At 76.1% G+C, this 53936-nt stretch carries 61 protein-coding genes and 1 pseudogene (1 of these 62 running past the window's edge); 22 read left to right on the top strand and 40 right to left on the bottom strand.

Annotation, left to right across the window (positions count from 1 at the left end):
- Positions 1 to 567 carry the 3' portion of an HAD family hydrolase gene (locus ACI8AX_RS05000; protein ID WP_456548696.1) on the top strand. It extends 390 nt beyond the left edge of the window, so only the last 567 of its 957 coding nucleotides appear in the window; the start codon falls outside the window, past its left edge; the stop codon is at positions 565 to 567.
- 157 nt (positions 568 to 724) lie between these two features.
- Here ACI8AX_RS05000 and ACI8AX_RS04995 read toward each other — a convergent pair whose 3' ends face one another.
- From ACI8AX_RS04995 to ACI8AX_RS04970, 6 genes are all read right to left on the bottom strand, one after another.
- Entirely contained in the window at positions 725 to 1630 is a 906-nt protein-coding gene (locus tag ACI8AX_RS04995; RefSeq protein ID WP_456548695.1) for a lysophospholipid acyltransferase family protein, read from the bottom strand.
- Complete coding sequence (locus tag ACI8AX_RS04990; protein ID WP_456548694.1) at positions 1623 to 2729, bottom strand: NAD-dependent epimerase/dehydratase family protein; 1107 nt, start codon at positions 2727 to 2729, stop codon at positions 1623 to 1625. Before ACI8AX_RS04990 ends, ACI8AX_RS04995 begins: the two co-directional genes overlap by 8 nt.
- A 10-nt stretch (positions 2730 to 2739) precedes the next feature.
- A complete protein-coding gene (locus ACI8AX_RS04985) occupies positions 2740 to 2838 on the bottom strand; it encodes a 30S ribosomal protein bS22 (protein ID WP_012854759.1) in 99 nt (32 codons plus the stop codon).
- A 337-nt stretch (positions 2839 to 3175) separates the two neighbouring features.
- A complete protein-coding gene (locus ACI8AX_RS04980) occupies positions 3176 to 3529 on the bottom strand; it encodes a helix-turn-helix domain-containing protein (protein ID WP_456548693.1) in 354 nt (117 codons plus the stop codon).
- A gap of 252 nt (positions 3530 to 3781) precedes the next feature.
- Positions 3782 to 4585, bottom strand: coding sequence for a pyrroline-5-carboxylate reductase (gene proC, locus ACI8AX_RS04975; protein ID WP_456548692.1), 804 nt, complete (start codon positions 4583 to 4585; stop codon positions 3782 to 3784).
- Positions 4582 to 5268, bottom strand: coding sequence for a hypothetical protein (locus ACI8AX_RS04970; RefSeq protein WP_456548691.1), 687 nt, complete (start codon positions 5266 to 5268; stop codon positions 4582 to 4584). Before ACI8AX_RS04970 ends, proC begins: the two co-directional genes overlap by 4 nt.
- A gap of 74 nt (positions 5269 to 5342) precedes the next feature.
- On the opposite strand from ACI8AX_RS04970, the gene ACI8AX_RS04965 reads away from it, so the two are divergent.
- A complete protein-coding gene (locus ACI8AX_RS04965) occupies positions 5343 to 5912 on the top strand; it encodes a type 1 glutamine amidotransferase domain-containing protein (RefSeq protein ID WP_456548690.1) in 570 nt (189 codons plus the stop codon).
- A 64-nt stretch (positions 5913 to 5976) separates the two neighbouring features.
- On the opposite strand, the gene ACI8AX_RS04960 is transcribed toward ACI8AX_RS04965, so the two are convergent.
- On the bottom strand, positions 5977 to 6741 hold the full coding sequence (locus ACI8AX_RS04960) for a hypothetical protein (protein ID WP_456548689.1): 765 nt from the start codon (positions 6739 to 6741) through the stop codon (positions 5977 to 5979).
- Positions 6741 to 7685 (bottom strand): Ppx/GppA phosphatase family protein, encoded by a 945-nt coding sequence (locus ACI8AX_RS04955; protein WP_456548688.1) that lies wholly within the window; start codon positions 7683 to 7685, stop codon positions 6741 to 6743. The genes ACI8AX_RS04960 and ACI8AX_RS04955 overlap by 1 nt, the downstream gene beginning before the upstream one ends.
- Before the next feature lie 75 nt (positions 7686 to 7760).
- On the opposite strand from ACI8AX_RS04955, the gene ACI8AX_RS04950 reads away from it, so the two are divergent.
- Both ACI8AX_RS04950 and ACI8AX_RS04945 read left to right on the top strand, forming a co-directional pair.
- Positions 7761 to 8630 carry a hypothetical protein gene (locus ACI8AX_RS04950; RefSeq protein WP_456548687.1) on the top strand — a complete coding sequence of 290 codons (870 nt, stop codon included), beginning with the start codon at positions 7761 to 7763 and terminating at the stop codon, positions 8628 to 8630.
- A 60-nt stretch (positions 8631 to 8690) separates the two neighbouring features.
- Complete coding sequence (locus ACI8AX_RS04945) at positions 8691 to 10913, top strand: bifunctional MFS transporter/dTMP kinase (protein WP_456548686.1); 2223 nt, start codon at positions 8691 to 8693, stop codon at positions 10911 to 10913.
- On the opposite strand, the gene ACI8AX_RS04940 is transcribed toward ACI8AX_RS04945, so the two are convergent.
- Positions 10914 to 11918, bottom strand: coding sequence for a helix-turn-helix domain-containing protein (locus ACI8AX_RS04940; protein ID WP_456548685.1), 1005 nt, complete (start codon positions 11916 to 11918; stop codon positions 10914 to 10916). It lies immediately after the preceding gene.
- 81 nt (positions 11919 to 11999) lie between these two features.
- On the opposite strand from ACI8AX_RS04940, the gene ACI8AX_RS04935 reads away from it, so the two are divergent.
- Together ACI8AX_RS04935 and ACI8AX_RS04930 are read left to right on the top strand one after the other, a co-directional pair.
- Entirely contained in the window at positions 12000 to 12266 is a 267-nt protein-coding gene (locus ACI8AX_RS04935; protein ID WP_456548684.1) for a hypothetical protein, read from the top strand.
- Between the two features lie 10 nt (positions 12267 to 12276).
- Complete coding sequence (locus ACI8AX_RS04930; protein WP_456548683.1) at positions 12277 to 12498, top strand: DUF3072 domain-containing protein; 222 nt, start codon at positions 12277 to 12279, stop codon at positions 12496 to 12498.
- A 15-nt stretch (positions 12499 to 12513) separates the two neighbouring features.
- On the opposite strand, the gene ACI8AX_RS04925 is transcribed toward ACI8AX_RS04930, so the two are convergent.
- Together ACI8AX_RS04925 and ACI8AX_RS04920 are read right to left on the bottom strand one after the other, a co-directional pair.
- Complete coding sequence (locus tag ACI8AX_RS04925; RefSeq protein WP_456548682.1) at positions 12514 to 13194, bottom strand: winged helix-turn-helix domain-containing protein; 681 nt, start codon at positions 13192 to 13194, stop codon at positions 12514 to 12516.
- Positions 13191 to 14459, bottom strand: a complete 1269-nt coding sequence (locus tag ACI8AX_RS04920; protein ID WP_456548681.1) for a sensor histidine kinase — start codon at positions 14457 to 14459, stop codon at positions 13191 to 13193. Before ACI8AX_RS04920 ends, ACI8AX_RS04925 begins: the two co-directional genes overlap by 4 nt.
- A gap of 228 nt (positions 14460 to 14687) precedes the next feature.
- On the opposite strand from ACI8AX_RS04920, the gene phoU reads away from it, so the two are divergent.
- Entirely contained in the window at positions 14688 to 15341 is a 654-nt protein-coding gene (gene phoU / locus ACI8AX_RS04915) for a phosphate signaling complex protein PhoU (RefSeq protein WP_456548680.1), read from the top strand.
- Positions 15342 to 15546: 205 nt separating this feature from the next.
- Here the strand turns inward: phoU and ACI8AX_RS04910 are convergent, their stop codons facing one another.
- The 4 genes from ACI8AX_RS04910 to mshA form a co-directional block, all read right to left on the bottom strand.
- The gene (locus tag ACI8AX_RS04910; RefSeq protein WP_456548679.1) at positions 15547 to 16305 is read right to left on the bottom strand and encodes a phosphoglyceromutase; all 759 of its coding nucleotides are present in this window, start codon (positions 16303 to 16305) and stop codon (positions 15547 to 15549) included.
- A gap of 67 nt (positions 16306 to 16372) precedes the next feature.
- Positions 16373 to 16672 (bottom strand): hypothetical protein, encoded by a 300-nt coding sequence (locus tag ACI8AX_RS04905; protein ID WP_456548678.1) that lies wholly within the window; start codon positions 16670 to 16672, stop codon positions 16373 to 16375.
- A gap of 39 nt (positions 16673 to 16711) precedes the next feature.
- The gene (locus ACI8AX_RS04900; protein WP_456548677.1) at positions 16712 to 17266 is read right to left on the bottom strand and encodes a YbjN domain-containing protein; all 555 of its coding nucleotides are present in this window, start codon (positions 17264 to 17266) and stop codon (positions 16712 to 16714) included.
- Positions 17263 to 18582, bottom strand: coding sequence for a D-inositol-3-phosphate glycosyltransferase (gene mshA, locus ACI8AX_RS04895; protein WP_456548676.1), 1320 nt, complete (start codon positions 18580 to 18582; stop codon positions 17263 to 17265). The genes ACI8AX_RS04900 and mshA overlap by 4 nt, the downstream gene beginning before the upstream one ends.
- A gap of 105 nt (positions 18583 to 18687) precedes the next feature.
- Between mshA and ACI8AX_RS04890 the strand changes: the two genes are divergently transcribed.
- On the top strand, positions 18688 to 19458 hold the full coding sequence (locus ACI8AX_RS04890) for an SDR family oxidoreductase (RefSeq protein ID WP_456548675.1): 771 nt from the start codon (positions 18688 to 18690) through the stop codon (positions 19456 to 19458).
- Positions 19459 to 19500: 42 nt separating this feature from the next.
- Here the strand turns inward: ACI8AX_RS04890 and ACI8AX_RS04885 are convergent, their stop codons facing one another.
- On the bottom strand, positions 19501 to 20520 hold the full coding sequence (locus ACI8AX_RS04885) for a UDP-N-acetylmuramate dehydrogenase (protein ID WP_456548674.1): 1020 nt from the start codon (positions 20518 to 20520) through the stop codon (positions 19501 to 19503).
- A 34-nt stretch (positions 20521 to 20554) separates the two neighbouring features.
- Here ACI8AX_RS04885 and ACI8AX_RS04880 point away from each other — a divergent pair, with 34 nt between their 5' ends.
- The 3 genes from ACI8AX_RS04880 to ACI8AX_RS04870 are packed head-to-tail and all read left to right on the top strand — an operon-like array spanning position 20555 to position 22508.
- Positions 20555 to 21430 carry a class I SAM-dependent methyltransferase gene (locus ACI8AX_RS04880; RefSeq protein WP_456548673.1) on the top strand — a complete coding sequence of 292 codons (876 nt, stop codon included), beginning with the start codon at positions 20555 to 20557 and terminating at the stop codon, positions 21428 to 21430.
- A complete protein-coding gene (locus ACI8AX_RS04875) occupies positions 21427 to 22287 on the top strand; it encodes a spermidine synthase (RefSeq protein ID WP_456548672.1) in 861 nt (286 codons plus the stop codon). The genes ACI8AX_RS04880 and ACI8AX_RS04875 overlap by 4 nt, the downstream gene beginning before the upstream one ends.
- Positions 22288 to 22316: 29 nt before the next feature.
- Positions 22317 to 22508 (top strand): PspC domain-containing protein, encoded by a 192-nt coding sequence (locus ACI8AX_RS04870; RefSeq protein WP_456548671.1) that lies wholly within the window; start codon positions 22317 to 22319, stop codon positions 22506 to 22508.
- A gap of 69 nt (positions 22509 to 22577) precedes the next feature.
- Here ACI8AX_RS04870 and ACI8AX_RS04865 read toward each other — a convergent pair whose 3' ends face one another.
- The 11 genes from ACI8AX_RS04865 to murD all read right to left on the bottom strand — a co-directional run bounded on the left by ACI8AX_RS04865 (position 22578) and on the right by murD (position 31891).
- Entirely contained in the window at positions 22578 to 22862 is a 285-nt protein-coding gene (locus tag ACI8AX_RS04865; RefSeq protein WP_456548670.1) for a DUF2516 family protein, read from the bottom strand.
- Positions 22863 to 23020: 158 nt separating this feature from the next.
- Positions 23021 to 23773 (bottom strand): hypothetical protein, encoded by a 753-nt coding sequence (locus tag ACI8AX_RS04860; RefSeq protein ID WP_456548669.1) that lies wholly within the window; start codon positions 23771 to 23773, stop codon positions 23021 to 23023.
- On the bottom strand, positions 23770 to 24261 hold the full coding sequence (locus ACI8AX_RS04855; protein WP_456548668.1) for a helix-turn-helix domain-containing protein: 492 nt from the start codon (positions 24259 to 24261) through the stop codon (positions 23770 to 23772). The genes ACI8AX_RS04860 and ACI8AX_RS04855 overlap by 4 nt, the downstream gene beginning before the upstream one ends.
- A gap of 88 nt (positions 24262 to 24349) precedes the next feature.
- Positions 24350 to 25318 (bottom strand): asparaginase, encoded by a 969-nt coding sequence (locus tag ACI8AX_RS04850; RefSeq protein WP_456548667.1) that lies wholly within the window; start codon positions 25316 to 25318, stop codon positions 24350 to 24352.
- A 70-nt stretch (positions 25319 to 25388) separates the two neighbouring features.
- Positions 25389 to 25946 (bottom strand): RsiG family protein, encoded by a 558-nt coding sequence (locus ACI8AX_RS04845; RefSeq protein WP_456548666.1) that lies wholly within the window; start codon positions 25944 to 25946, stop codon positions 25389 to 25391.
- A complete protein-coding gene (locus ACI8AX_RS04840; protein WP_456548665.1) occupies positions 25943 to 26680 on the bottom strand; it encodes a 3-keto-5-aminohexanoate cleavage protein in 738 nt (245 codons plus the stop codon). Before ACI8AX_RS04840 ends, ACI8AX_RS04845 begins: the two co-directional genes overlap by 4 nt.
- Entirely contained in the window at positions 26677 to 27780 is a 1104-nt protein-coding gene (ygfZ, locus tag ACI8AX_RS04835; RefSeq protein WP_456548664.1) for a CAF17-like 4Fe-4S cluster assembly/insertion protein YgfZ, read from the bottom strand. The genes ACI8AX_RS04840 and ygfZ overlap by 4 nt, the downstream gene beginning before the upstream one ends.
- Before the next feature lie 4 nt (positions 27781 to 27784).
- Positions 27785 to 28240, bottom strand: a complete 456-nt coding sequence (locus tag ACI8AX_RS04830; RefSeq protein ID WP_456548663.1) for a Fur family transcriptional regulator — start codon at positions 28238 to 28240, stop codon at positions 27785 to 27787.
- Between the two features lie 10 nt (positions 28241 to 28250).
- Positions 28251 to 29108 carry a glutamate cyclase domain-containing protein gene (locus ACI8AX_RS04825; RefSeq protein ID WP_456548662.1) on the bottom strand — a complete coding sequence of 286 codons (858 nt, stop codon included), beginning with the start codon at positions 29106 to 29108 and terminating at the stop codon, positions 28251 to 28253.
- A gap of 87 nt (positions 29109 to 29195) precedes the next feature.
- A complete protein-coding gene (locus ACI8AX_RS04820; protein ID WP_456548661.1) occupies positions 29196 to 30515 on the bottom strand; it encodes a hypothetical protein in 1320 nt (439 codons plus the stop codon).
- Positions 30512 to 31891 carry a UDP-N-acetylmuramoyl-L-alanine--D-glutamate ligase gene (murD, locus tag ACI8AX_RS04815; protein WP_456548660.1) on the bottom strand — a complete coding sequence of 460 codons (1380 nt, stop codon included), beginning with the start codon at positions 31889 to 31891 and terminating at the stop codon, positions 30512 to 30514. Before murD ends, ACI8AX_RS04820 begins: the two co-directional genes overlap by 4 nt.
- A 152-nt stretch (positions 31892 to 32043) precedes the next feature.
- On the opposite strand from murD, the gene nhaA reads away from it, so the two are divergent.
- Together nhaA and ACI8AX_RS04805 are read left to right on the top strand one after the other, a co-directional pair.
- Complete coding sequence (nhaA, locus tag ACI8AX_RS04810; protein ID WP_456548659.1) at positions 32044 to 33435, top strand: Na+/H+ antiporter NhaA; 1392 nt, start codon at positions 32044 to 32046, stop codon at positions 33433 to 33435.
- 332 nt (positions 33436 to 33767) lie between these two features.
- Complete coding sequence (locus tag ACI8AX_RS04805; RefSeq protein WP_456548658.1) at positions 33768 to 34478, top strand: hypothetical protein; 711 nt, start codon at positions 33768 to 33770, stop codon at positions 34476 to 34478.
- 15 nt (positions 34479 to 34493) lie between these two features.
- Here ACI8AX_RS04805 and ACI8AX_RS04800 read toward each other — a convergent pair whose 3' ends face one another.
- From ACI8AX_RS04800 to ACI8AX_RS04785, 4 genes are all read right to left on the bottom strand, one after another.
- Positions 34494 to 34862, bottom strand: a complete 369-nt coding sequence (locus ACI8AX_RS04800; RefSeq protein ID WP_456548657.1) for a VOC family protein — start codon at positions 34860 to 34862, stop codon at positions 34494 to 34496.
- A gap of 31 nt (positions 34863 to 34893) precedes the next feature.
- On the bottom strand, positions 34894 to 36564 hold the full coding sequence (locus ACI8AX_RS04795; RefSeq protein ID WP_456548656.1) for a DUF885 domain-containing protein: 1671 nt from the start codon (positions 36562 to 36564) through the stop codon (positions 34894 to 34896).
- Positions 36561 to 37094 (bottom strand): FABP family protein, encoded by a 534-nt coding sequence (locus tag ACI8AX_RS04790; RefSeq protein WP_456548655.1) that lies wholly within the window; start codon positions 37092 to 37094, stop codon positions 36561 to 36563. The genes ACI8AX_RS04795 and ACI8AX_RS04790 overlap by 4 nt, the downstream gene beginning before the upstream one ends.
- Before the next feature lie 136 nt (positions 37095 to 37230).
- On the bottom strand, positions 37231 to 38160 hold the full coding sequence (locus ACI8AX_RS04785; protein ID WP_456548654.1) for an NAD-dependent epimerase/dehydratase family protein: 930 nt from the start codon (positions 38158 to 38160) through the stop codon (positions 37231 to 37233).
- Between the two features lie 129 nt (positions 38161 to 38289).
- Between ACI8AX_RS04785 and ACI8AX_RS04780 the strand changes: the two genes are divergently transcribed.
- Positions 38290 to 38967 carry a TetR/AcrR family transcriptional regulator gene (locus tag ACI8AX_RS04780; RefSeq protein ID WP_456548653.1) on the top strand — a complete coding sequence of 226 codons (678 nt, stop codon included), beginning with the start codon at positions 38290 to 38292 and terminating at the stop codon, positions 38965 to 38967.
- 1 nt (position 38968) lies between these two features.
- Positions 38969 to 39709 carry a DUF4184 family protein gene (locus ACI8AX_RS04775; protein ID WP_456548652.1) on the top strand — a complete coding sequence of 247 codons (741 nt, stop codon included), beginning with the start codon at positions 38969 to 38971 and terminating at the stop codon, positions 39707 to 39709.
- 10 nt (positions 39710 to 39719) lie between these two features.
- Here ACI8AX_RS04775 and ACI8AX_RS04770 read toward each other — a convergent pair whose 3' ends face one another.
- From ACI8AX_RS04770 to ACI8AX_RS04735, 8 genes are all read right to left on the bottom strand, one after another.
- The gene (locus ACI8AX_RS04770; RefSeq protein WP_456548651.1) at positions 39720 to 40148 is read right to left on the bottom strand and encodes a hypothetical protein; all 429 of its coding nucleotides are present in this window, start codon (positions 40146 to 40148) and stop codon (positions 39720 to 39722) included.
- Positions 40149 to 40229: 81 nt separating this feature from the next.
- Positions 40230 to 40517, bottom strand: coding sequence for a DUF1416 domain-containing protein (locus ACI8AX_RS04765; protein WP_456548650.1), 288 nt, complete (start codon positions 40515 to 40517; stop codon positions 40230 to 40232).
- Between the two features lie 11 nt (positions 40518 to 40528).
- Complete coding sequence (locus ACI8AX_RS04760) at positions 40529 to 41356, bottom strand: sulfurtransferase (protein WP_456548649.1); 828 nt, start codon at positions 41354 to 41356, stop codon at positions 40529 to 40531.
- A gap of 34 nt (positions 41357 to 41390) precedes the next feature.
- Positions 41391 to 41837, bottom strand: a complete 447-nt coding sequence (locus tag ACI8AX_RS04755) for a DUF4395 domain-containing protein (protein WP_456548648.1) — start codon at positions 41835 to 41837, stop codon at positions 41391 to 41393.
- Between the two features lie 151 nt (positions 41838 to 41988).
- Entirely contained in the window at positions 41989 to 42450 is a 462-nt protein-coding gene (locus tag ACI8AX_RS04750) for a TlpA family protein disulfide reductase (RefSeq protein ID WP_456548647.1), read from the bottom strand.
- 50 nt (positions 42451 to 42500) lie between these two features.
- Positions 42501 to 43190, bottom strand: coding sequence for an LmeA family phospholipid-binding protein (locus ACI8AX_RS04745; protein ID WP_456548646.1), 690 nt, complete (start codon positions 43188 to 43190; stop codon positions 42501 to 42503).
- Positions 43191 to 43196: 6 nt separating this feature from the next.
- Entirely contained in the window at positions 43197 to 44042 is an 846-nt protein-coding gene (locus ACI8AX_RS04740; RefSeq protein WP_456548645.1) for a hypothetical protein, read from the bottom strand.
- Positions 44039 to 44815 (bottom strand): alpha/beta hydrolase, encoded by a 777-nt coding sequence (locus tag ACI8AX_RS04735; RefSeq protein WP_456548644.1) that lies wholly within the window; start codon positions 44813 to 44815, stop codon positions 44039 to 44041. The genes ACI8AX_RS04740 and ACI8AX_RS04735 overlap by 4 nt, the downstream gene beginning before the upstream one ends.
- A gap of 124 nt (positions 44816 to 44939) precedes the next feature.
- On the opposite strand from ACI8AX_RS04735, the gene ACI8AX_RS04730 reads away from it, so the two are divergent.
- The 6 genes from ACI8AX_RS04730 (at position 44940) to pstB (ending at position 50959) form a co-directional block, all read left to right on the top strand.
- Positions 44940 to 45698, top strand: a complete 759-nt coding sequence (locus ACI8AX_RS04730; RefSeq protein WP_456548643.1) for a winged helix-turn-helix transcriptional regulator — start codon at positions 44940 to 44942, stop codon at positions 45696 to 45698.
- Positions 45699 to 45705: 7 nt separating this feature from the next.
- Positions 45706 to 46647, top strand: coding sequence for a mycothiol synthase (gene mshD / locus ACI8AX_RS04725; protein ID WP_456548825.1), 942 nt, complete (start codon positions 45706 to 45708; stop codon positions 46645 to 46647).
- A gap of 255 nt (positions 46648 to 46902) precedes the next feature.
- Positions 46903 to 48015: a phosphate ABC transporter substrate-binding protein PstS gene (pstS, locus tag ACI8AX_RS04720; protein WP_456548642.1), complete on the top strand. Its 1113-nt coding sequence runs from the start codon at positions 46903 to 46905 to the stop codon at positions 48013 to 48015.
- Between the two features lie 104 nt (positions 48016 to 48119).
- A complete protein-coding gene (pstC, locus tag ACI8AX_RS04715) occupies positions 48120 to 49073 on the top strand; it encodes a phosphate ABC transporter permease subunit PstC (protein ID WP_456548641.1) in 954 nt (317 codons plus the stop codon).
- Complete coding sequence (gene pstA / locus ACI8AX_RS04710) at positions 49073 to 50152, top strand: phosphate ABC transporter permease PstA (RefSeq protein WP_456548640.1); 1080 nt, start codon at positions 49073 to 49075, stop codon at positions 50150 to 50152. The genes pstC and pstA overlap by 1 nt, the downstream gene beginning before the upstream one ends.
- A gap of 27 nt (positions 50153 to 50179) precedes the next feature.
- Positions 50180 to 50959, top strand: a complete 780-nt coding sequence (gene pstB, locus ACI8AX_RS04705; protein ID WP_456548639.1) for a phosphate ABC transporter ATP-binding protein PstB — start codon at positions 50180 to 50182, stop codon at positions 50957 to 50959.
- A gap of 132 nt (positions 50960 to 51091) precedes the next feature.
- On the opposite strand, the gene ACI8AX_RS04700 is transcribed toward pstB, so the two are convergent.
- The gene (locus tag ACI8AX_RS04700) at positions 51092 to 52783 is read right to left on the bottom strand and encodes an LCP family protein (RefSeq protein ID WP_456548638.1); all 1692 of its coding nucleotides are present in this window, start codon (positions 52781 to 52783) and stop codon (positions 51092 to 51094) included.
- Between the two features lie 690 nt (positions 52784 to 53473).
- Between ACI8AX_RS04700 and ACI8AX_RS04695 the strand changes: the two are divergent.
- A pseudogene (locus ACI8AX_RS04695) lies at positions 53474 to 53936 on the top strand (hypothetical protein); the annotation flags it as partial.

The raw sequence follows: 53936 nt of genomic DNA, 5'->3' as shown, positions 1-53936 counted from the left end.
GAGCTGATGGCCGACCGCATCTGGGCGGGCACCCGGGTGCTCGCCCAGAAGCACCTGGACGCCGGCCAGCGGGTCTGGCTCGTCACCGCCACCCCGGTCGAGCTGGCGCGCATCATCGCGCACCGGCTGGGGCTCACCGGCGCCCTCGGCACGGTGGCCGAGGTCCGCGACGGCCGGTACACCGGCCGCCTGGTCGGCGAGCTCATGCACGGTGAGGCGAAGGCCGAGGCCGTCCGAGCGCTGGCCCAGCGCGAGGGGCTGGACCTCGCCCGGTGCACCGCCTACAGCGACTCCTCCAACGACCTGCCGATGCTCACGCTCACCGGGACGGCGGTCGCCGTGAACCCGGACACCGAGCTGCGCGCGGTGGCCCGCTCCCGCGGCTGGCAGGTCCGTGACTTCCGGACCGGGCGCAAGGCGGCCAAGATCGGCATCCCGACGCTGGCGGCGGCGGCGCTCTCCGGTGGCGTGGTGGGCGGCACCCTGGCGATCCGCCGCCGGAAGCAGCCGGTGGTCGAGCTGCCGCCGCCTCCCGTCCCCCGCCGCCTCCTCGCCCGGTTGCTCTGAACAGCGGGGGGCCCGGAGGGTCCCCCGACGGGAACGGGACGACGTGGTGGACTGCCCGGCGACGGGCCCGCAGGGTCCTCGGCGGGTGCGGCGGCAGGGCCCGACGCAGGCCGGGACGGCACCTGGCCGCGGTGTGGTCCGGAGGACCGCACCGCCCTCAGAAGACCGAGGGGCGCTTGAGCAGGAGCTGGTAGAGGGACTGCTGGATGGTCTCGCGCACCTGGTCGGTCAGGTTGAACACGAGCATCGGGTCCTCGGCGGCGCCGGGTCCGTAGGAGGCGGTCTCGATCGGCTCGCCGAACGCGATCAGCCACTTCGACGGGAGCGGGACCAGCCCGAGCGGGCCGAGCAGCGGGAAGGTCGGGGTGATCGGCAGGTAGGGCAGGCCGAACAGCCGCGCGGCCGTCTTCGCGTTGCCGATCATCGGGTAGATCTCCTCGGCCCCGACGATCGCGCACGGGACGATGGGCACCCCGGTGCGCAGAGCCGCTGTGACGAAACCGCCCCGGCCGAACCGCTGCAGGGTGTAGCGCTCCTTGAACGGCTTGCCGATGCCCTTGAAGCCCTCGGGGAAGACACCGACGAGTTCCCCGCCGGTGAGCAGCCGCTCGGCGTCCTCGGTGCAGGCCAGGGTGGCGCCGAACTTGCGGGCCATCGCCCCGACGAAGGGCAGCTCGAACACCAGGTCGGCCCCGAGCAGGCGGAACCGGCGCTGTGCGGGGTGGTCGTCGTGCAGGGCGACGGTCGTCATGAGCGCGTCGACGGGCAGCGTGCCGGAGTGGTTCGCCACGACCAGGGCGCCGCCGGTGTCGGGGACGTTCTCCACACCGTGGGTCTCCACCCGGAACCAGCGGTTGAACAGCGGCCGCAGCATCGGCAGCAGCACGTGGTCGGTGAGGTCGGGGTCGAAGCCGAACTCGTCGGTGCCGTACTCCCCGGTCACCCGGCGGCGGAGGAACTCCACCGCCTCGGTCAGCTGCTCGTCCCAGCTCGCGGCCGAGGGCGGCGGCGTGTGCGGCTCGTCGTCGTCGGGCCGCAGCGGGATCACGCGCGCCTCAGGCATCGCGCACCGCCCGCAGGCCGGGTGCCGGCGGGGCCGGCCGGAGCCGCTCCCCCACCGACGCGGCGGTGGAGCCCAGCCGGCCCACCAGGTCCTCCACGCGTCCGGCGACCGAGCCGACGAGCTCGGGCGGGACCACCGGCGGCACCGTGCGCGCGTAGTCGGCCAGCGCCTCGGCGGTGCTGTAGCGGGGGGTGTGGCCGAACTGCGTGCGCAGGACGGTGGTGTCGACGACGCGGCCGAAGTTGAGGAAGCGCATCTGCTCGGGGGAGTAGTCGATGAACCCGAACCGGCGGGTGAGCCGGCCGAGCGAGCCCAGCGTGGGCGAGGGCAGCGGCACCTGGAGCCGGCCGAGGCGGCGGATGACCTGGGAGAGCAGCATCGTCCCCGCGCCCCCGACGTTGACCGTGCCCGTGAAGTCGCCGGTGGTGGCGCGGGTCAGCACGGCGAGGGCGTCGTCCTCGTGCAGGAGCTGCACCCGTGCGTCGTAACCGAGCGCCGTGGGGACGACCGGCATCCGCAGGAAGCCGGTCAGCAGCGAGTCGATGCGCGGTCCGATGAAGTTGGTGAACCGCAGGACGGCGACGCCGACGTCGGGCCGGCGCCGCGCGAAGGAGCGCACGTAGCCCTCGATGTCGAGGCTGTCGCGGGCGAACCCCCCGGAGGGGACCCGGCGGGCCTGCATCGTCTCGGTGAAGACGGCGGGGTCGCGCGGGGAGGCGCCGTAGACGGCGCTGGTCGACTTGAGCACCAGGCGCTGCACGGACGGCGCGCGCTGGCAGGCGGCCAGCAGCTGCATGGTGCCGATGACGTTGAGTTCCTTCATCGGCCCGCGGCCCCCCGACCCGGCCGGGGTGGAGCTGATGTTCATGTGCACGACGGTGTCGACACCGGCCGTGGCGATGACCTTGCCGATCAGCGGGTTGCGGATGTCGGCCCGCACGAACTCGGTGCGGCCCAGCCGGCGGAGCATCTCGGCCGACGGGGGGACGGTGTCCACGCCGATGACCCGGCCGATGGCGGGGTCGTGGGCGAGCTCGGCCGCCAGCGCGCCACCGAGCCACCGGCTCACGCCGGTGACCAGGACGACCGCGGGCGGCACGAGCGTCAGCTCACTTCTTGTTGCGACGCTGGACGCGCGTCTTCTTCAGGAGCTTCCGGTGCTTCTTCTTCGCCATCCGCTTGCGGCGCTTCTTGATGACAGAACCCATGGGGGACTCCCGACGGTCGCGGGCGCGGCGCCGTCCGCCGGCCGGGAGGCCGAGGGGCACCGCGCGGGGTGATCAGCTCGTGTGCGCCCGGGGTCAGCCCGCGGGAACATCTCGCCGAGCGTACCCGGCACCCCCGCGGCGACGCTGCCGCGGGAGCCGGAGACACCCCGTGTGGGTCAGCCACGGACCAGGTGGCCGACCCGGTCCCGTCCGAGGACGGGCCCGGCCTCGTCCCGGGGCTCGCGCCGCGCGGAGCGTGGCGCGAGGAGGACGAGCGTGGCCTCGTCCCGAGGCTCGCGCCGCGCGGAGCGTGGCGCGAGGAGGACGAGGTCCTTACTCAGGCGATGTCGGTGTAGGCGTCGCGCAGGTAGTCCTGCACGGCGCGCTCGGGGACGCGGAAGGACCGGCCGACGCGGACGGCGGAGAGCTCGCCGGCGTGGACGAGGCGGTACACGGTCATCTTCGAGACGCGCATCATGCTGGCGACCTCGGCGACGGTCAGGAAGGTGACCGAGGCGCGGGGCGCGGGCACGGCCGGGCGGCCGACGGGCATGGCGGCCGGGTGCTGCGGGCCGACGGGACGGGCCATGGTGGCGGCCGAGACGGGACGGCCCACGGGCCGGGGAGCGGGCACACCCGGGCGGGCGTACTGCGGGTGCTGCTGGGGGGCGTGGCGCTGGGACATGGTCATGTCTGTCGTCTCCGGACTAGCACGAGTCGGGCGCCGGCTTCCCCACCGGCTACGGGACACGCACGTGCTGATACAGAGAGTAGGGGGACCCGCGTTACGGATGCGACGTATGAAACGGACATGCGGACCGGTCCGTCCTCGGCAGAACTACACCTATGTAGCTCTGTCGACATGTGTCCGGGCGAGTCGCGGGCGACACGTCCCGATCGGGCCGCGCGACCTCCCCACCCGCACCCTCCCGACCCGCTAGCCTCACCCGTTCCCCAGCTCCAGGGAGCGGGCGTGCGCGGCCTCGACCGCGGCGATGAGCGCCGATCGGACGCCGTGCCGTTCCAGCTCCCGGATGGCGGCGATCGTCGTCCCCCCTGGGCTGGTGACCGCCTCGCGCAGCTGCACCGGGTGCTCGCCGGTGTCGCGCATCATCACCGAGGCGCCGAGCGCCGTCTGCACCACGAGGTCCGCGGCCGTGGCGCGCGGCAGGCCGAGCAGGATGCCGGCCTCGACCAGCGCCTCGACGACGTAGAAGAAGTAGGCCGGCCCGCTGCCCGACAGCGCGGTCACCGCGTCCTGCTGCGCCTCGGGCACCCGGCGCACCCGGCCCACCGCGGCGAGGAGCTCCTCGGCCTCGTCCAGGTGCTCCTCGCCGGCGTGCGCGCCCGCGGAGAGCACGCTCATCCCCTCGTCGACCAGGGCCGGGGTGTTGGGCATGACCCGCACGACCGGGACCCCCGCGGGGAGCGCGGCCTCGATGCGGGCGGTCGGCACGCCGGCGGCCACCGAGACGACGAGGTGCCCGTCGTCCACGGAGCCGGCGAGCGCGCCCAGCAGGGTGTCGACGTCCTGCGGCTTGACCGCCAGCACCAGCACCCGCGCGGAAGCCGCGGCCTCCGCCAGTCCGAGCACGGAGACGCCGTACCGGGCGGTGAGCTCCGCGGCCCGCTCCTCGTGCCGCTCGCAGACGACGATGCCCTCGGGGCCACGCCGGCGGACGAGGCCGGACAGCAGCGCCTCGCCCATCTTGCCGCCGCCGACGAGCGCGACCCCGGTCCGGCTCATCGCCCGGCCCCGCAGCGCAGCACCACGCGCACCGTGTGTCCTCCGGCCAGCAGCCGGCGCTGCTCGTCCACCCGCACTCCCTGCTCCATCACGTACTCCCAGGTCTCCGGATCCCGCTGGTTCCAGGCCGCGCGCTCGCCGGCGATCGCCAGCAGCCGCGGGTCGCTCGTGCCCACGCCGGTGTGCCCGCCGGACGCCATCAGGACGTTGAGGCAGCGCACGAACGCCAGGTCGGCGGACCGGCCCCGCCGGCCGACCAGGCGCACCCGACCCCCGGCCAGCGCGCGGCAGGCGTCCTCGGCGCCCGGCGCGGCCGCCGCCACGACCGTCCCCACGCCGGGCAGCCCGGCGCCCAGCGCCCGCACCCGTGCGGGCGGGCCGGCGAGGTCGACCCCGGCGCCGGCGGCGCGCGCCCGCTCGGCCAGGTCCGCCACGGCGGCGTCGGGCAGGTCCCCGGCCGGGACGACGAGGCGGCAGGACGCCGCGAGCCCGGCGGCCGTCACCGCGTCGACCAGGGCGGCCAGCCCGGCGGGTGTGCCGGCGGCGGGCCCGGGCTCGAGGGCCACCGGGTGACCGGCGGCGACCAGTCCGGCCGCCGTCCGCAGCGCGTCGTCCCGGCCGGGCGCGGCCGGGGTCGGCCGGCGTCCGGTCCTCCGGACGAGGTCCTGCCAGGGGGCGCGCACGGCCCGAACGCTAGTGGTGACCAGGCCGGACGGCCCGGGGTGTGCCGTTCCGGACGCCGGGGTAGCCGCCGCCCATGGCGGACGAGCTGAGCGGGATGAGGGTCGCGGTCCTGGCGACCGACGGTGTCGAGCAGGTCGAGCTGGACCGGCCGTGGCAGACGCTGGAGGAGGCCGGCGCCGAGCCGGAGCTGGTCTCCCTGGAGTCCGGCCGGATCACCGCCTACGACCACATCGACAAGGGCGACCAGAAGGACGTCGACACCACCGTGGCCGACGCCGACCCCGACGACTACGCCGCCCTCGTGCTCCCCGGCGGGGTCATCAACGGCGACTTCATCCGCGCCGACGCCGACGCCGTCGCCTTCGTGAAGGCCTTCTTCGACGCAGGCAAGCCGGTGGCGGCGATCTGCCACGCGCCGTGGGTGCTGGTCGAGGCCGACGTCGTCCGCGGCCGCCGGATGACCTCGTGGCCGTCGCTGCAGACCGACCTGCGCAACGCCGGCGCGACCTGGGTCGACGAGGAGGTGGTGGTCGACGGCACGCTCGTGACCAGCCGCAAGCCCGACGACCTCGACGCCTTCGGCGCCGCGATCGTGGAGGTGTTCGCGAAGGCGGAGGCCGAGGCCGACACCGACGAGGACTGAGGTCCGGCCCCCTCGCAGGGGCCGGCGCCGAGCCTGAGAGGGGTGGGGGCAGCGGGGTCCGTCGTCAGGTGCTGCCGAGCAGCGACGCCGCCGGCGCGACGGTGAGCAGGGTGCCGGCGAACACCAGCACGACGATCAGCCGCAGCCCCAGCGCCTCCCCGCCGAAGCGGTGCCGCCACGCGCCGACGGCGCCGACGAGCGCCGTGACGGCCAGCGGGGCGATGACCACGGTGATCCGCGGCAGCTGCTCCCACAGCACGGTGAACAGCAGGTAGATGCCGACACCCGCGGCGAGGGCGACCACCAGCTCGCCGGCGAAGCGGAGCCAGGCCAGCGCACCGCCGGCGGGCTCGTCCTCCAGCAGCGGCGGGTCGTCGTCGCGCACGACCGGGATGGGCCCGGTCGACGGGCCGGCGTCGTCGGCGCCGGGCGCGCCGGGCACGCCCGGCTTGCGGGAGGGGCGCAGCCCCGGGATCGCGGCGGTCGACGGGCCGTCGGAGCCGCGCCCGACCGTGGTCGGGGGCTCGGCGGCAGGCGTGGCGCGGCGGGCCAGCGGGTCGGCGGGCGCCCGGACCCGGGCCTTGACCGGGTCGGCGGGGGCGACCGGCGGGGTCGTGCCGGTGTCGCCGGCGCGGCGTCCGAACGCCGGGCCGTCGGCGACGCGGCCGGTGTCACCGGTGCCGCGGGCGCCGCGCTGGCGGACCGCCGGCTCCTCGCCGATCTCGCCGCGGCGGCGCCGGCCCGTCTTCGGCGACTCGACGCCTGCCTCGCGGAGGATGTCCGCCAGCGACCGACCCCCGGTCTCGGGGTCCCTGCGCGGGTCGGACATCACAGACCTCCCAAGGAGTCCAGCCGCCGGAGGATGACGCCCTCCCGCAGGGCCCACGGACAGATGCGGACGAACGGTACGGCCAGGGAGCGCATCGCCGCGTGCGCCACCACGGCACCGGCCGGGACCTGGTGCGCGCGGTCCGGCGACACGCCCTGCAGCTCGGCCAGCGCGGAGCTCTCGATCCGCGACACGAAGCCGAGCAGCTGCCCGAGCCCGTCGGCGGACAGCTCCCGCGGCACCCGCAGGCCCGCCGAGTAGGGCGCCGCGCCGGTCAGCCGGGCCAGGGTGCGGAACGTCTTGCTGGTCGCGGCGACGAGGTCGGGCGGGCCCACCGCGCGCAGCTTCTTGGCCGCCGGGGCGAGCAGGTCCTCGGCGTGCTCCGCGAGCGCCTCGAGTGCGGCCAGGTCGGGCCGGCCCCCGGTCGCCGCCGCGGGCAGGAAGCGCCGGGTCATGCGTCCGGCGCCCAGGGGCAGGGAGAGCGCGGCCTCCGGGTCCTCGTCGATGCCGGCCGCCAGCTCCAGGGACCCGCCGCCGATGTCGAGCACCAGCAACCGGCCGGCGCTCCAGCCGAACCACCGCCGGACGGCGAGGAAGGTGAGGCGGGCCTCGTCCTCCCCGCTGGTCACGTGCAGGTCGACGCCCGTCTCCGAGCGCACCCGGTCGAGCACCTCCATGCCGTTGCGGGCCTCCCGGATGGCGGAGGTGACCAGGCCGAGCAGCTCCTCGCAGCCCAGCTGCTCGGCCTTCTCGCACGCCTTGCGCACGGCCCTGACCAGGGCCTTCTCCCCCGCCTTGGACAGCATGTCGTCGTCGCCCACGTGCTCGGCCAGCCGCAGCAGCCAGCGGTCGTCGTGGGTGGGGGTGGGGTGCCCGCCGCGGTGGGCGTCGACCACGAGGAGGTGGACGGTGTTCGAGCCGACGTCCAGCACCCCGAGCCGCATGCGGTCAGTCTGCCGGGCGGCCGACCGGGCGGCCGCGCGGGCACCCCGCGCCGGCGCCGTCCCTACCCTGGGGGCGTGCGCCCCGACCACCTCCCCGACGTCCCACCCGAGGTGGACCCGGACTTCGCCCGCGAGTGGCTGGAGTTCCCCGACCCGGCGGACCCGGGCCGGGTGGTCCGTGCCGACCTGACCTGGCTCACGTCGGCCTGGACCTGCGTCTTCGGGCGCGGCTGCGCGGGGGTCGTCGAGGGCCGGGCCGACGACGGCTGCTGCAGCCACGGCGCGTTCTTCAGCGAGGAGGACGACCTGCTGCGGGTCACGGCGGCGGTGGCCGAGCTCACCGACGAGGACTGGCAGCTCGCGCCGGTCGGCCGCGGCGCCTGGACCGAGGAGGACGACGCCGACGACGCCGAGGAGGGCGCCCGCTCCCTGCGCACCCGCCTGGTCGACGGAGCCTGCGTGTTCCTCAACCGCCCCGGCTTCCCCGGCGGCGCCGGCTGCGCGCTGCACCGGATGGCGCTGCGCGAGGACCTGCACCCGCTCACCACGAAGCCCGACGTCTGCTGGCAGCTGCCGGTGCGCCGGGAACAGGAGGTCGTCGACCGTCCGGACGGCACGAAGGTGCTGGTGACGACGCTCGGCGAGTTCGACCGCCGCGGCTGGGGTCCCGGCGGCGCGGACCTGCACTGGTGGTGCACCGGCTCACCCGCGGCCCACGTCTCACTCGAGCCGATGGTCCTCACCTACGCCGCCGAGCTGGTCGCGCTGGTCGGCGCCCCGGCGTACGCCGAGCTCAGGCGGCTGGCCGAGGCCCGGATGGACCAGGGCATGGTCGCCCCGCACCCCGCCAGCCCGGCGCCGCACCACCGCCCGCTGGCGCTGCACGTCCGTCGTCCGGGTGGATCCGAGCCCGCATCCCCGCCCGCGGAGCCGCGGGACCCCTGAGCCGGCCGCCTCCGCCACTACCCTCGCGGCTGACCGACCGGCGGACGAACGGCGAGAGCAGTGACCGAGGAGCACGCGAGCGCGGGCCTCCCCCGGGGCCCGGCCGGCGCGGCGTCCGACAGCGCCCTCCGGACGCTGCTGCGCATCCCGGTCTTCCGCCGGCTGTGGCTGGCCATCACCGTCTCCAGCCTCGGCGACTGGCTGGGCCTGCTCGCCACGACCGCGATGGCCCAGCAGCTCACCCGCGAGGAGTCGCTGGCGGTCCAGGGTGCGGCGATCTCCGGTGTCATCCTCACCCGGCTGCTGCCCGACCTGCTGCTGGCACCGCTGGCCGGGGCGCTGGCCGACAAGCTCGACCGGCGGGTCACCGCGGTCGTCGGCGACCTGCTGGCGCTGTCCCTCTACCTGTCCATCGCCTTCACCTACGAGCTGACCTGGCTCTACGTCGCCCAGTTCCTGGTCGAGGCCGTGGGCCTGTTCACCAACCCGGCCAAGCAGGCCATGCAGGTGGCGATCGTGCCGCGGGAGCGGCTGGCCGTGGCCAACCAGCTCATGCAGTTCTCGATCTACGGCGCCGTCCCGATCGCGGCGCTGCTGTTCGCCCTGCTCTCCACGCTGACCCGCGCGGTCTCCGACGGCTCGGGGGCCGAGCGGTCGGCCATCGTCATCGCGCTGGTCGTCGACGCGCTGACCTACGGGGTGACGGCCTCGACGATCCTGCTGTCCCGCGACCTCATACCCGGGCGGCCGGCCGAACGCAGTGCGGCGACCAACGTCTTCTCCCTGGTCGCGGAGGGCATCTCATTCCTGCGGAGCCAGCCGAACATGCGGGCGCTCTACATCGGCACCGTCGGCGCCTTCGGGGCCGGCGGACTGATCATCGGCGTCGCGCAGCTCTACATCGCCACGCTGCGGGCCGGGCCGGCCGGCTACGGCATCATCTTCGGCACGGTCTTCACCGGGCTGGCGCTGGGCATGCTGGTCGGCCCGCGCATCCTGCCGACGGTCCCCCGGCGCACGCTCTTCGCCCGGGCCATCGGCCTGGCCGGCCTGGCGCTGCTGGTGATGTCCCTGCTGCAGGACTTCGTCCTGGCCACGGCGGCGGCGTTCCTCGTCGGGTTGTTCGCCGGGATGAGCTGGATCATCGGCTACACCCTCATCGGGCTCGAGGTCGAGGACCGGCTGCGCGGGCGGGTGTTCTCCTTCGTCGTCTCCTCCGTGCGGATCGTGCTGCTGCTCGCCGTCGCGGTCGGCCCCGGGCTGGCCGGCACCCTGGGCTCGCACGAGTTCCACATCGGCGACCTCGTCTTCAGCGTCACCGGCCCGGGCCTCACCCTGCTGGTCGGCAGCGCCATCGCGCTCCTGGTGAGCAGCTACGCCACGCGGCAGGTCGCCCCGCGCCACCGCGGGCGCTCCCGGGACCTGCTGCGCCTGCTGTGGGGCAGCTCCGACATCCTCACCGCCAGCCCGCGGTCGACCGGTCTGTTCCTCGTGGTCGAGGGCGCCGACCGCGCGCTGACCCGGCGGTACACCGACGCGCTCGCCGAGGTGGTGCGCGACCGCGGGTGCCCCGTCGTGGTCACCTCCGAGCCCAGCGACACCGACCTCGGCCGCCGGGTCGGCCGGATGCTCTACCCGCCGCGCCCCGCGCCCGGCGCGCACGAGCCCGGCTGGCCCGTGCCGGCCCCGCGGCCGGCCGACGACGGCGGGGACGACGGCGGCGGTCCGCGGGTGGAGGCCTACACCGCGGCGCTGCTGGCGGCCGCCGACCGCGCCGAGCACGTGGCCACGGTCATCCGGCCGGCCCTGGCCGCCGAGCAGGTGGTGATCAGCGCCCACTACGTCGACGCCTCGATGGCCTTCCACGGCGCGGGGCAGGGCCTGGACGCCGACCGCATCCTGCGGACGTCGATGTGGGCGACCCGCAACCTGCTGCCGGACCTGACCGTGGTCGTCGACGCGCCGGTCACCGAGGCCCCGGCCGACGCCGACCCGGACGCGGTGCGCCGGGCCTTCCTCGACCGCGCCGAGGCCGCGCCGGACCGCTACGTCGTCGTCCCCGGGGAGCAGCTCCTGCTGGCCGAGCGGGCCGGCGGCACGCGGCTGGTCTCCCCGGCGGTGCAGGCGCGGGTCGCCGCCCTGCTCGGCCTGCGCTTCCCGCGCGGCACGGACGAGCCACCCGCGGGGACGCCCGACGTGACGGTGCCGCCTGTCGACGACTCCGGCTCCGCTGCAGGAGCCCGCGCCGAGCTCGCGAGGCGCGGGGGGCAGCGGGGGCCGTGATCAGGCGGCGGCGTCGTCCACCCGGCGGTCCCGGGCGTGGACGGTGCGGAACGTCTGCCGGTAGGCGCGCGGGGACACCCCGCGGCGGCGGGCGAACTGGTCGCGGAAGCCGGCGGCGGTGCCGAAGCCGACCAGCCTGGCGATCTCCTCGATCGAGGCGTCGCTGTCCTCCAGCAGCGCCTCCGCGGCGGCCAGCCGCTGGGCCAGCAGCCAGGCGTGCGGCGTGGTGCCGGTGGTCGCCTTGAACCGGCGGGCGAAGCTGCGCGGGCTCATCAGCGCCCGGCGGGCCAGCGCGTCGACGCTGATGTCCTCGGCCAGGTGGGCGACGGCCCACTCCAGGACGACGCCGAGCCGGTCGTCCTCGCAGGCGGCCACCGGCGCGTCGATGAACTGGGCCTGGCCGCCGTCGCGGTGCGGCGGCACGACCATCTCCCGGGCCAGCGCGTTGGCCGCCGCGGCACCCCACTCGCGGCGCACCAGGTGCAGCATCGCGTCGACGCCGGCCGCCGTGCCGGCCCCGGTGATGATCTGGCCGCAGTCGACGTAGAGCACCGCCGGGTCGACGTCGACGGCCGGGTAGCGGGCGGCCAGCTCGCCGGCGTACTTCCAGTGCGTCGTGGCCCGGCAGCCGTCGAGCAGCCCCGCGGCCGCGACGGCGAACGCGCCGGTGCAGTGGCTGATGATCGTGGCGCCGCGGGCGTGGGCGGCGCGCAGCGCGTCGAGGAGCGCGTCCGGAGGCGTGTCGCGCATGCCCTCCCAGGCGGTCATCAGCAGGACGTCGGACTCCGCCAGCCGCTCGAAGCCGTGCTCGACCGTGATCGGCAGCCCGGTGTCGGTGCGGACGATCCCCGGCCGGTCGCTGACCAGGGCGAAGTCGAACCGCGGCAGGCCCATGTGGGTGCGGTCGTAGCCGAACACCTCGGCGGCCACACCGAGGCCGAAGGCGCCCACCAGGCGGTCGGCGACGATGGCGCTGACGACGACGGGCCGCTGCGTGTCGGTCATGGGGACACTATGGCAGGAATGACGCGATACGTGTCACCCCGGCCACTCGTCCCGGCGGCGCCCGCGGGACACGCTGTCCGCATGTTGCTGATCACCTGCCCCGTCACACGGACCGACGAGCTCGTCGCCGACCGGCGCATCCGGTCGGTCACCAACCACCCGACGCACGTGGCCATGGGCGTGGAGTGCCCGGCCTGCGGCAGCGTCCACGTCTACCGGACCGGCCGGCGCTGGGAGGAGGCCCGCCGCCGGGTCGCCGAGGCCGCCACGTCCGGCACCGCCCGCGCCGCCACCGCAGCAGCGACCGCCGCCTCCGCTCGCGCTGCGCAGGAGCTCACCCGCGCCTAGCATCGAACACATGAGCGAATCGACCGTCAACAGCGGCCAGCCCGGCGACCCGACCGCGGAGAAGGACCCGAAGGACTGGGTGACCGGCGACGAGCCGGCCACCGGTGCGCAGAAGAGCTACCTGAACACCCTCGCCCGCCAGGCGGGCGAGGAGGTGCCCGACGACATCACCAAGGCCGACGCCTCGATGAAGATCGACGAGCTCCAGGAGGAGACCGGCCGGGGCCAGTAGCCCCGGCCGGTCGCCTCAGGCCTCGAACTTGTAGCCGAGGCCGCGGACGGTCACGAGGTGCTCGGGGTTGGCCGGGTCCGGCTCGATCTTCGCCCGCAGCCGCTTGACGTGGACGTCGAGCGTCTTGGTGTCGCCGACGTAGTCGGAACCCCAGATGCGGTCGATGAGCTGGGCCCGGGTCAGCACCCGTCCCGCGTTGCGCAGCAGCAGCTCGAGCAGGTCGAACTCCTTGAGCGGCAGCGAGACGGGGCGGCCGTCGACCGAGACCACGTGCCGGTCGACGTCCATCCGCACCGGTCCCGCCTCGAGCGCGCCGTCGGCGGTCGTCTCGGGCTCGCCACGGCGGCGCAGCACCGCGCGGATGCGGGCGACGAGCTCGCGCGCGGAGTACGGCTTGGTCACGTAGTCGTCGGCCCCGAGCTCCAGGCCGACGACCTTGTCGATCTCGCCGTCCTTGGCCGTCAGCATGATGATCGGCACGTTGCTGCGGCTGCGCAGCGTCCGGCACACCTCGGTGCCGGGCAGGCCCGGCAGCATCAGGTCGAGCAGGACGATGTCGGCTCCCTGCCGGTCGAACTCGTCCAGCGCCTGCGGCCCGGTCGACGCGACGACCGCGTCGAAGCCCTCCCGCCGCAGCATGTAGGACAACGCGTCGGAGAAGGACTCCTCGTCCTCCACCACGAGCACCCGGGTCATGACCGTCCTTCCGTGGGTCCGCCGGCTCGGGAGACGGCGGACGGGGGTGAACCGGGGCCGGGGGCCCCGGGAGCCGGCGCGCCGTCGGGCGCGGAGTCGGAGGCGTCCCGGCTCCCGGCCGGGAGCTCGGCGGCGGCCGCCAGCGGGATGCGCAGGGTGAAGGTGGACCCGAGGCCCTCCTCGCTCCACACGCTGACGGAACCGCCGTGGTTGCTGGCCACGTGCTTGACGATCGCCAGCCCGAGGCCCGTGCCTCCGGTGCTGGAGGCACGGGACTGGTCGACCCGGTAGAAGCGCTCGAAGACGCGGGAGCGGTCCTCGCGGGGGATGCCGATCCCGCTGTCGGTCACCGCGATCTCGGCGAAGCCCGACCGTGCGCGGGCGGCCACGGCGATGCGGGTGCCCTCGGGGCTGTAGGTCACCGCGTTGGCCAGCAGGTTGGTGACCGCCGTGGCCAGCTGCGCCTCCACGCCGCGGACGACGAGCCCGCGCTCGCCGCCCACGACGATGTCGATCCGCTTGGCCGCGGCGGCGAGGTTGGTGCGGTCGGCCGCCTCGTGCAGCACGGTGTCGACGTCCACCGGGACGAGCTCGGGCAGCGGCTCGCCGCCCTGCAGGCGGGAGAGGTCGATCAGCTCGCGGACCAGGCGAGCGAGCCGGTCGGCCTCGTGCGACATCCGGGCGGCGAAGCGCTGGACCGTCCCGGGGTCGTCGGCCGCGTCCTGCACCGCCTCGGCGAGCAGGGCCAGCGCCCCGACCGGCGTCTTCAGCTCGTGCCCGACGTTGGCGACGAAGTCCCGGCGGACCTCCTCCACCCGCCGCGTCTCCGTCACGTCCTGCAGCACCAGGGCCACCGGGCCGGGGACCGGGGCGGGGCCGCTCTCCAGGCGGACGCCGTGCACGCCCACCAGCCGGGGCCCGGAGCCGACCAGGTCGCCGGGCAGGGAGACGTCGGCGCGGCGGCTGCCGCCGTCGCGGACCTCGCGGACCACCTTCAGCAGCTCCGGCACCAGCAGGCGGGTGCCGCGGACGATGCCCAGCGCCCGCGCCGCGGGGTTGGCCAGGACGACGGACTCGTCGAGGTCGAGGACGACGACGGCCGGGTCCATGAGGTCGACCAGGCGGCGGGCGAGCAGCTGCTCGAGCGTGGGGTCGGGCTGGACCCGCACCGGCTCCTCGGCCAGGCGACGGCGCGTCGCGACGACGGCCACGACGAGGACGATCCCCACGACGAGGCCGGTCACGAAGGCGACCGACGGGCTCACGCGGCCGATGCTAGGCCGGGTCGATCTCCCGTCATCCCCCGTGCGAGTGGTGCCGCGACGCCGCACGGGGACTGTTCACCGCCCGGAGTCCCCGCGTTCACCTCAGGGGCCGGGCGGCGTCGTGGAGCCGGGCCTACCCTCGGGGCCCGGAACGGCGCACACCGGAACCCACGGCGCGCGCCCAGGACTGCCCCGGTCCGGACACGGGCCGACGAGGAGGGACCAGTCGTGCGCGAGCACTACCGCGAGGAACTCGAGGACATCAACTCCTGCCTGGTCGAGATGGCGAACTCCGTCGGCTCGGCGATGAGCACGGCCACCACGGCCCTCCTCGACGCCGACGTCGCGCTCGCCGACCGCGTCATCACCGGCGACGAGCACATCGACCTGGTGCGGGAGAGCATCGAGCAGCGCTGCTTCGCCCTGCTGGCGCGGCAGCAGCCGGTCGCCACCGACCTGCGCACGGTCACCGCCGCCATGCGGATCGTCGCCGACCTCGAGCGGATGGGCGACCTCGCCGTCCACGTGGCGAAGGTGGCGCGGATGCGCTTCCCCGACCCCGCCGTGCCCCAGGAGGTGCGGCCGCTCTTCCTCGAGGCCGGCCACATCGCCGAGAGCCTGGTGAGCAAGACCGCCACAGTCATCGCCAAGCTCGACGTCGACGCCGCCACCCAGCTCGAGGCCGAGGACGACCTCATGGACCGGGTGCATCGGCAGCTGTTCGCCGAGCTGCTGTCGGACAGCTGGCCGCACGGCATGGAGCAGGCCATCGACATCACCCTGCTCGGCCGGTACTACGAGCGCTTCGCCGACCACGCGGTCAGCGTCGCCCGCCGCGTCGTCTACCTGGTGACCGGCGAGATGGAGATGCGCTCCGTCTGACGTCGGCCTCCGGCCGACACCGCGGCCAGGTGCCGTTCCCCTGCCACATCGCAGCCCTCCGGGCTGCACCGCGGCCACGTGCCGTCCCGACCTGCGCTGAGCGACGCCCGTCGTCCCTCGGGGGACCCTCCGGGCCCCCGCTCCGGACGACACAGGGTCACGCCCCGCCTCGGGGACCCTCCGGGCCCCACTCGGCGGGACGTCGCTACTTCTTGCCCTGGTTCTTGACGGCCTCGATCGCCGCGGCCGCCGCCTCGGGGTCGAGGTACTCGCCGCCGGGCTTGGTCGGGCGCAGGTCGTCGTCGAGGTCGTAGCGCAGCGGCACGCCGGTGGGGATGTTGAGGCCGACGACCTCGTCCTCGCCCATGCCGTCGAGGTGCTTCACCAGCGCCCGCAGGCTGTTGCCGTGCGCGGCCACCAGCACGGTGAGGCCCGCCCGCAGGTCCGGGACGACGGCGTCGTACCAGTACGGCAGCATCCGGACGACGACGTCGGCCAGGCACTCGGTGGCCGGGCGCACCTCCGGCGGCAGCATCGCGTAGCGCGCGTCGCCGTCCTGGCTGTACTCGCTGCCGGGCTCGATCGGCGGCGGCGGGGTGCTGTACGAGCGGCGCCAGGTCGTGAACTGCTCCTCGCCGTACTCGGCGAGGGTGGCCGCCTTGTCCTTGCCCTGCAGGGCGCCGTAGTGGCGCTCGTTCAGCCGCCACGAGCGCTTCACCGGGATCCACTGCCGGTCGGCGGCGGCCAGGGCCAGCTCGGCGGTGGTGATCGCCCGCTTGAGCACCGAGGTGTGCGCGACGTCGGGCAGCAGGCCCGTCTCGACGAGCAGCTCACCGCCGCGGGCGGCCTCGGCGCGGCCCTTCTCCGACAGGGGCACGTCGACCCAGCCGGTGAAGAGGTTGGCCTTGTTCCACTCGCTCTCGCCGTGGCGGAGCAGCACCAGGGTCCCGGTCACGGCGCCCATCCTGCCGGACGGGCACGGCCCCGCTGCAGGGTCCCGCCGCGAGCTCGCGAGCGGTGGGGGTCGGGGCTCACTCGGTGAGCGCGGGCCAGACCAGCCAGAGCTCGTACAGCGCCGGTGGCAGGAGACCGGCGAGCAGCCACGGGCTGAGCACCCGTCGCCCCGCCGTCCACCGGACCGTGGCGACCAGCGCCACGCTGGAGACGACGCCGAGCCCGAGCCAGAACGCGACCGCGGCGCCGTCGGGGGCCAGGAACTGGGCGAAGACCAGCTGCACGGCGCACAGCAGCATCGGGTAGACGAGGCCCGAGGCCCCGACCACGCCCACCAGCACCCGGAGGTGCCGCTCCTGCACGGTGCTGTCCCGCATCGCCCTCACGCTAACCGCGTGCGACGGGCGCCGCCCGGCTCAGGAGCCGGTCGCCGGCCCCGGTCCGGTGCGCCGGGTGGGGTCGGCGAAGTCGGCGAAGGCCTCGAGGTTGCGCAGCGACTCCCCGCGCCGCACCCGCCAGGCCCACTCCCGCTTGATGGAGGTGCCGAACCCGATCTCGAGCATGGTGTTGAAGTGGTCGTCGGCGTAGCTGAGCACCGCGCCGAGGACCCGGTCGAGCTCCTCGGCGGTCACGGCCGCGTGCGGCAGCCGGCCGGTCAGGTACACGTCGCCGACGGCGTCGATGGAGAACGCCACCCCGTACATGCGCGCGTTGTGCTGCAGCAGGTAGGTCCACAGCTGCTCGCGGTTCTCGTCGGGCTGGCGGCAGACGAACGCCTCCACCCGCAGGGCGTGCTCCCCCACGATCAGCCCGCAGACGGTCTTGAGCTTCTTGGTGCCCGGCAGGTCGACCAGCCAGTGCCCCGGCGACGGGTGCTCGTGCACCAGCTCGTTGTCCCGCAGCGTCGCGTCGATGACGGCGTCGAGCTCCTCGAGGCTGCGCCGCGTCGCGCCGCCGTCCGCCGCGCTCACCGGGCCACCTGGGCGCCGGCGACCGCCCGCAGCCCGCCGCTGCGGCGGCGCGCTCCGCCGGCCATCTCCGTGGCCGCCGCCGTGTAGGCCTCGACGAGGGAGTCGGCGGTGCGGTCCCACGAGAAGGCGGCCGCGTGCCGGCGGGCCCCGGCGGAGAGCAGCTCCCGGCGGCCGAGCACCGCGCCGACGGCGGCGGCGTAGTCGGCCGGGTCCCGGCCGTCGACCAGCACGCCGGAGACGCCGTCGCGCACCGCCGTCCGCAGGCCGCCGACCGCCGCCGCCACGACAGGCGTGCCGCAGGCCTGCGCCTCCAGCGCGACCAGCCCGAAGGACTCGTTGTGGCTGGGCACGACGGCGACGTCCGCGGCGCGGTAGTGCTCGGCCAGCCGGTCGGGCGGCTGCGGGGGCAGGAACCGCACGAGGTCGGCGATGCCGAGGGAGACCGCCTGCTCCTGCAGCTGCCGGGGCGCCTCCAGGCCGGAGCCGCTGGGCGCGCCGACCACCTGGACGTGCAGCCGGCCGCGCAGCGCCGGGTCCTCGGCGAGCATCCGCGCCGCCGTCTCCAGCAGCAGGTCGGGCGCCTTGAGCGGCTGGATGCGGCCGACGAAGAGCAGGACGACGGCGTCCTCCGGCAGGCCCACCGCCCGGCGGGCCGCGGCGCGGTCGCTGGGCCGGAACCGGTCGAGGTCGACGCCGGGCGGGACGACGAGCGTGCGGCGCGGGTCGGCGCCGTAGTGCTCGACGAGCTGGCGGGCCTCGTCCTCGGTGTTGGCGATGAGCCGGTCGGCCTCGGCGACCACCTGCTCCTCGCCGATGACGCGGGCCCGCGGCTCGGGCCGGTCACCGGCGGCCAGCGCCGCGTTCTTGACCTTCGCGAGGGTGTGCGCGCTGTGGATCAGCGGCACGCTCCACCGGTCCCGGGCCAGCCAGCCGACCTGGCCGGACAGCCAGTAGTGGGAGTGGACGACGTCGTAGTGCCCGGGCTCGTGCTGGGCCTCCTCGCGCAGCACCGCGGCGGTGAACGCGCACAGCTGGCCGGGCAGCTCCTCCTTGCCCAGCCCCTCGAACGGCCCGGCGGTGACGTGGCGGACGAGCACCCCCGGGCTCATCTCCACCACCGGCGGCAGGTCGCTGGAGGTCGCGCGGGTGAAGACGTCGACGGCGATGCCGCGGGCGGCCAGCCGGCGGGAGACCTCGACGATGTAGACGTTCATGCCGCCGGCGTCGCCGGCGCCGGGCTGGTCGAGCGGGCTGGTGTGCACCGACAGCGTGGCCACCCGGTGCAGCGGGCCCGGGGTGTGCAGGCGGCCGACCACGCGGAGGACCTCCCTGCCCGGACCCGACGACTGGATCGTGTTCACGGGGGTCCGGCGGGACACCCCTGTCGACCTCCCATCCTGCAACAGCGCCAGGATGGGGGCATGTCCGGTCCGTCACACGCAGCCCAGTCGCGCGGCTCCGGTCGCACCGCCGTCGTCACCGGGGCCTCGAGCGGCATCGGCGCCGCCACCGCCGAGCGGCTCGCCGCCGAGGGGTTCGACGTCGTCCTCGGCGCGCGCCGGCTCGACCGGCTCACGGCCCTGGCCGAGCGGATCGGCGCGCGGGCGCTGCCGCTGGACGTGACCGACCCGGCGTCGGTCGAGGCGTTCGTCGCGGCGCTGGACCGGGTCGACGTCCTGGTCAACAACGCCGGCGGCGCGTTCGACGCCAAGCCGGTCGCCGAGGCCGACCTGGACTCATGGCAGCGCTCCTTCGACGTGAACGTGCTCGGCACGGTGCGGCTCACCAAGGCGCTGCTGCCGGCGCTGCGGGCCTCCGGCGCCGGCGACGTCCTGTTCGTCGGCTCGACCGCGGGGCTGGTCAGCTACGAGGGCGGGGCCTCCTACACGGCGGCCAAGCACGGGGTGCACACGCTGGCCGAGACGCTGCGGCTGGAGCTGGTCGGCGAGCCGGTGCGGGTGATCGAGATCGCGCCGGGGATGGTGCGCACCGAGGAGTTCGCCCTCAACCGCACGGGCTCGGCCGACGCCGCCGCGGCGGTGTACCGGGGGGTGCGCGAGCCGCTGGTCGCCGAGGACGTCGCCGACTGCATCGCCTGGACGCTCACCCGCCCGCACCACGTGAACGTGGACCTGCTCGTCGTCCGGCCGCGGGCGCAGGCCGCCCAGCACAAGGTCCACCGCGACGGGTGAGTGGAGTGTGTCGAGCGAGGTCTCCTCGCTCGACACACTCCATCACGGGTGGACGGCGGTCGGTTCGCGCTCCAGGTGCACGCCGAAGCGCTCCTCGACGGCGGCGACGACCTCGGCGGCGAAGGCCAGCAGCTCGGTGGCGGTCGCACCGGGCTCGGTGGTCAGCGCCAGGCTGTGCCGCGGGGAGGTGCCCACCCGGCCGCGGCGGGTGCCCTTGCCGTAGCCGGCCGACTGCACCAGCCAGGCGGCCGACAGCTTCACGTGGCCGTCGCCGGCCGGCCAGCTCGGGCAACCCTCGACGGCGCGCTCGGCGGGCACCACGGGGTTGGTGAAGAACGAGCCGGCGCTGCGGGTGTCGGGGTCGGCCGGGTCCCACACCATGCCCTTTCCGCGGCGCAGCCCGAGGACGGCCTCGCGGACGGCGGCCAGCGGCGCGGTCTCCCCCAGCTGCACGTCCAGGGCCCGCGCGAGCTCCGCGTACCCGACCGGCCGGGAGACCGCCGACGGCGTCAGCGCGAAGCCGACGGTGAGGACGACGAACCGGCCGGGCTCCCGCTTGAGCCGGCTGTCGCGGTAGGCGAAGCCGCAGTCGGCGTTGGTCAGCGTGCGCTCGCGGCCCTCGGCGCGGTCCCACACCCGCACCGTCGTGACGACCTGCGCGACCTCCTGGCCGTAGGCGCCGACGTTCTGCACCGGGGTCGCGCCGGTCGACCCGGGGATGCCGGCCAGCGCCTCGATGCCGGCCAGGCCGGTGGAGACGGTGTGCGCGACCAGGTCCTCCCACGGCTCCCCGGCCTGGACCACCAGCTCGGTGCCGCCCTCGACCTCGCGGCGCTCGACCCCGCGGGAGCGCACCAGGACGACGTCGCCGGGCCACCCCTCGTCCGGCGCGACCACGTTGGAGCCGCCGCCGAGCAGCAGCAGCGGGCGGCCGGCCTCGTCGGCGTCGCGCACGGCGGCGACGAGCTCACCGGCGTCGGCGACCTCCACCAGCCGCGCGGCCGGCCCGCCGACCCCGAGGGTGGTGAGCGCGGCGAGGGGGACGTCGGAGCGGACCTGCACGCCCCCACGCTAACCGCGACTACCCTCGGGACCGGTGAGCGAGGCGAGCGGGGGCGACCACAAGCGCCGCGCCGTCCTCCCGGAGACCCCGCGCAAGGCCGAGCCGCGGCTGGCCGCCGGCCGGGCCCGCGCGCTCGGCCTGCCCACCCGGGGCACCACGAACGCCAACCGGCTGCGCCGGGTGGACCGCTGGCTGGTCGCCACCCAGGTGCCGCGGCTGCGCGACGCCGCCGTCCCGCTGGTCGTCGACCTCGGCTACGGCGCCTCCGCCGTGACCACCGTCGAGCTCGCCGAGCGGCTGGGGCCCTCGGTGCCCGGCCTGCAGGTCGTCGGCCTGGAGATCGACCCCGAGCGCGTCGCCGCGGTGGCCGCCGACCGCGACCCGCCGCGGCTGGACTTCCGGCTGGGCGGCTTCGAGCTGGCCGGCCTGCGCCCGGTGCTGGTGCGCGCGTTCAACGTGCTGCGCCAGTACGACGAGGAGTCCGCGGCCCGCGCCTGGGAGACGACGTGCGCCGCGCTCGCCCCGGGCGGCCTGCTCGTGGAGGGCACCTGCGACGAGTGGGGACGGCGCTCGGCCTGGGTCGCGCTGGACGCCGGCGGCCCGCTCACCCTGACCCTCGCCGCGCGCGTCGCGGACCTGGACCGCCCCTCCGACCTGGCCGAGCGGCTGCCCAAGGCGCTGATCCACCACAACGTGCCCGGCGAGCCGGTGCACGAGTTCCTGCGCGCCTTCGACGCCGCGTGGGCCGCCGCGGCGGGGTTGTCGGCGTTCGGCCCCCGGCAGCGCTGGGCCGCCGCCGCCCAGACGCTGGCCGACTCCGGCTGGCCGCTGGTCGGGTCCACGCGCCGGTGGCGCGACGGCGAGGTCACCGTCCGCTGGTCGGCCGTGGCGCCGCGGACGCCCGCGTGAGCCGCCGCACGGTCGAGCCGCCGCCACCGCCGGGCCGGGTGCCCGTGGCCGGGGGCGTCGCGGAGCTGCTCGGCGACGCCGACCGGGACGGCGCCTGGGTGCTGCTCGTCGACGACACCCCGCAGTCCCACGTCGACCTCGCCGACCCGACGCACCTGGAGTTCGAGTACGTGCGGCGGATGGGGCACGTGCTCGACACCGCCGCGCCCGAGGGGAGCCCCCTGGACGTGCTGCACCTGGGCGGCGGCGCGCTGACCCTGGCGCGCTACGTGGCGGTGACCCGGCCGGGGTCGCGCCAGCGGGTGGTGGAGGTCGACGAGCCGCTCACCGAGCTGGTCCGCGCGCACCTGCCGCTGCCCCGCGGCGCCCGGGTGCGGGTCCGCGCCGCCGACGCGCGGGCGGGCCTGGCGGCCACGCACGCGGCCAGCAGCGACGTCGTCGTGTGCGACGTGTTCGCCGGCGCGCGGACGCCGGCGCACCTCACCACGGTGGAGTTCGCCGCCGACGTGCACCGGGTGCTGCGACCGGGCGGCGTCTACGTGGCGAACGTGGCCGACGGCCCGCCCCTGCGCTTCGCCCGCGGCCAGGTGGCGACCCTGCGGGCGGTGTTCGCGGAGGTCTGCCTGGTGGCCGAGCCGGGGACGTTCCGCGGCCGCCGCTTCGGCAACCTGGTGGCGGTGGCGTCGGACGCGCCGCTGCCGGTGGCGGCGCTGACCCGGCGGTGCGCCGGGGACCCGATGCCCGCCCGGGTGGTGGACGGCGCCGACCTCGACCGCTTCGCCGGGGACGCGCGGCCGGTGACCGACGCCGAGGCGGCGCCCTCGCCCGAGCCGCCGCCCGGGGTCTTCAGCCGCTGAGCAGGCCGCGGACGCCGTAGCCTCGGACCATGACGGCTCCCGCACCCCTGCTCCGCCGCGACGTCCGCAACAAGAGGCTCGGCGGGGTCTGCGCCGGGATCGCCCGCCGCTACGGGTTGTCCACGGGCGGCCTGCGGCTGGCCTTCGTGCTCTCCTGCGTGCTCCCCGGCCCGCAGATCGTCGCCTACCTCGTGCTGTGGGCGGTCATCCCCGCCGGGTGAGGACCCAACTGCCGCCCACCGCTCACGAGCTCGCGGCGGGCCCCTGCAGCCGGGCCGGGACGGTCGCCGTCACCAGCCGGTGTTGCCCCGGCGCAGGCCGCGGACGGCCGGGCGCACGTCGACCAGGTAGACGATCGCGGCGATGACCGCCGGCAGCCCGAGGAACGTCATCGGGCCCATGAGGTAGAGGACCAGCGCGGCGGCGGCGGTGATGCCCACCCAGGCCGGCTTGGTGAGCTTGCCGGCGGCGACGTAGCCGGGGGCCGGACGGACCACGGCGTCGACGAGGGCCCAGATCGCGAGCGCGAGGGTCCCGTAGTACAGCGCGACGTACACGAGGCCCTGGAACTCCATGGCGGGAGCGTACTCGCGTCAGGCATCCTCCCGCGGCCGTGCGCGGGGAGGCCGACCCGCCCGGGGGGCGCCCGGTCGCGGACGCGACAGGGCCCCGGAGCGCGACTGCAGCTCCGGGGCCCTGGTCGTGTCCCGGCGGTGGGCCGGGGGTCAGCGCGTCACGCCGAGGGGTCGGCCTTCTTCGCCGAGCGGGCGCGGGTCACGCGGGCCGAGGTGGTGGTGGCCTTGGCGCGGGCCGGGGTGGTCCGCTTGCGCGCCGGCTTGGCGGCGGGCTCCTCGGCGGCCTCGAGGCCGGCCTTGGCGGAGTCGGCGGCCTCGTCGACGGCGGTCTCGGCCTTGGCGGCGACCTTGGTGGCCTTCGCCGCGGTCTTCTGCGCGACCGAGGTCACCTTGTCCGACGCCTCGGCGACGGTCTCGGCGCCCTCCTCGAGCACGTCCTCCAGGGCGTCCTCGACGGCGTCGACGGCACGCTCGGCGCGGCCCACGACCTTGCGGAAGGCCGGCTGGCGGCGCAGCTCGTCGACGACGCCGGCGCCGCGCTCGGCCAGGGTCTCCAGCGTGCTGGCGGCCTGGGTGCGGGCGGTGTCGACCAGGCCGGTCACGGTGGCGCGCACGGTCTCGGGCTTCACGAACCCGCCGAACTGCACGGCGGTGGTGCGGGCGGTCTGCACGGCGCCGCGGGCGCGGCCGGCGGCCTGCTCGGCGCGGGCGCGGGCCTCCTTGGCGGCCAGGTCGGCCTGGACCTGCGCCTCGCCGGGGAGGGCCTCGGCGCGGGTGCGCAGCTGGCCGACGACGGCGCGGGCGCGCTCGACGGCCAGGTCGCCGGCGCCGATGGTGGCGAGCAGCTGGGTCTTGTAGGCCTCCAGCGCCTTCTCGCCGTAGGTCTTCAGGGTCTCGGTGGTGGTGCTCATGCCGACTCCTCCGTGGGGTCAGGGGTGGGGGTCTTCTGGCTGGCGGCGTGCTCGCGGACGTAGGTCTCGTACAGCTCGAGCAGCACGGCCCGGTGCCGCTCGGAGAGCGCCTCGTCGGCGCGGATGGCGGCGACCGTGTCCGGGTTGCCCGACCGGCGGTCGAGGATCCCGGCCTGCTCGTAGAGCGTCTCCGCCGAGATCCGCAGGCCCTTGGCGATGGACGCGAGGATCTCCGCCGACGGCTTGCGCAGACCCCGCTCGACCTGCGAGAGGTAGGGGTTGCTCACCCCGGCGGTGCGGGCGAGCTCGCGGAGCGACACCCGGGCGGCGTTGCGCTGCTCCCGGATGAAGTCCCCGACCTGGGAGCCGGTCGCCGTGACCTCCGACTTCGAGGCGGCCACCGTCTCCGCGACGCTGCCCGCGAGCTGGTCCACCTTCTCGCGCACGGTGGACACCTGCCCGCGGACGAACTCGCTCGGTGTCTGCACGGGTACGACGCTAGCCGCGGGTGCTAGCTGCTGCAAGCGGAGCAGCTAGCACCCGGCCGTGAACCGCCTCACATGCGGCGGTTCGGCTTCAGCCGGCCAGCGCCGCCGCCGCGCGGACCTCCCCCACGACGCCGTCCCCGCCGGTCACCGGCGTGACGACCCAGGTCGCGAGGCTGTCCGCCGGCACGCCCAGGCGGCGCAGGCCCGCCGCCAGCGCGGGGGTGCGGCCCCGGTCGCCGCCGTCGTCCAGCTTGAGCGCGACGGCGCCACGGCCGGGCAGCGCGGCCACGTGGACGCCGTCCGCCCCGCCCTTGACCAGCAGGCCGGGGACGGCCGACATCAGGTCGGTGTCCTCCCGGCCTGTGCCGGCGACCTGCCAGGGCTCGGCGCGCATGGCGTCGGCGACCCGCCGGCCGGGCGTGCCGTCGGGCGCCTGCACCAGCGAGAGCACGCCCCGGGCCAGCCCCGTGAGCGACAGGGCGTGCTGCGGCGCGCCGCAGCCGTCGACGACGACGGCGGTCACCGGTTCGCCGGCGGCCTCGCCCAGGCGCGCCTCGATGGCCTGCTGCAGCGGGTGGTCCCGCGCCAGGTACCCCTCGGTCGGCCACCCGGCGGCGACGCAGGCGGCGAGCATCGCGGCGTGCTTGCCCGAGCAGTTCATGGCCAGCCGCTCGGGGGCGCGGCCGGCGGTCAGCCAGCCGGCGCGGGTGCCCTCGTGGGAGGGCAGCGCCGGCGGGCAGCCCAGCGCGTCCGGCGCGAGGCCGGCGGCGGCGAGGATGCCGGCGGCCAGGTCGCGGTGGCCGTCCTCACCGGAGTGCGAGCCGGCCGCGACGGCGAGCTCCGCGGCCGAGCGCGGCGCCCAGCCCGCGTCGAGGTAGGTGGTGGCCTGCACCGGCTTGTTCGACGAGCGCGGCAGCACCGGCCGGCCGGTGTCCCCGGCGGCGGAGACGACCTCGCCGTCGGGCGCGAGGACGACGAGCGCCCCGCGGTGCACCGACTCCAGGAAGCCCGACCGCCAGACCTCGACGAGGACCGGGTTGTCCGGCCACGTGCTCATCCGGCCCCCGTGCAGGGGCCCGCCGCGAGCGGAGCGAGTGGTGGGGAGCACGGGGGTCCTTCCACCTCGTTCAGTGTCTGCCTTCGTCGGCGAGCAGCGCGGCGACGTCGGCCTCGCCGTTGCGGTAGCGGCGGGCCAGCTCGCCGGCCAGCCCGTCCATGACCTGCTGGACGCCGCGGCGGCGCTCCGACAGCGACCCCTCGGCCGCGGCCAGCGCGCGGGCGGCGCCCTCGAGGTCGGCGTCCGGCAGCTCGCCGATCGCCAGCAGGTCGACCCCCGGCGTCAGCGCGTTGACCCAGGACTCGTACTCCTCCGGCGCGGCCGGCTGCACGGTCTGGTGCCGCCCGAGGCCGTGCGCGGGCCCGCGGCCCTTCTCGGCGAGGATCTCCGGCAGCAGGTCCAGCAGGGAGCGGCCGTCGTGCTCGGCGCGGCGCTGCAGCTCCCGCCGGACGATGTCCAGCCGGCCCTGCAGCAGCCGCCGCGTGTAGGAGAGGTTGACCTCCTCCTGCTCGGCCTGGCGGCGCAGCCGGCGGACCTCGGCCATCGAGCTCCCGACGGCGGACTCGAGGAAGCCGGGGTCGAGCAGCGCGTCGACGGCGGCGCCGCCGGCGGGCGGGTGCTGGGTCATCGGATCTCCACGGACGTCGGGTCGAGGGCGGGTCGGGGCGGGAGCAGCCCGGCGGGCGGGCCGAGGAGCAGGGCGCGGGCCGCGTGCGGGGACAGCGGCGGCCGCTGGGCGATGCGGGCGAGCCCGGCGGCCCGGGCCACCAGCTGCAGGTCCGCCCGGGCGGGGTCGCCTGCCTCGGCGGGGCTGTCGGCGGTGCCGGCCCGCACGTGGCCGCCGGCCGAGAGCGCGGCCAGCAGCACCGGCAGGGCGGCGGGCCCGAGGCCGGCGGCGGTCCAGGTCGCGCCGGCCGGCAGCCGCTCGAGGCAGGCCGCCACGGCGGGGAGGGTGCCCGGGAGGTGGCCGGCCGCGCCGAGGACCAGGCCCACGTGGGCGGGACCGGCCGGCCCGCTCCGCTCCAGCAGCGCCGGGAGGACGTCGAGGTCGCCGAGCGCGACGGCCTCGTAGACCGGTGCCCCGCCGCGGCGCGCCAGCTCTGCGGTCAGCTCCGCCAGCAGGGGCTCGGGCGCGCCGAGCGGCAGGGTGACGAGGTCGGCGCCGATCGCCGGGTCGGCCGCCTGCACCAGCAGGTCGGTCTCCTCGCGCAGCGCCGCGAGGGTCTCCCGGGCGGCGGCGGGGTCCAGCGGCGGCAGCACGACCACGGAGGCGCCCACGGCCTGGCAGTCCCGCGCGGTCGCGGCCAGCTCGTCCGGCGCCGCCGGGGCGGGCGCCACGGTCACGAGGGTCCCCGAGGTCACCGGGGAATGTTCGCAGACCGGACCGCCCTCACCCGCTCCCGGGCCGCGGCCTGTCCCGCGTCGAGGGCGGCCGGCGCGTCGTCGGGGTCGATCGCCGCGCGGGAGCCGCCGACGGTCAGCTCGGCGTCGGCCGCGACCGACTGCTTGACCAGCGCGAGCGCGACGACGCCCAGCTCGTGGTGCCGGACGACGGTCCCGACCCGGCCGACCTCGCGGGCGCCGAGCTGCACCGGCGTGCCGGGCGCGGGCAGGTCCTCGCTGACGCCGTCCAGGTGCAGCAGCACCAGCCGGCGCGGCGGGCGGCCCAGGTTGTGCACGCGGGCCACCGTCTCCTGACCGCGGTAGCAGCCCTTCTGCAGGTGGACGGCGGTGCGCAGCCACTCCAGCTCGTTGGGGATCGTGCGGTGGTCGGTGTCGACGCCCAGCCGCGGACGGCGGGCCTCCACCCGCAGCGCCTCGTACGCGTCCAGCCCGGCGAGCCCCGCACCCGCCGCCAGGAGCGCGTCGGCGGTCGCGTCGACGCGCCCGCGCGGGACCACGAGGTCGACGGCCGGGGCGCCGTCCCCGAGCGCGGGCATCCGGCGGGCCCAGCCGCCCTCGGCCAGCGGCTCGACGGCGTACGGCGCCGCCGGCACCGGCAGGCCGGCGGCGGCGAGGACGTCGTCCCCGCGCGGGCCGACGAGCGTCAGCACCGCCCACGCGCCGGTGACCAGCACCGGCTCGACGCGGAGCATGAAGACCATCCGGGAGAGGAAGGTCTGCAGCGCCTCACCCGTGCCGGGCTCGACGTCGGCGCGGACGACGCCGTCGAGCTCGGCGACCACCAGGTGGTGCTCGACGTGGCCGTTCGGGGAGAGGACCAGCGCCTCGGTGCCGCTGCGGTCGGCCAGCCGCTCCAGGTGCTGGCTGAGCAGGTCGTGCAGCCAGCTGAGCCGGTCGGCGCCGCCGACGGTGAGGACGTCGCGGTCGCTGCGGTCGACCAGCCCGGCGCCCTCGGCGAGCAGCCGTTGCTCGCGCAGGGGGTCGCCGTAGTGGCCGGCCACCGCGCCGCCCTCGACGGCGACGGCGCCCGGCCGGGACAGCAGGGGTGAAGCGGTCACTGGATCAGTCCTCGTTCCCACGCTCTCGGCACGACCGGCACGTCCCGGAGAGCGCGACGTGCCCGATGTCCAAGCTGAAACCCAGGTCGGCGGCCAGACGTTCCGCCGCGGCGTCGAGCAGGTGCGGGTCGGCGGAGTCGATCTCGCCGCAGGCCTGGCAGACGACGTGCAGGTGCGGGTGCTCGAACGCGTGGTAGACCGGCGCGCCCTTGCCCAGGTGGGTGTGCCACACCAGGCCCAGCCGCTCGAGCACCTCGAGGTTGCGGTAGACGGTCGAGGTGTCGGGTGCCGCGCCGTCCGGCCCGGCCTGCTCGCGCAGCCGCGCCCCGATGGCCTCGGGCGTGGCGTGCTCCAGGGCGGCGACCGCGGCGAGCACCTGCGTGCGCTGGGTGGTCAGCCGCATGCCGCGGGCGCGCAGCCGCTCGGCCAGCGGCGCGGTCTCCGAGGCGGGGGGATCCACGTGCTCGACTCTATGGCCCCTGTGCAGGGTCCCGCCCCGAGCCTGCGAGGGACGGGGGGGCACAAGGGTCCTTTCTCTGTTCCGCGGCGAGGGCGGCGAGGTCGCGGAACAGGCCGGCGTAGGCGGCGGCCGGCACGCCGTCCACCGTCGGTCCCGGCTCTCCGGTGACGCCGTCGATGCCGCCCGCCGCCGAGGCGGCCGCCAGGAGGGCGAGGTCCAGGGCCGGGTCGAGGAGCGCCCGGAGCGCGGGCGCCCGGTCCGGCACCGCGCGGGCCAACGCCGCGACCAGGCCGTAGCAGCCCCAATTGGAGGTGCCGGCGACGACGAGCGCGTCGACCCCGGTGCGGCAGGCGATCTCGGCGCCGTGCGGCACGGCGGCGGCCACGACGTCCAGCGGCACGTTGCCCATGCCGATCTCGTTGCCGCCGTCGCCGACCGCGCCCGTGACCAGGCCCGGCGACCCGAAGGCGGCGTGCAGCGGCGCGGTGGTGGCGGTGATGTCGACCGCGCGCATGGTCGTCACCCGGCCGTGCCGGTTGGGCCCGAGGCGCTCGACGGCCACCAGCGCGGCGAGGTCGAGGGCGGACACGGTGGCGCGGACGTCGTCCTCGGTCGCCGTGCGGGGCAGCACCACCGCCGGCCCGCAGCCGGCCGCGGCCAGGCACGCGTCGACGACCGGGCCGCACCAGGCGTCGGTGAGCACGACCGGCGCGCCGCCGAGCAGGGTCAGCGCGCGGGCGAGGACGGCGGTGCCGACCGGCCCGTCGGTCTCGGCGGCCGGCCGCGGCGCCCAGGCGATGTGCACCCCGGTGACCAGCCCGATCCGCCGCCCGGCCGTGGCCGCCCCGGCCAGCATCCCGGCCAGCATCCCGAGCTGCCCGGCGACGGCCTCGCCGAGGGGCGTGGCGTCGCGCGCGCCGGGACGCAGCAGCGCCCGCTCGATCGCGTCCAGCGGCTACTCCACCGGGGGGCGGGCGTCGGCCAGGACCTGCCGCAGCACCGTCAGGTACCGCTCGGGGACGGCGTGCTCGCCGCGCGGCGGGAGGAACCCGGCGACGGTCGAGCCGGTGGCGGCGGCGAACGCGGCCGCCTCCTCCCCCAGCTCGCGCACGACCGGCTGACCGCCCCAGGCGCGGGTGCCGGCGAGGTGCGCCAGAGCCGCGGCGCTCTCGGCCCGCTCCCCGACGCAGTCGAAGGGCTTGTCGGTGGCCCACAGCACCCGGAAGCCCTCGACCAGGGAGGCGTCGGCCAGCGGGTTGCCGCCGAACATGCGCAGCGCCTCGGCCGGGGTGAGGAACACCGCGAACACCAGGTAGGTGAACAGGCACTTGTCGCAGTGCAGGCACCACCGCTGCGTCGCCTCGCCGCCCATGTGCCGCTGCGTGTAGGAGCGGTTGCAGGACAGGATGTGCTCGCGCAGCGGCAGCGCGGCGACCGCGGCCACGGTCGCGAGCTCGGACAGCTGGCGGGTCAGGCTGAAGTAGCCCACCCCGACCTCGGCGGCCGCGGCGGCGAAGAGCCGCTCGAACTCGTAGGACTTCGAGTACTGGTGGTTCACCGGCACGCCGCCGACCGACAGGGTCTCCTCGTCGGCGGAGCGCTCGTTGGCGAAGACGACCGGGTCGTACCCGCCGAGGACGGCGACCAGCGTCGAGATCGCCGAGTTGATCGCGGTCACCGGCACGTGGCCGTTCAGCCCGCCCTCCTGCGTCCGCCGGACCATCAGCGGGTCCAGCCGCCGGCGCACGCCCAGCAGCGGGGCACCGGCGGCCCGCGCGACGTCGCGCTGGGCGTCGGTCGGGTTGACCGCGAGCGCCGTCCCGTCGGGGATGACGACCAGCGCGAGCGCCGAGTCCTTGCCGCCGCCGACGGGCAGCAGCGCGCCGCGCTCCCCCGCGGCCGGCGGCGTCGCGGCGGCGTCCCGCACCTCGACGTCCCACTGGACGGTGTGCGGCAGCGGCAGCCCGTTGACCGCGGCGAACTCCCCCAGCCCGCCGCTGTAGGCCGCCTCGGCGACGGCGAGCTGGGCCTTGCTGACCGGCCGGCGGACGACGACGCGGCCGGGCGCGGCCAGCTTGTAGTAGCTGGTGCCCATCACGAGGTGGACGAGGTCGAGGGCGGCGTCGAGCTGCTCGGGCCGGGTGTCGCGCAGCAGCGCCGGGTCCAGCGTCAGCCGCTCGGTGAACTCGTCGTCGCCCAGCCGGTAGGTGAACGCGGCCTCGCCGGTGGCGACGTCCAGCGAGCGGTCGGTGATCTCGAACGGGGGGACGGTCATCGGGCGGCTCCTGGGAGGGGCTCCGCGCCGGCGGCGAGCACGAGCTCGGTGAACCGGGCGGCCAGTTCCTCGTAGTTGCGGAAGCGGTTGTAGCTCGGGGCGCCGGGCGAGAGCAGGACGACACCTCCGGCGACGGCGGAGGCGACCGCCGAGGCGACGGCCTCCTCCAGCGACGCCGTCTCGTGCACGGCGACCGCCCCGCCGCCGGCCGCCCCCCGGACGTCGGCGGCCAGCCGGGCACCGGTGTCGGGCACGGTCACCAGCGTGACGGTGTCGCTGCGCGCTCCCAACGCCGCGGCCAGCCCGCGGTAGTCCAGACCGCGGTCCTGGCCACCGGCGATGAGCGTCACCGGCCGCCCGGCCAGGGCGTCGAGGGCGGCGAGCACCGACACCGGGGTGGTGCTCAGCGTGTCGTCGACGAACGTGACGTCGCCGAGGCGCGCGACCGGCGAGAGCCGGTGCGGCAGGGCGCGGAAGGCGCCGACCGCGGCGGCGACGGCGCCGGCGTGCGCGGCGAGGTCGAGGCCGAGCAGCGCGCACGCGGCCAGTGCCAGCCGCGCGTTGCCCAGGTTGTGCTCGCCGAGCAGGTGCTCCGGCCGCAGCGCCGCCGCGAGCTCCGCGGGGACCAGGTCGCCGGGGTCGGCCAGCTGCACCGGGTCCAGGTACCGCTCCACCAGCGGGCGGGCCTGCGGCGCCACCACGACCGACCGCGGCGGGCAGGCGGTGAACACCCGCAGCTTGTCGCGGTAGTAGGTGGCCACGTCGCCGTGCCAGTCCAGGTGCTCGGGCGCCAGCGAGGTGACCGCGCCGAGGCCGGCGAAGTCGGGCACGGCCGCGGCCTGGTAACTGGAGATCTCGACGACGAGCGTGCCGCCCTCCGCCGTCCCGTCCAGCAGGACGTCGAGCAGCGGGGTGCCGATGTTGCCGGCGTGCACCGCCGGCCGGCCGGCGGCCTGCAGGGCCGCGGCGGCCAGGGCGCTGGTCGTGCTCTTGCCCTTGGTGCCGGTGACGCACAGGGTCGGGACGGCGCGGCGGGCGAACTCGGCGAGCGCGACGCCGGTGCCGGTGGTCACGCAGGTGCGCTCGGCCAGCTCGCGCGCCTCGGGGCGGTAGGGGCTGATCCCCGGCGAGCGGAAGACGACGTCGCAGCCGGCGAGGTCGGCGACGTCGGCGGAGGCGGTGACCCCGGCCGGCAGCGCGGCGGGGTCCACCGGGCGGCTGTCGACGACGTGCACGCCCGCGGCCCCCGCACCCAGCGCGGCCCGGACGGCAGCGTGCCCCTCTCGACCGTGCCCCCAGACGCCGACCCGCACGCCGGCGAGCTCCTCCAGCCGGACGGAGCGCTCCCGCGGGGGTGCTGCGGGGGCCTGGTCCACGCCTGCCCACTCTACGGACCGGCGGCCGCGCGGACCGGCCGCCGAGCGGGGCTCCCGGTAGGGTCGTCAGCGGTGTGCCGGGAAGTCTGGTCGGCGTCTGCTCCTCGGTGAGCAGTGCCCGACCCGACCCCATCCCCCTAGGAGCCGCCCCCGTGCCCAGCACCGCCTCCGGCCCCCACCGCATCCTCGGCCGCGGGTCCTGGACCGAGGCCGAACGGATCGCCCGCGTCCTGCGCAAGGAGACCGTCGGCGGCGTCCTCCTCCTGGTCGCCGCGCTCATCGCGCTGGTCTGGGCCAACTCGCCCTGGTCGGCGGCGTACGAGACCCTGCGCGACACCCGCGTCGGGCCGGAGGCACTGCACCTGGACCTGACGCTGGGCACCTGGGCGGCCGACGGACTGCTGGCGGTGTTCTTCTTCGTCGCCGGCCTGGAGCTCAAGCGCGAGTTCGTCGCCGGGGATCTGCGCGAACCCCGCCGGGCCGCGTTGCCGATCGCGGCCGCCGTGGGCGGCATGGCGGTGCCCGCGCTCCTCTTCGTGCTGTTCAACCTCGGCCGCGACGACGGCGCGCTGCAGGGGTGGGCCATCCCGAGCGCGACCGACATCGCCTTCGCCCTCGCGGTCCTCGCCGTGATCAGCACCCACCTGCCCAGTGCGCTGCGCACCTTCCTGCTGACCCTGGCCGTGGTCGACGACCTCCTGGCGATCATGGTGATCGCGGTCTTCTACACGTCCGAGCTGGCGGTGACCCCGCTGCTGCTCTCGCTCGTGCCGCTGGCCGCCTTCGGGTTCCTGGTGCAGAAGCGGATCCGCTCCTGGTGGCTGCTGCTCCCCCTGGCCGCGGTGACGTGGGTGCTGATGCACGAGTCCGGCGTCCACGCCACGGTGGCCGGCGTCCTGCTGGCCTTCACCGTGCCCGTGGTCCGCAGCGAGGCCGCCGGCGGGCCCGACGCCGGGCCGGGGCTCGCCGAGCACTTCGAGCACCGCATCCGGCCGATCTCGGCCGGCGTCGCGGTCCCGGTGTTCGCCTTCTTCTCCGCCGGCGTCACGATCGGCGGGCTGTCGGGGCTGGCCGACTCGGCCAGCGACAGCGTGGCCCTGGGCATCGCCGTCGGGCTGGTGGCGGGCAAGGCCATCGGCATCACCGCGGCCACGTGGCTGGTCGCGCGGTTCACCCGGGCACAGCTCGACGAGAACCTGGGCTGGCCGGACGTCGTCGGCCTGGCGCTGCTCGGCGGCATGGGCTTCACCGTGTCGCTGCTGATCACCGAGCTGGCGTACGGGCTGGGTTCGCCCACCTACGACCACGCCAAGGTGGGCATCCTCGTCGGGACCGTCGTCGCCGCCTCGCTCGCCGCGGTGATCCTCCGGGCCCGCAACCGCCGCTACCGGCGGATGTTCGTGGAGGAGCGGGTCGACCGCGACGCCGACGGGATCCCCGACGTCTACCAGGTCGAGAGCGTGGACGACCGGGCCGACCACGTGTCCCGCTGGGGTGACGCGCCGCCCCCGGGCCGGCGCGTGGACGGTTCCGCCGAGGGCTGAAAAAGCTCGTTGCCGACCCTCCGGAGGCGTCGTACCGTCGAGGTACACGAGAGAGGAGGTGGTCCGTAACTTGCATGCTTACAGGACTCGTGAGGTGGCTGTCCGCTAGCCGCCGTCCAGATGGGCCGCCCGTTCGGAGTGGAATCCGAACGACGGCATGATCGCCCGTCCGTCGTACGGCGGCGAGCGAGAACCGGACAGTCACCCGACCCCCGGGCCGCCGACCATTGTCCAGTCGGCCCGCGTGCAGCCCCCCTCGTCGAGGGCCCGGCGCCGCGGAGCAGCCCGGGGGTTGTCCGTTCCCCGGGACGTCCGGCGGTAGGTTCCGTCCCGTGCTGGTGGCCGGGCGCCCCGTCGAGACCGACCTCTCCCCCGCCGCGTGGGTGGCCGATGCCACGCGCTCCGCGCCCCGCGGCACCGTCGCCGCGCTCGTGCCGGCTCGCTTCCCGGCGCACGCGCGGGTGCTGCACCCCGCCGTCCGCTACGACGGCGACGACGACGTGGACGTCCGCTGGGACGAGGTCGCCGCGTACAACGGGACGACGGCGCACCGGCTGATGCAGTGGCCGGGGATCACCGGCTCCTGGGACTACGTCGGCGAGGACGACCAGCCCGACGTCTGGAACGACACCCCGGCGCCGGGTCACCTGCCGGCGCACGTGGCGGTCGAGCTGGCGGCGCTGCTCACCGCCCACACGACCACGCCGGACCGCTGCTTCTTCGGCGTCTGCGACGAGGAGGGCTTCGAGGGGCCGCACCTGGTGCTGCCCTCGTGCGAGCTGCTGGTCGTGAGCGGGCCGGTCACGCTGGCGGCGGTGAACGTGGCGCCCGAGCCGCAGGAGCAGAGCCCCGCGCTGTGGTGGCCGGCCGACCGGGCGTGGTGCGTGGCCACCGACCCGGAGCTGATGAGCACCTACGTGGCCGGCTCGGCCGAGCTCGTCGACGCCCTTCTGGCCTCCCGGCTGGAGGTCCACCCGGCCCGGCCCGGCGACCCGGTCGGCTACGCGGCCGACACCCGCAACCCCGTGGCCCCGCGCTCCTGACGGCCGGTGCCCGGCTCAGTCGCCGGCGAGCACGACCCGGTTGCCGTCGGGGTCCGCGAGCACGAGGACCCGCCCGCCACCACCGGGCTGCGAGCCCTCCTGGGCGGTCCCCGCGGCACGGAGGCGGGCGACCACGGCATCGAGGTCGCCGGTGGCGAGGACCACCGAGGACCGGCCGGCCCTGTCCGGCTCCGACCACACCTGCAGCCCCGAGCCGCCGGGCAGGTGCCACTCGAGCAGGCCGGGCATCGGCCGGGCGTCCGGGGCGCGGTCCCACAACGCCGTGTACCAGCGCTCGGCCGCGTCCAGGTCGGAGACGGTGGACTGGGCGAGGACGGCGGAGAAGGTCGTGCGGGTACGACGGCCGCGGGCGCCCGGGGTCATCGGTGGCCCGGGCGCCCGGCGGCAGCCCGCGTCAGAGCCCGGCGAGCTCGGACTCGAGGTCGTCCAGGCCCAGCGAGCCCTGGGAGAGGGCGGCCATGTGCCATGCCCGCAGGTCGAACGCCGCACCGCTGCGGCGCCGGGCCGCCTCCCGCCCGGCCAGCCAGGCCCGCTCGCCGAGCTTGTAGCTGATCGCCTGCCCGGGGACGCCGAGGTAGCGCACCAGCTCGCTGTCCAGGAACGCCGTCGTGCTGCCGCTGTGCTCGCCGAGGAAGGCACGGGCGAGCTCCGGCGTCCACGGCCGGCCGCGGTGGTCGGCGAGCACCCCGCCGGCGTCGGCGGGCACCGGCAGCCCCAGGTGCATGCCGAGGTCGACGACGACGCGCATCGCGCGCAGCTGCTGACCGTCGAGGTAGCCGAGCCGCGCCCACGGCTCGGTGAAGTAGCCGAGCTCGTCCATCAGCCGCTCGGCGTACAGCGCCCAGCCCTCGATGTCGGCGCCGACCATCCCGACCGAGGTCTGGAAGGTGGACAGGTCCTGGGCGCACAGCACCCACTGGGCCAGCTGGAGGTGGTGGCCCGGGACGCCCTCGTGGTACCAGATCGAGACGAGGTCCCAGAGCGGGAACCGCTCGCGGCCCAGCACCGGCAGCCAGGTGCGCCCGGGCCGCGAGAAGTCCTGCGAGGGCTGGGTGTAGTAGGCGCCGGCCGCGCTGCCCGGGGGGGAGACGACGGCCTCGACCCGGCGCAGCGGCGCGGCGATGTCGAAGTGGACCCCGTCCAGGGCCTCGATCGCGCGGTCCATGACGCCCTGCAGGTACGCGCGGGTGGCCTCGACGCCGTCGACCGCGGGACCGTGCCCCTCGACCCACCGCATCGCCTCCCGCGGCGAGGCCCCGGCCCCGTCGAGCAGCTCGTCGGCGGCCCGCCGTTGCCGGGCCAGCAGCCGGCGGTGCTCGTCCCAGCCGAAGGCGTAGGCCTCCTCCAGCCGGCCGTCGGCGCCGAGGTCGGCGCCGGTCCAGCGGCGGGCGGCGAGGGCGTAGCGGTCGCGGCCGACGGCGTCCGGCGTCCCCTCGGCGCGGGGCAGGTACTCCTCGCGCAGGAAGTCACGGACCTCGGCGACGGCGGCGTCGGCGGCCGCGGACGCGGCGTCCAGGTCGCGGCGCAGCGCCTGCGGGCCCCGGGCCGCGAAAGTGGCGAACCACGGGCCGGCCAGCCAGGCGTCGAGCTGACCGACGACGGTCGCCACCTGCCGCGGCGCCACCAGCAGGCCCCGCGCGGCGCCCTCGCGCAGGGTGGCGACGAACCCGCGGTAGGCCGCCGGCACCCCGGCCATCCGCCGGGCCAGGACGGACCAGTCCTCCTCCGTGTCGGCCGGCATGAGCATGAAGACCTGGCGGATCGCGTGCACCGGGCTGAACAGGTTCGACAGCTCGCGCAGGCCCTCACCCGCCTCGTGCAGCGCCAGGTCGGCGCCGAGCCGCTCGCGCAGCAGCCGGGCGCAGCGGCGGGAGCCGGGGCCCTCGACGGGGACGCCGGCCAGCTCGGCGAGCGTGCGGCGGGCCAGCTCCGCCCGCGCCTCGAGGCCCTCGGGCGAGGTGTCGGGCAGCCGGTCGGCCGGCTCCCCGAGGGAGGTCGCCACCAGCGGGTCGAGCGCGCACAGCTCCGCGACGTACCGGTCGGCGACCTGCCGCGGCCCGGTCACCGGAGCCGGTCGAGCCGCGCCGACGTCGTGGGCCGCAGCGGCGCGTCGCCCGAGGCGCGGTCGATCGCGTACATCAGCGCGCCCTCCACGACGCCGTACAGCCGGACGGCCCGGGTGACGTCCGGCCCGTCGGGCGTGCGAGCCAGGACGTCGGAGGTCAGCTCCCAGCTGGTCGTCGTCCGCGCCCGGCCGACGTAGAGCTCCACCAGGCCGGCCGGGTCGACGACGAGCAGCTCGACGTCGTCCTCCCCGCGCGGGCGCCAGAAGCCGGCCTCCCGCGCGTCGGGGCCGGCCGGCTTGCCGTCGTCCCCGATCAGCCAGGTCCGCGACTCGTAGGCGAGGAACCCACGGCCGTCGTGCGCAAAGCGCATCCACTGGCCGAACCGCCGGTCCCCCTCCGCACCGGCGCTCACGCCCTCGCCGTGCCACTCCCCGAGCAGCGGCAGGAGGCCCAGCAGCTCGTGGGCGACCTCCGGACCGGTGCGGACGTCGACGGTGTCCTCGACCGGCAGCTGCGTGGGGCCGCTCACCGGCGCGCCTTCCGCGGACCGCGGGCGATGCGGACGGCGCCGTACCCGCTGCCCAGGGCAGCCAGCGACGCCAGGGCGACGAGGACCCAGGCAGCGACCATGGGTTCCACCGTAGGACGCCGTCGCACCCGCCCGCTCAGGCGGTCGCGGGCACCGCGCCGACCGTCGCCGCGGTCACCTGCGCCCACGGCGTCGCGGTCAGCCCGAACGTCTCCGTGGTGGCGCTGGCGTCGATCAGGTAGGGCTGGTCGAACTGGTGCCGGACGTCGACGACCTCGCGCATCATCGGCGAGAAGGCGGCCAGCGCGCGCAGCACCGGCCACGGGATGCCGCTCACCGGGACCGCCGGGCGGCCGGCGGCGGCGCACAGGTCGGCGATCGCCTCCCGCTGCGACCGCGGCGGGCTGCTCGGCACGTGCCAGGCCCGGCCCAGCGCCCGCTCGTCGGTGCCGAGGGTGGCCAGCGTGGCCGCGACGTCGGGCAGGTAGCTCCACGACCGCGGGGCGTCGGGGTCGCCGACCACCCAGGCACGGCGGCCGCGGCGGACGGCGGGCAGCTGGCGGACCAGGTGCGACTGCGCCGCGGGCACCTGCGGGCCCACGAAGTCGGCGGCGCGCGCCTCGGTCATCCGGATCCGGCCGGCCTCGTGCGCGGCCAGGGCGTCGGCCCACATGCGGTTGCGCACCCGGCCCTTGGTGTCGGTGGCGGCGAGCGGGGAGTCGGCCGTCATGACGCCGGAGGGACGGCCGTAGCCGTAGAGGTTGGCCATGGTCGCCAGCACCGCGCCGGTCCGCTCCGCCGCCGTCAGCAGGGCGGCGGCGACCGGCGGCCAGTCGGTGGGCCAGCGGTGGTAGGCCGGGTTGACGGCGTTGTAGAGCGCGTCGGCGCCCCGGGCCGCCTCGACCAGGGCCACGGCGTCGGCGGCGTCGACCTGCCGGTGCTCGACCGTCTCCGTCGACGTGCCGCCGGTGCGGGAGAGCACCCGGACCCGGTGCCCGCGGGCGACCAGCTCCTCCGCCGTCGTCGTCCCCACCGGTCCCTTGCCCACGATCACGTGCAACGCCATGACGGCCTCCCTGTCGTCGCGACGAGAGCGGTGCTCTCGTTCGAGGACGACGCTCGCACCCCTTGCCCATCTGTGTCAAGAGCACCGCTCTCGGTTGCGTGCAGTGATCTCGCAAGGCACGATCGACGGGTGCCCACCGCCCGCGAGCGCGTCCGCGCCGAGATCACCGGCGAGATCACCGACGCCGCACGCCGCCAGCTCGCCGAGGTGGGAGCGGCCGCCCTCTCGCTGCGGGCGGTCGCCCGGGAGGTCGGCATGGCCTCCTCGGCCGTCTACCGCTACTTCCCGAGCCGGGACGACCTGCTCACCCGCCTGATCATCGACGGCTACGACGCCCTGGGCGCGGCCGCCGAGGCGGCAGACGACCCCGCCGCCCCTCCAGCGGAGCGCTGGCTGGCGGTGTGCCGCGCGGTCCGCGCCCGGGCGCTGGCCCACCCGCACGAGTACGCGCTGCTCTACGGCTCCCCCGTGCCGGGCTACGCGGCGCCGCCGGACACCGTCCCTGCCGCGGCGCGGGTGGGCGTCGTCATGGGCCGGATCCTGGGGGACGCCGCCCGCGCCGGCGCCCTCGCGGAGACGCCGGACCCTCCCGGCGACCCCCTGGTCACCGACGACGCCACGGCCGTCCTCGGCGGCGAGCACCCGGCGCTGACCGACGCGGTGCGCGCCCGCGCCCTGCTGGCGTGGAGCTCGGTCTACGGGACCGTCAGCTTCGAGCTGTTCGGCCACTTCGTCGGCTCGCTCACCGACGCCGACCGGTACTTCGACCGCGCGATGACCGAACTGGGCCGGCTGATCGGCCTCTGACGTGCCGTTCACCCCCAGCCACGCCGCGGCCGTCCTGCCGCTGCTCCGGACGCCGCTCCCCGCGTCGGCCCTGGTCGCCGGCAGCATCGCGCCCGACCTGCCGCTCTACCTCCCGGTCGACCTCGGCGTCCGGACCCACACCGCCGTCGCCGTGGTGGGCGCCGACCTGCTGATCGGCCTCCTGCTGTGGGCGGCCTGGCACGGGGTCCTCGCCGGCCCGGCGCTCGCCACCGCGCCACGAGCGCTGCGGGCACGGCTGGCCGGGCGGGTCCACCCGGGGCTGCGGTCCCGGCTCACGTCGGCCGGCCCGCTCGTCCTCGTCGTGCTGGCCGTCGTCGCCGGGGCCGCCACCCACGTGGCGTGGGACGAGTTCACCCACCCGGGACGCCTCGGTCCCGAGCACGTGCCCCTCCTGGCCGAGACCTGGGCGGGGCGGCCCGGGCACCGGTGGGCACAGGACGTGAGCGGTGTGCTGGGCGCGGCCGTGCTCGCCGGCTGGCTGGTCCGCTGGTGGCGGCGGACGACGCCGTCGCCGGTCGGGGAGCGGCCGGGGCGGTGGTGGCCGGCGGTCCTCGTGGGGGCGACCGCGGTGCTCGCCGGCGCCTCGGCGCTGCCCGGCAGCGGCGACCTCCGCTCGGCCGCCGTCGCCGCGGCGACCCGCGGCGGCGGGTGCGCGGCGGCCGCCGTCGTCGTCCTGGCACTGGCCTGGCACCTGCGGCGAGGGAGAGCCCTGCGGCGCTGAACCTGCGTCCTCAGCCGCCGGGGCAGTCGTTTCCGCCGCCGCTGCGCTCCTGGCAGACGACCTCCCGGTCGCGAGGCTGGACGTCGGGGCCGGCCTCCTGCGCCGCCGCCACACCGACCACCAGGGCGACGACGCCGGACAGCGCCAGCGCGCACCCGGAGGCGACCGCGTTCCGCCGCCGCCCGGTGCGCAGGCTCACGACGAGCCCGATCAGGGGGAGGACGACGGCGACGACCGCCGCGCGCAGGAGCAGGCTGCGCGCCTGGGCCTGCTCGGCCTCCGTGGGCTGCTCGCCGAAGAAGGCGAGCAGGTGGCCGACGGCCGAGAGCGCCAGCCAGGCCGGGACGAGGACCCAGCCGCCCCAGAGCGCCGCCAGGAGGACCGTCGTCCCCTCGGACCGGGGCGGCGCCGCCTGCGGCGGGACCGGCGTGTGCTGCACGCGGGCATCCTGCACGACCCGGATGCGGCGGCGCCCCTCCCCGCGGGTGCGGGGAGGGGCGCCGTTCCGGTCAGGAGTCCGTCACTCGATGACGAGCGTCGTCTCGTTCAGGCCGACCTCGGCGTCGACGACGCGCTCGCCCTTGCCGACCTGGGCCAGGGAGCGGACCTTCCACTGGCCGGGGGCGGCGAAGAAGCGGAACTCGCCCTCGGGGCTGGTCACGACCTCGGCGGTGAACTCGTCGGTGGCGTCCAGGAGCCGGACGTAGGCGCCGGCGACCGGGGCGCCGTCGTGCCACACCTGGCCCTGGATCACCGTCTGGTTGCCGACGTCGACGAGGGCTCCGCCCTGCTTGGGTGCTGCGCACATGTCAGATCAGCTCACTTCTCGATCGGGACGCCGACGAGCGAGCCGTACTCGACCCAGCTGCCGTCGTAGTTCTTGACGTTCTTCTTGCCGAGCAGCTCCTGGAGCACGAACCACGTGTGGCTCGACCGCTCGCCGATCCGGCAGTAGGCGATGGTCTCCTTGCTGTCGTCGAAGCCCTGCTCCGCGTACAGCTTCGCCAGCTCCTCGTCGGACTTGAAGGTGCCGTCCTCGTTGGCCGCCTTGCTCCACGGGATGTTGATCGCGGTGGGCACGTGGCCGGGGCGCTGCGACTGCTCCTGCGGCAGGTGCGCGGGCGCGAGGATCTTGCCGGAGAACTCGTCGGGCGAGCGCACGTCGACCAGGTTCTTGGTGCCGATCGCGGCCACGACCTCGTCGCGGAAGGCGCGGATGGAGAAGTCGGGGTCGCCGGCCGTGTACTGGGTGGCGGGGCGCTCGACCGGGTCCTTCGACAGGGGGCGGCCGTCGAGCTCCCACTTCTTGCGACCGCCGTCCATGAGCTTCACGCTCCGGTGGCCGTAGATCTTGAAGTACCAGTACGCGTACGCGGCGAACCAGTTGTTGTTGCCGCCGTACAGGACCACGGTGTCGTCGTTGCCGATGCCGCGGCTGGACAGCAGCGCCTCGAACCCGGACTTGTCGATGTAGTCGCGGCGCAGCGGGTCCTGGAGGTCCTTCTTCCAGTCCAGCTTCACGGCGCCCTCGATGTGGCCGCCGTCGTAGGCGCTGGTGTCCTCGTCGACCTCGACCAGGACGATGCCCGGGTCACCGAGGTGCTCCTGGACCCAGTCGACGGAGACGAGCACGTCGTTACGGCTCATGGGGGGTGTTCCTCCCTGTTGGGTGTGCGTGCGGTCAGGCGGTGCGGGCGGGCTGCGTGGACGGCGCAGCCCGCCGGACGAGCAGGTGGAGCTCGCAGCCCAGGCAGAAGCCCGTGGCCGCGTTGAGCAGGGCCGCCACGAGGGCGGCGCCGGTGGCGACGGCGCCCAGGACCGGCGCGCCGAGCAGGTAGCCGGCGGCCCCGGTGAGCGCGAAGAGCAGCCCGACGAGCTGCGCGAACCGCAGCGGCGCCTCCGGCTCGCGCTCCCGCGCCGGGCCCAGCCGCGGGGCGACCAGGACCCGGAACAGGACGGCGTACGGCGCCCGCCGCATGCCGGCGGAGGCGCCGACCCCGAAGACGGCGGCCTGCGCGGCCACCACCCAGCCGGAGCCGAGCACCAGCGCGACGGCCAGGACGGCGCTGGTGACCCACGCGGCGAACCGGGGGCCGCGCACGTCGACGGACGAGTGCTCACGGGACATGGCGGGACGGACTCTCTGAGACGGCGGTCAGGGCACGTCTGGGCGGGCGGGGCCTGCCCTCAGGGAGTCGGACACAGGCAGCTGCCGACGCGGCACAGGTCGACTGTGCGGCGCGAGGTCAGCATGAGGCCCACGGTGCGAGCGTAACCGATCACACCCGGCCGCCCGTGTGGGCGTCCACCAGGGCGGTGAGCTCTGCCGGTCGCGGGGCTCCGCTGCTGCGGCCGACCAGGCGGCCGGCACGGTCCACGTAGAAGAGCGTCGGCGTCCGGCGGACGTCCAGCGCCCGCACCTGCTCGAGGTGGCTCTCGGCGTCGACGTGCACGTACGCCAGACCCGGCCGGGTGCGCTGCAGCTGCTGCAGTCGGGCACGGGTCGCGCGGCACGGACCGCAGAACGCGGTGGAGAACTGGACGACGGTCAGGTCCGCCTCCGACGGGCGGACGCCGAGCCCCACCAGCACCTGCACCTGGTCCGCCCCGGCCTCGGTCACGCCGTCCTCCCCCTCGGTCCCCGTCGGGCGCACGGCGCCGCTGCGGGCGCGCAGCCACCACCCGGCGACCGCGGTGACGAGCACCGCGACGGCGAGCACGACCAGCCCCGTGGCGTCCATCACCGGACTGCCAGCGCCACCGCGCGGCCCGGCATTCCCGCGCCGGGCGGTCAGGCGCCGGACAGCACCGTGTCCACGGCGCCACCGGTGACCCGCACCCCGTCGTCGCCGGGGGTCACCGCGGTCAGCTCGAGCCCGAAGGGCAGCTCGATCGCGTACCGCAGGTCCAGCGCGTCGCTGGCGGCGTCCACCACGGAGTCCGGCAGGTCGACCCCGGCCGCCCCGGCCTCGTCGACGTCGATCACCAGGTCCTGCCCGTCGAGGGAGACCGTGCCGACGGCGGTGAGCGGCACCTCGTAGCCGAGGACGCCGACCGTCTCCGTCAGCCGCAGCCCGTCCCCCTCGGGCACCAGGGTGGTGTCGGTGCCCAGTTCCCGGGAGAGGAGCTCGTAGGAGAGCGTCACCGTCCCGTCGATGCGGTCGACCGGGATCTCGGTGACCGAGCCGCCGAGGACGTCGGACAGCGGCACGTGCACCCCCTGCAGCCGCACGTCGGCCGACGTCCCCTCCGGCTGGTCGAGGTCGGCGGCGGTCAGCCGGATCCGCACGTCCTCGTAGTCGCCGCCCAGCGCCTGGGTGAGGAACGGCCAGCCCTCGATCGACACCTCCGGGGTGCCGGCCAGCTCCCCCTCGTCGGCGATCGCCTCGGCGACCCGGTCCTCGGCGACACCGACGGCGACCCGGTCGGCGACCGCGGCCAGGCCGACCAGCACGACGAGCACCACCAGCAGCGCGCGCACGCCGCCTCAGAACGCCGTCTGCAGGGCGAGGGAGAACGCCACCGGGCCGGCCGCGGCGAACGGCAGGACCGCCTGGAGCACCGGCGCCGCCAGCGCGTGCCCGGGCCCGCCCCCGGCGACCCCCGCGACCACGTAGCTGCCGGCCAGGCCCACGAGCGCCGCGACGCCCGCGAGCACGAGCCCGACGGTGACCGACGACAGGGTGTCGCCGAGGCCGCCCGGGGAGTGACGCAGCAGCGCGACGCCGACGCCGGCCAGCAGCGCGACCAGCAGCCCGAGCACGCCGCAGTCGATGCCGACGGCGACCTGCGGCCGGGGGATCACGGCGTCGACCAGGTGGCCCGCGACCAGCGTCGCCCCCACCACGAGCGCGGCGGTGGCCGCCGGCCGCAGGCCCCCCGCGGTGTCGGGCAGCCGCAGCAGCACGGCGAGCCCGCACACGGCGCAGACCAGCAGCAGGACACCGGCCAGCGAGCCGACGACGTCCGCGCGCGGCGCCCGGCGCAGCATCTGGTGCAGCACGGCGGCCACGAAGGCCACCCCCGGCACCGCCAGCAGGTCGCCGAGCTCGGGGCGGTCGGGCAGCACCAGCAGCAGGTCGGCGGCGGCCGCCGCCCCCAGCCCGACGACCGGCACCCCGGCTCCCCCGGGGACGCCGGTCGCGGACGGCCAGGCCGCCACCAGCGCCACCTGGAGGACGAGGACGGCGGCCAGGGTCCCGCGGTCGCCGAACGCGTCGGCCAGCAGCACCAGCAGCGCCGTCCCGACCGCGGCGACCAGGGCCGCGGGCAGGTGGTGCGCCCGCGCCGGGACGTCGACGTCCGCGTCGACGTCGGGAGGAGCGGCTCTCACGACCCGATCGTCGCAGACACCCAGCGCCCGATCCGCTCGACGAGCGGAGCGGTGGCGCCGCTCTCGGCGTGTCCGAACCCCGGGACCACCCACGCCGTGGCGCCGGGCCCGGCCGCCTCCGCCAGCCCGCGGAAGTGCTCGAGCGGGAAGTAGCCGTCCCGGTCGCCGTGCACCAGCAGCAGCGGGGTGGGCGCGATCCGGCTGACCACCTCCAGCGGGGCGGACGGCGGGGTGAGCCACGGCGGCCCGAGCCGCAGCCGGACGACCCGGGCGCCGAGCCGGCGGCCGGCCGTCGTCTCCAGCAGCCAGTGCACGCGGCGCATCGAGGCGGTGTCGCGCACGTACCAGCGGCTGACCGCGCTGACGCTCACGACCGCGTCGGGCCGGTGCCGGCCGAGCGCCGCCTGCCGGAGCACCGCGCCGCCGCCCATCGACATCCCCAGCGTCGCGACCGCGGTGGCGCCGTCGGCCCGCGCCGCCGCCACCGCCGCGTCGACGTCGAGCAGTTCCGGGTCCCCGCCGGTGCCGCTGGCGCCCCCGGACCGGCCGTGGCCCCGGAAGTCGACCGCGCGCACCTCGCCGAACCGGCGCAGCCACCCGGCCAGCCGGCGGAAGTCGGGCCGGGCGGTGGAGTTGGTGAACCCGTGGGCGACCACGAAGGTCACCGGCCGCGCGGTCGGCGCCGGCGGTCGGGCCGGCACGACCACCCCCGACAGGCGCACCCCGTCGGCGGTCACGACCTCCACCGACCGGGTGCCGGGCAGCCGTTCCACCGGGCGCGTTCCCGTCGGAGGGAGGGGATCGGGCGACACGTCGGCTATCCTGCGGGCTCACCCGACAGCGCTGTCGTGGGCCCCCGGACGACCGCGGTCGTCCCCGGCTCCGTGAGGAGACGACATGCGACTCGTGCTCATGACCGCCGCGCGTCAGGCGACGACCGAGGTGCTGCCCGCGCTCGGACTGCTGGGCCACCAGGTACGGGTGGTGGCGCCGGAGCTCTCCAGCCTCCTCGACGGCGACTCCGGCGACGTGGTGCTGGTCGACGCCCGGCACGACCTCATCCAGGCCCGGACGCTGTGCGGCCTGCTGTCGTCGACGGGGGTGGCCTCGGCGCTGGTCGCCGTCCTGTCCGAGGGCGGCCTGGTGGCACTCTCGGCCGACTGGGGCGTCGACGACGTCCTGCTCGACACCGCCGGCCCGGCCGAGGTGGACGCCCGGCTGAAGTGGGCCACCGCGCGGCGCCTGGCCGCGGCCACGCCCGCCGACGGTCACGACGGCGGGGTCACCCAGGCCGGCGAGCTGGTCATCGACGAGCACAGCTACTCGGCCAAGCTCCGCGGGCGCCCGCTCGACCTGACCTACAAGGAGTTCGAGCTCCTCAAGTACCTGGCCCAGCACCCGGGGCGGGTCTTCTCCCGGGCGCAGCTGCTGCAGGAGATCTGGGGCTACGACTACTTCGGCGGCACCCGCACCGTCGACGTCCACGTGCGGCGGCTGCGGGCGAAGCTCGGCACCGAGCACGAGGCGTTGATCGGCACGGTCCGCAACGTCGGCTACAAGCTCGACCAGCAGGTCGCCGACGCGACCGCGGCGGCGGCACGGGCCGCCGAGCCGCAGGCGGAGACCGGCGACCGCACCACGGCCCCGCTGCGCTGAGCCCGCCCTGAGCTCCGACCCGACCGTCCGGGACCTCCCCGGGCTGGACCCCGCCCAGGTGCCGGCCGTACTGGCGCTGCTGCGCGCCGCGACGACCGCCGACGGCGTCCGCCCGCTGTCCGAGGAGGCCGAGCTGCGCCTGCAGCACGGCGGCCCGGCCGGCGGCCGCGACGTGCTGGCCGAGGCCGGGGGCGCGGTGGTGGGGTACGCCCGCTTCGAGGGCGGGGACGGCACCGGGGACGCCGAGGGCGAGCTCGCCGTCCACCCCGACGCCCGGCGGCGCGGGGCCGGGCGGGCGCTGCTGACCCGCCTCGAGAGCCTCGCCGGCGACCGGCCGCTGCGGGTCTGGGCGCACGGTGACCTGCCCGCCGCGGCGGCGCTCGCCGCCCGCGGCGGCTACGAGCGCGCCCGCACCCTGCTGCAGATGCGCCGCGACCTGGCCGGCGTGGAGGCCGGTCCCCCGGCCCTGCCCGGCGGCGTGCGCGTGCTGCCGTTCCGGCCGGGCCGGGACGAGGCCGCGTGGCTGGCCGTCAACGCCCGCGCCTTCGCCACGCACCCCGAGCAGGGCGGCTGGACCGCCGAGGACCTCGCGCTGCGCGAGGCCGAGCCGTGGTTCGACCCGGCCGGGTTCTTCCTGGCCTGGCGCGGCGACCCCGACGACGGCGGGACGCTGCTCGGGTTCCACTGGACGAAGGTCCACCCGCCGGGCGACGCCGGGGACGAGGCGATCGGCGAGGTCTACGTGCTCGGGATCGACCCCGACGCCCAGGGCGGCGGTCTGGGCCGGGCGCTCACCGACACCGGGCTGGCGCACCTGCGCGACCGCGGGCTGCGCGAGGTCCTGCTCTACGTGGAGGCCGACAACGTGCCCGCGGTGAGCTTGTACGAGCGGCGCGGGTTCACCCGCTTCGCCGTCGACGTCTCCTGGCGGCGCACCCCCCGCGGCTGACCGCGACCGGCGGGCCCGGGCGCGACGCCCAACCCGCCACCATGCCCGTCACCGGACCGTGGTGCGACCGGCCACGCGGGTCGTTCACCCGGATCTCGCCCTCCTGACACACGGGCGTATCGGGCATCACACAGGTCGTTCATCGGGCGTTCACCAGTGCACCCGGAGGCGGCTACCTCGGCTGCTTAGCGTCCCTCCACGTTGGTTCAGCGCTGCCCGGCATCGACGTCCGGGCACCCTCCGAAAGGCACTGACTTGAAGCTGCGCAGCAGCACGCGCACCCTCGCTCTGTCCACCGCACTGGCCGCCACGCTGGCCCTGGCCGCCTGCGGCGCCGACAACGAGTCGGACTCCTCCGGCAGCGGCGGCGGCGGCGGCGAGACCCAGGAGCTGAGCGGCGAGCTCGTCGGCGCCGGCGCCAGCAGCCAGCAGGCCGCCATGGAGGCGTGGCAGGCCGGCTTCCAGGGCGAGTACCCCGACGTGCAGTTCAGCTACGACCCCGCCGGCTCCGGCGCCGGGCGCGAGCAGTTCATCGCGGGTACCACCGCCTTCGCCGGCTCGGACGCCGCCCTGGACGACGAGGAGCTGGCGGCCGCGCAGGAGCGCTGCGGCGGCGGCGAGGTCTTCGAGCTGCCCAACTACATCTCGCCGATCGCGGTGATCTTCAACCTCGAGGGCGTCGACGAGCTCAACCTCTCGCCGGCCACCATCGCGGGGATCTTCACCGGCGCGATCACGACGTGGAACGACCCGGCCATCGCCGAGGACAACCCTGACGCGACCCTGCCCAGCACCGCGATCACCCCCGTGCACCGCGCCGACGACTCGGGCACCACGGACAACTTCACCGACTACCTGTTCCAGACCGCCGGTGACGTGTGGACCTCCGAGCCCGACGGCGTCTGGCCGCTGCCCGGCGGCGAGGCCGCGCAGGGCACCTCCGGCGTGGTCGACGTCGTGGGCAACGTGGACGGCGCCATCGGCTACGCCGACGCCAGCCGCGCCGGGGACCTGGGCGTCGCGAACGTCGCCGTGGGCGAGGAGTTCGTCGCCCCGACGCCGGAGGCGGCCGCGGCCGTCGTCGAGAACTCGCCGGCCGTCGAGGGCCGCGGCGAGTACGACTTCGCCATCGAGCTGAACCGGGAGACCTCCGGTTCGGGCGAGTACCCGATCGTCCTGGTCAGCTACCACGTCGGCTGCATCCAGTACGACGACGAGAGCACCGCGGCCAACGTGGCCGCGTTCATGGGCTACGTGATCAGCGAGGACGGTCAGGCGGCCGCCGCGGAGAACGCCGGCAACGCCCCGATCTCGGACACCCTGCGCGAGCAGGCGCAGACCGCGGTCGACGCCATCACCGCCGGCTGACACCGGCTCCCGGCGGTGGCCCGGGGCGTCGGACCGACGCCCCGGGCCATCGCACCGCCCGGCCCCGGGCACCCGCAACCACGACCGACCACCACGGAGCAGCGGTGACCGCCACGAAGGCCCCGACCGAACCCCCGTCGCAGCAGCGAGCAGTCCGGCGGCCGGGTGACCGTGTCTTCTCCGGAGCCGCCCGCGGCTCCGGCATCTTCATCCTCCTCGTCCTGGCCGGGGTGGCCGCCTTCCTCATCAGCGAGGCGGTGCCGGCCCTCACGGCGTCCTCGGACGAGATCCCCGGCGGCGAGGGCCTCGGCGCCTACGTCGGCCCGCTGATCGTCGGCACCCTGCTGGGTGCGCTGATCGCCCTGGTGGTCGCCACCCCGCTGGCCGTCGGGATCGCGCTCTACATCACCTACTACGCGCCCCGGCGGGTCGCCGCCCCCATGGGCTACGTGATCGACCTGCTGGCGGCCATCCCCAGCGTCGTCTACGGCTTCTGGGGCCTGGTCGTCCTCGCCCCCCAGCTCGTGCCCTTCCACGAGTGGCTGACCGACAACGCCGGCTGGATCCCGCTCTTCGCAGGCCCGGCGTCCACCAGCGGCCGCACCATGCTCACCGTCGGCCTGGTCCTGGCCGTCATGATCCTGCCGATCATCTCCGCCATCGCCCGCGAGGTCTTCAGCCAGGCGCCGGCGCTGCACCGCGAGGCCGCGCTGGCCCTCGGCGCGACCCGCTGGGAGATGATCAAGATGGCGGTGCTCCCCTACGGGAAGTCCGGCGTCATCGCCGGCGCCATGCTGGGGCTCGGCCGCGCGCTGGGCGAGACGATGGCCGTCGCGATCATCCTCTCCGGCGGCGCCGGCGCCACGATCAACCTGATCAGCAACTCCAACCCGTCGACCATCGCGTCGAACATCGCGCTGCGGTTCCCCGAGGCGACCGGCCTGGGCGTCAACACGCTGATCGCCAGCGGCCTCGTGCTCTTCGTCATCACCCTCGCGGTCAACATGCTCGCCCGCTGGATCGTCAACCGGCGCGCCGACTTCTCCGGAGCCAACTGATGAGCACCGACATCCGGTCCGCGCCGCCCACCTCGGCGCCGCAGCAGGGCCCCGTCCGTACGCAGCGCCGGCTGCCGCGCTACGCCCCGACCGGCCTCTACCTGGCCGGGATCGCCCTCGGCGCCCTCCTGTCCGCGGTCACCGGCTTCAGCGTCACCTCCACCGTCATCTACGGCGTCGTCTTCGGCACGCTGATCGTGTGGCTGGTCTCCCGGGCCGTCGAGGGCCGCCGCAAGGGCACCGACCGCCTGGTCACGTCCCTGGTGACCACCGCGTTCGGCGTGGCGATGATCCCGCTGGTCTCGCTGGTCTACACGGTGCTCGACAACGGCCTCGCGCGGTTCGACGGCGACTTCTTCAACAACTCGATGTTCCGCGTCGTCGGCGAGGGCGGCGGCGCCTACCACGCGATCCTCGGCACGCTGATCATCACGCTCGTCGCCACGCTCATCTCCGTGCCGATCGGCCTCATGACCGCCATCTACCTCGTCGAGTACGGCACCGGGCGGCTGAAGCGCGCCATCACGTTCTTCGTCGACGTCATGACCGGCATCCCGTCGATCGTCGCCGGCCTCTTCGCCTTCGCCCTCTTCACGCTGCTCTTCGGCAACGACTTCCGCGCCGGCGTCATGGGCTCGGTGGCCCTGTCGGTGCTGATGATCCCGGTGGTCGTGCGCTCCTGCGAGGAGGTCCTCAAGCTGGTCCCGAACGAGCTGCGCGAGGCCAGCTACGCCCTGGGCGTGCCGAAGTGGCGGACCGTGGTGAAGGTCGTGCTGCCCACCGCCATGGCGGGCCTGGGCACCGGGGTCACCCTCGCCATCGCCCGCGTCGTCGGCGAGACCGCCCCGCTGCTCATCACCGTGGGTCTCATCACCGGGACCAACCTGAACCCCTTCGACGGACGCATGGCGACGCTGCCGGTGTTCGCCTACTACCAGCTGACCCAGCCCGGTGTCGCCGAGCAGGCGTTCTTCGACCGGGCCTGGACGGCGGCCCTGCTGCTCATCATCCTGGTCATGGCGCTCAACGTCGTCGCCCGTCTGATCAGCCGCTTCTTCGCCCCCAAGACCGGTCGCTGACCGACCGACTGACCGGAGGACACGTACGTGGCCAAGCGCATCGAGGTCTCCGACCTCAACATCTACTACGGCAACTTCCTGGCCGTGGAGGGCGTCAACGTCTCCATCGAGCCCCGCAGCATCACCGCCCTGATCGGCCCCTCGGGCTGCGGCAAGTCCACCTTCCTGCGCTCGCTGAACCGCATGCACGAGGTGCTGCCCGGGGCGCGGGTCGAGGGCAAGGTCGTCATGGACGGCCAGGACCTCTACGGCGGCGACGTCGACCCGGTCGACGTCCGCCGGCAGGTCGGCATGGTGTTCCAGCGGCCCAACCCGTTCCCGACGATGTCGATCTACGACAACGTCATCGCCGGCAACCGCCTGAACAACAAGCGGATGAAGAAGTCGGAGACCGACGAGCTGGTCGAGAAGTCGCTGCGCGGCGCCAACCTCTGGAACGAGGTCAAGGACCGACTCGACCGGCCCGGCTCGGGCCTGTCCGGCGGTCAGCAGCAGCGCCTGTGCATCGCCCGCGCGATCGCCGTCGAGCCCGACGTGCTGCTCATGGACGAGCCCTGCTCGGCGCTGGACCCGATCTCCACGCTCGCGATCGAGGACCTCATGACCGAGCTCAAGGAGCGGTTCACGATCGTCATCGTCACCCACAACATGCAGCAGGCAGCCCGGGTGAGCGAGTCCACGGGGTTCTTCAACCTCAACGGCGTCGGGCAGCCCGGCCGGCTGATCGAGTTCAACCCGACCGAGAAGATCTTCAGCAACCCCGACGAGAAGGCGACCGAGGACTACATCTCCGGCCGCTTCGGGTGAGCTGACCCGCGCCGCCGAACGGCCCGTCCCCGCGCTGGGGACGGGCCGTTCCGCGTTCCGGGGGCCGGGTGACCTCACGGAGGCGGCCGAGCCGCTCCGTCGCCGGGACGACGGGGTCCGGCCGGGTTCCTGTCAGCCGCAGCTGGTCGACGCGGAGGCGGGTGCGGCCTCCGCGGCGAGGGTGTCGGTGGTCGGCTCGTCGCTCGCCGCGGCGGTCCCGGCCGCAGGGGCGGGCGGCGGGACCGGGGTGACCACCTGGGTGTGGTTCGGGCCGACGACGAGCTGCACCGTGTCGCCGATGGCGTCGCTGGGCTCCAGGACGGCACCCGGGACCGCGGCGGCGACCGTCTGTGCCTGCGCGAGGACGCCCGGGCCGTGCCGGACCACGGTCACCTCCACGCCGCCGCGTTCGTTGGTCACCTGCCCGACCACGAAGCCCTCGGCGCGCAGCTCGTCGGCCACGGTGCCGGCCAGCCCGGCGGTCGCCGTCCCGTTGAGGACGTCCAGCGTGACCTCCGCCGGCGGGACGAAGGCGGGGACCGGTGCGGCGGCGGGCGGCGGCTCCTCGGCGGCCGCGGGAGGGGCGGGGGCGGCGTCCACGGGCTCGGCGACCGCGTCGGGCAGCCGGCCGTCCTCGATGACGGTCTCGAACATCGCCCGCGCGGCGGTGCGGTCGACGAGCACGTACGGCTCCTCGGAGCCGGCGGGCACGTAGCCGACCTGCGTGACCGGCAGCGCGGCCCGCTGGACGGCGTCCCCGGACAGGTCGCCCAGGGTGCCGGCGAGGGTGCGCAGGTCGCCGAGGTTGGTGGCGTCGTCGACGGTGAGCGCGTCGGAGGCGCGGGTGAGGAACGACGTCAGCCGCACCGGGTTGCCCAGCACGCCCGGCGACATCGCCTGCCGCAGGGTGGCGGTGAGCAGCACCTGGGCGCGCTCGGCGACCGCGGTGCCCGCCGCGTCGGCCGCCGGGTCCCCGGGCCGCAGCCAGCCGGCGGCGCGGTCGCCGTCCAGCTCGGAGGCGCCGGCGGGCAGCGGCTCGGCAGCGGCCGCCCAGGCGCCGGTGACCGTGGGCAGGCAGACCGGGATGCCGTCGAGCGCGTCGACCATGTCGGGCAGGCGGGCGAGGTCGACGCCGAGGTAGTGGTCGACGCGCAGGCCCGACAGCTGCTGCACCGACCGCACCATGCAGGCCGGCCCGCCCTCGAGCAGCGAGTCGGCGAACGCCTCGGTGACCGGGTCGCGCAGCTCGCCGTCGGCGGCCCGGCAGGCCGGGGTGTCGACGAGCGCGCGCGGCGGCAGGCTGACCAGGACGGCGGACTCCTCGTCCGGCGAGACCCGCGCCAGCAGCGCGGCCACGCCGTCGGCTCCCTCGGCGCCGGGCATGCCGGTGCCGACGACCAGGTACGTGGCCGCGCCCTCCTGCAGGCCCGGGGCGATCACCTCGGGCCCGTCCACCGCGAGCGCCTCGACCCGCTCGATGCTGTTGTCGACGTAGACGTAGAGACCGAGGTGGTAGGCGACCACCAGGGCGAGCAGCGCCAGCACGCCCTGCGCCAGCCGGAGCATCCGGCGGCGGCCCGGGCTGCGGGCGGCCCGGCGGGCGGCGCGGGTCTCCTTGCGCGGCGGCCGGGGAGCGGCGGTGGCCCCGGAGCGGCCGGGGGCGTCCAGGCCGGGGATCGGCGGCAGCGGCCTGCCCGGCCGCGCCTTGAGCGCGGCCGGGCCGCCGCCGGGCAGCGGCGGGACGGGCTGGCTGTACCGGACGCCGGGCAGCGGCGGCACGGGCGCGCTGCGCTGCACCCCGGGCGTGCCCGGCAGCGGCGGCACGGGCTGGCTGTACCGGACGCCGGGTGCGGCCGGTGCGGGCGGCGCGGCCGGCGGTACGGGTGGCGGAGCTGCCGGGGCAGGGTCGCCCTGCGGCGCGGGCGGGGACGGCGACGCCGCAGGCACCGGCGGCAGGCCCCGGGCGGGCGGCGTGTCGCCCGGGTGCGACGCCGCCGGCCGCGGCGCGGACGGACCGGACCCGGCGGACGGCGCGGGCCTCGCCGGCGACGACGAGGGTGCGGCCGCCGCCGGCCGGGCCGCCCCCGGAGCCGCCGGCCGGGGCGGCGCGGCGTCGGCCCGGCGGGGACCGGCGGCCGGCGGCACGGCCGGGCGCGGCCCGCGGTGGGCCGGCAGCGACTCACCGGGCAGCAGCGGGATGGGCACCTCGCCGGTGCGGCGCGCGGCGCGGCGGCCGCTGGGACCGCTGCCCTGGCGGGCGATGAGCTGCTCGAGGGTCAGCGGCTCGCCGTCACGACCGACCGCGCCGTCACCGGCGCCGCCCCCCGCTCGCGAGTCCCCCACCGCGTCGACTTCCCATCGTCGTGGCCCGTGCCGTCTCCGTACCCGCGAGCGCACGGGCACACCGCGCACGCTTCGTGGGCGGCCCCTCACGATACGTCCCCGGAGCCCGCCGGACGGGTGACGCGCGGAGATCGCCCGGCGACGACTCGGTCACGGACGTAGCGTCGGGTGGTGCGCCTGCCCTCCATCCCCGGTCCCTCCGACGTCCTGGCCGCGGTCGACGGCCTGCGGGAGGGGCTGACCGAGGCCGTCGCGCTCGTGCCGCGGGTGGTGAGCGCCGTGGGCCGGATCGAGGGCCTGCTGGACCGGGTGACCGCCGTCGTCTCCTCGGCGGAGGGCCTGCTGGGCCGCGTCGACCGGGCGGTCACGGACCTGGAGGAGACCCGCCGTCGCGCCGACGAGACGATCACCCGGGCCGGCGGGACGCTCCAGGAGGCCGACGACGCGATCGGCGCGGTCGGCGAGACCCAGCGCAAGGCCGACGAAGCCATCACCGCCGTCGGCGACACCCAGCGCAAGGCCGACGAAGCCATCACCGCCGTCGGCGACACCCAGCGCAAGGCCGACGAAGCCATCACCGCCGTCGGCGACACCCAGCGCAAGGCCGACGAAGCCATCACCGCCGTCGGCGACA

It is taken from the genome of Blastococcus sp. SYSU D00813, from assembly GCF_054050735.1.
Note: the sequence above shows the minus strand (reverse complement) of the source record. Positions and strands in the feature narration are given on the sequence as shown.

Excerpts from the sequence above, each read along its gene's own strand:
- ACI8AX_RS04825 (WP_456548662.1), bottom strand. The coding sequence starts at position 29,108 with ATGCTGGCCGGGATGCTGGCCGGGGCGGCCACGGCCGGGCGGCGGATC.
- ACI8AX_RS04890 (WP_456548675.1), top strand. The coding sequence starts at position 18,688 with ATGTCCGGTCCGTCACACGCAGCCCAGTCGCGCGGCTCCGGTCGCACC.
- ACI8AX_RS04755 (WP_456548648.1), bottom strand. The coding sequence starts at position 41,837 with ATGTCCCGTGAGCACTCGTCCGTCGACGTGCGCGGCCCCCGGTTCGCC.
- ACI8AX_RS04870 (WP_456548671.1), top strand. The coding sequence starts at position 22,317 with ATGACGGCTCCCGCACCCCTGCTCCGCCGCGACGTCCGCAACAAGAGG.
- ACI8AX_RS04980 (WP_456548693.1), bottom strand. The coding sequence starts at position 3,529 with ATGACCATGTCCCAGCGCCACGCCCCCCAGCAGCACCCGCAGTACGCC.
- ACI8AX_RS04965 (WP_456548690.1), top strand. The coding sequence starts at position 5,343 with ATGGCGGACGAGCTGAGCGGGATGAGGGTCGCGGTCCTGGCGACCGAC.
- ACI8AX_RS04785 (WP_456548654.1), bottom strand. The coding sequence starts at position 38,160 with ATGGCGTTGCACGTGATCGTGGGCAAGGGACCGGTGGGGACGACGACG.
- ACI8AX_RS04910 (WP_456548679.1), bottom strand. The coding sequence starts at position 16,305 with ATGGGCGCCGTGACCGGGACCCTGGTGCTGCTCCGCCACGGCGAGAGC.
- ACI8AX_RS04860 (WP_456548669.1), bottom strand. The coding sequence starts at position 23,773 with ATGAGCACCACCACCGAGACCCTGAAGACCTACGGCGAGAAGGCGCTG.
- ACI8AX_RS04925 (WP_456548682.1), bottom strand. The coding sequence starts at position 13,194 with ATGACCCGGGTGCTCGTGGTGGAGGACGAGGAGTCCTTCTCCGACGCG.
- ACI8AX_RS04865 (WP_456548670.1), bottom strand. The coding sequence starts at position 22,862 with ATGGAGTTCCAGGGCCTCGTGTACGTCGCGCTGTACTACGGGACCCTC.
- ACI8AX_RS04850 (WP_456548667.1), bottom strand. The coding sequence starts at position 25,318 with ATGAGCACGTGGCCGGACAACCCGGTCCTCGTCGAGGTCTGGCGGTCG.
- ACI8AX_RS04760 (WP_456548649.1), bottom strand. The coding sequence starts at position 41,356 with ATGAGCCGTAACGACGTGCTCGTCTCCGTCGACTGGGTCCAGGAGCAC.
- ACI8AX_RS04750 (WP_456548647.1), bottom strand. The coding sequence starts at position 42,450 with ATGGACGCCACGGGGCTGGTCGTGCTCGCCGTCGCGGTGCTCGTCACC.
- ACI8AX_RS04820 (WP_456548661.1), bottom strand. The coding sequence starts at position 30,515 with ATGACCGTCCCCCCGTTCGAGATCACCGACCGCTCGCTGGACGTCGCC.
- proC (WP_456548692.1), bottom strand. The coding sequence starts at position 4,585 with ATGAGCCGGACCGGGGTCGCGCTCGTCGGCGGCGGCAAGATGGGCGAG.
- ACI8AX_RS04905 (WP_456548678.1), bottom strand. The coding sequence starts at position 16,672 with ATGCGGGACAGCACCGTGCAGGAGCGGCACCTCCGGGTGCTGGTGGGC.
- ACI8AX_RS04800 (WP_456548657.1), bottom strand. The coding sequence starts at position 34,862 with ATGACCCCGGGCGCCCGCGGCCGTCGTACCCGCACGACCTTCTCCGCC.
- ACI8AX_RS04935 (WP_456548684.1), top strand. The coding sequence starts at position 12,000 with ATGTTGCTGATCACCTGCCCCGTCACACGGACCGACGAGCTCGTCGCC.
- ACI8AX_RS04995 (WP_456548695.1), bottom strand. The coding sequence starts at position 1,630 with ATGCCTGAGGCGCGCGTGATCCCGCTGCGGCCCGACGACGACGAGCCG.
- ACI8AX_RS04845 (WP_456548666.1), bottom strand. The coding sequence starts at position 25,946 with ATGACCCAGCACCCGCCCGCCGGCGGCGCCGCCGTCGACGCGCTGCTC.
- ACI8AX_RS04765 (WP_456548650.1), bottom strand. The coding sequence starts at position 40,517 with ATGTGCGCAGCACCCAAGCAGGGCGGAGCCCTCGTCGACGTCGGCAAC.
- ACI8AX_RS04940 (WP_456548685.1), bottom strand. The coding sequence starts at position 11,918 with ATGACCGACACGCAGCGGCCCGTCGTCGTCAGCGCCATCGTCGCCGAC.
- ACI8AX_RS04730 (WP_456548643.1), top strand. The coding sequence starts at position 44,940 with ATGCGACTCGTGCTCATGACCGCCGCGCGTCAGGCGACGACCGAGGTG.
- ACI8AX_RS04955 (WP_456548688.1), bottom strand. The coding sequence starts at position 7,685 with ATGCGGCTCGGGGTGCTGGACGTCGGCTCGAACACCGTCCACCTCCTC.
- ACI8AX_RS04930 (WP_456548683.1), top strand. The coding sequence starts at position 12,277 with ATGAGCGAATCGACCGTCAACAGCGGCCAGCCCGGCGACCCGACCGCG.
- pstA (WP_456548640.1), top strand. The coding sequence starts at position 49,073 with ATGAGCACCGACATCCGGTCCGCGCCGCCCACCTCGGCGCCGCAGCAG.
- ACI8AX_RS04960 (WP_456548689.1), bottom strand. The coding sequence starts at position 6,741 with ATGTCCGACCCGCGCAGGGACCCCGAGACCGGGGGTCGGTCGCTGGCG.
- ACI8AX_RS04985 (WP_012854759.1), bottom strand. The coding sequence starts at position 2,838 with ATGGGTTCTGTCATCAAGAAGCGCCGCAAGCGGATGGCGAAGAAGAAG.